Origin of the sequence: Bacillus sp. FSL K6-1003 (genome assembly GCF_037964945.1) — a bacterium.
Taxonomy (GTDB): domain Bacteria; phylum Bacillota; class Bacilli; order Bacillales; family Bacillaceae; genus Bacillus; species Bacillus mojavensis.
Genome location: NZ_CP150176.1, coordinates 1,381,051 through 1,436,917 on the forward strand (window position 1 = coordinate 1,381,051; position 55,867 = coordinate 1,436,917).

The window sequence follows — 55,867 nt, forward strand, 5'->3', positions numbered from 1 at the left end:
TTTTTTCCATTCTCTGTTCAGTCCGATTCTTGGGAATCCTAAATTCGATGTTTTGATTGTTGTCATTGTTTCTCCTCCTTTATATGTAAAACACTCTTGTTGACCCGCGGATACAGGCTATTAAGAGGTTTTCTCACAACTAAAAAGCCTCTTTCCCATGAGAGAAAGAGGCTTTTTTACAAAACATATAGCCTCTCTCATCTCTCAGAAACAATCTGATGGAATTAGCACCGTGCCTTAAGAGATATAAATCTCGGCGCGAAAATCAGTGCGCCCCATTTCACAATGGAATTACGGTCGGTTGCTGTTGGGGTCAAAAGGCCAATCCCTCGCCCAACTCTCGATAAGAGAAAATGTTATTAATTTTTTGAAAAGTTGAATCATTTGTTGGTAATCTTAACAGCAAGTCAAATTCATTGTCAACAGAGATTTTAAATTTTATTTTACAAATTACGGGATATATTATATGAGAAAAATAATATTATAGGGTCAGTAAATGTGACTGCTCTGCTTTCTCCGACAGCTCATCAGGAGCAGTTAAATACAGGAATCCATTCCCCGCCAATGTTTTTGCGATATCGAGCGGAAGTGTCCTGCGGATCAGCTGCGCATAAAGCTCAGATTCAGAAAGCTCTCTTTGAAAAGATTCTTCTTCAAAGCTTTTAATTAAAGCAAGCGCTCCGCTGACATGAGGGGCAGCCATTGAAGTGCCCGTCAGCTTCCCGTATTTCTTGTTGGGAAGAGTGGATAAAATGTTTTCACCAGGTGCAACAAGATCAATTTCTTTGTTTGCGTTTGAAAATTCTGACGATTCTCGCGCTACTGAAACCGATCCAACCGCAATCACATCATTATACGCAGCAGGATAGGAAAGCTCCTCTGTGCGTTCATCGCCGTCACCTTCATTTCCCGCTGCGCAAACGACAAGCACTCCGTTTTTGACGGCGTTTTTGACCGCTTCCTGCAGTTCAGGCACATCGCTCGGTCCGCCAAGGGACATTGAGATGATATCAGCCTTTTGCTCAACAGCATAGTTAATTCCGTTAATAATCCATTCGTACTTTCCGCTGCCGTTTTCACCGCCAAGCACCTTTACAATTAAAAGGCTTGCCTCAGGCGCGACTCCGGCGATGCCGCCGTTCGAATCGTTAGCAGCAATCGTTCCGGCAACGTGAGTGCCGTGTCCGTTGTAGTCGGAAATGGCATCTTCCTTGCCGCCGTCATCATCTGTGAAATTCTTGCCGCCGATGATTTGGTTTTTCAGATCGGGATGGCTTGTATCGCAGCCGGTGTCCAATACAGCAATTTTTACATCTTTGCCTTTAACCCCTTTTGCCCACACTTCTGGCGCCTTAATCACTTTAATGCCCTCAGGAAGCTCGTTCACATCCATGATCTGCTCATTCGTCACATACGGGATCAAGCGGATTTCACCATTCATAAAAAAGCCCTCCTTTTTTATGCCTGCAAGTGGATACAAGGGTGTTATCTCACATTATATGAAAAAAACAGCCGCTCGGACAGAGTCGTTTGAAGCATTTTGAAAAAATAGGATACAATCCAATGGATTAGTCATTTTCAAAATAATGGGTGGGTTTAGCGTGTATGACTGGGATTCAGCTGTCAGTCAAGTTATAATAGAAGCTGGGAAAGGAGCAGTGTGATGAAACTGAATGAAAAAATATTTGCGTTTTTTTCTGAGCATGTAGAACAAATGGCTGAGGAATGGATTGACACAATGGAGGAAAGCGATCCGAATTCAATTTATGCCTTACATAATGCAACTGTAACCGAGGAGCTGAAAGAGCAGGACAGAGAGTTCTACCGGCATCTGAATTACATGTATGTTTTGCCGGAAAAACAATTTCTCGATGAATTTCAACAATGGGTTATTGAGCTGACGAATGATCAAAAACATCTCGATACCCCGGTGCAATACGTCATCCGTGAGTTTATGAGAAACCGAAGATTATATACGAAGTATTTTGAGAAATTCGCAAAAGAAAACGAGGCGGCATTTGGACCGGGAGAAAAACAAAAATGGGCTAATTTGATTGTGAAAGTTTTTGATTTTACCATTTATACATTCGTCGATCACGCTGAATCGAATGCAAAACAGCAATTAAATGCCCAGAGAGAAATGATACTGGAATTAAGTTCGCCTGTCATTACTCTGAGCAAAACGACAGCTCTGCTGCCGCTTGTCGGTGATATTGATACTGAACGGGCAAAGTTTATTCTCGAGAACACGCTTAGTGCATGTGCGAAAAGACGCATTGAGCATCTGTTAATCGATCTTTCAGGTGTCGTGGTTGTTGATACAATGGTGGCGCATCAAATCTTTAAATTGATTGAGGCGCTTACTTTAATCGGTGTCAGATCCACATTGTCTGGAATCAGGCCAGAAATCGCGCAAACCGCTGTACAGCTTGGTATTGATTTTACGAACATTAATATTAAAACCAATCTTGCCCAAGCATTGAACTATCATCAATAATGAGAAAGCCGCTATTCAACATAGCGGCTTTTTTATGAGGTAAAACATAAAGACACAAGAAAAGATCCTGCGAATAACAAGAGAACGATGAAAAAGAACAGCCAGTCGCGCAGGCTGACGGTAAGCGACCGGTAATACGTCCGGTTTCGGCTGCCTGTAAATCCTTTTGATTCCATCGCAAGAGCTGTTCGTTCCGCTTTTCTGATCGCACTTGCTAATAGCGGGATTGTATAGCGCTTTAACGCGCTTATTTTTTCTTTTAAGCCATTTTCCGCCGCCCCGCCTCGGATTTTATGTGCCTGCTGGATCAGCTGGACCTCCTCTTTTAACAGAGGGAGAAAACGAAATCCGGCAATGACGCCATATGCGAGCTTCGGGGACAGCTTACACTGTTGCACAAGACTCAGCATAAATAGAATCGGATCGGTTGTAAAAACAAACATCATCGATAAGGCAGAAAAGCACAAAATCCGAAACCCGAGTGAGATGCCGACAGCCACATTTTCACTGTTGATCGAAAAAGGGCCGGCTTGGAACAGAATATTATCTGCAGTCGTCGGAATTTTGCCGAAAACAGCGGCTGTCCATACGCAGCCGAATGCTAAAATCAAAAACGGAATCGTGAACAAAAGCCATTTTTTCAGCGGTATTCTGGCCGCAAACAGGACACCCGCAACAATTATGATATAAAAGCATGCCGGTGTGTAAGGATTGTAAATAAACGACAGCATGACGACACAGCAAAAAACCGCCGCTGCTTTTACTGCCGGGTTAATGAGATGTAACGGCTGCTTCACCACGCACCTCCTGCTGGTATGTCATCCATTCATATCGAAGGGGGAGGGTGAGCTTTGCTTTTTGGACGAGCCCCGCTTCCTTAGAAAATAATTGTTCCGGTGTTCCGTCAAAGGCCAAATGTGTGTTGTGAAGCACAAGCACGCTGTCAGCATATGAAGATACAAGCTCCATATCGTGTGTGATCATAAGAACAGCGGTGCCTTCTGCCTGGATATGCTGAATCATCTCCATACATTCAGCCGCTGTTTTGGCGTCTTGGCCAAAGGTCGGTTCGTCTAAAAGCAAGACCTTTACATCATGCATCAGCATGGTAGCGACACTCAGCCGCCGTTTTTGCCCTTGGCTGATCGCAAACGGATGGTGGTCCGCCAAATGTGCAAGACCGAAGCGTTGCAGCAGATTCTGCGCTCTTTTCTCGGTTTCGGCATTTGCCTTATGGCCGAACAGCAGCTCATCATATACTGTATCAGTCACAAACTGGTGCTCTGGATTTTGGAAAACAAACCCCAATTGTTTACGAAGCTCTTTTTCTTTGTAAGACTCCAGCGGCTTATCATGCAGAAGAATCTTGCCGCTATTCGCTTTGAGCAAACGTGCGAGAACAGATAGCAGCGTAGATTTTCCTGTGCCGTTTGGCCCGACAAGTGCCGTCAAAGAGCCTGCACGCAATGAAAAACTGATGTCTTTGAAAATGGTCTGCTGTCCTCTTGAAAACGATAAGTTCTTGACCTGCACTGCATGTTCAGCAGAAAGAACCACAGCTTCTTCAGTATGCCCAGCAGGGAAGGGTTCCTTGAACAGCGTTTCCTTTGACAATGTAAACGGGATAATCACATTTTCTTGTAAGTCACAAATTTTTGGCACAGCGATTCCCATTGTTCTTAACATGTTTGAATGATGCTGAAACATATCCGTAGTCGGCCCGTCTAAGGCTTTCTTGCCTGCTCCATTCAGTACGATTGTTCTTTCAACCCAAGGCGCCCACTCATCAAGCTGATGTTCGATGACGAGAAGGCCGAAGCTTTTTTCCTGCTGAAGCTCTTTGATCATTTGAACGAATTCCCGCGCTGAATAAGGATCTAAAAGGGAAGTCGGTTCATCCAGAATAATGAGCTCAGGCTCCATCGCCAAAATACAGGCGAGCGCGACTTTTTGCTTCAGTCCCCCTGACAGAGTAGAAATTGTGCTTTTCTTTAAATGAGAGATGTGTAATTTATCCAGAACCGCATCAATTTTCTTTGCCATTTCTTCTTGAGGAATTTGCAAATTTTCCAATCCGAAGGCGATTTCGTCCTCCACTGTCAGCATACAAAACTGCTGATCAGGGTCCTGAAAGACGACTCCGACATGCTGAGCGATCGTTTCAGAGGTTTGATCATCAGTGATCGGTTTTTGAAATAAGAATACATGCCCGGACAGCACCCCGTCACAAGCTTCGGGGTAAAGTCCGTTTAAACAGAGGGCAAGCGAGCTTTTTCCGCACCCGCTCGGTCCTAACAATAAAGCGCATTCTCCTTTTAGGAGCTCAAACGTTATCTCTTGAAAAATCGGTTTCTCGTTTTCTTCATATGAAAAACGAAGCCGGTCAACCGAAAGTAACGTATTATAGGCTTGCATGATTAGATACCCGTTTCCGTTTCTTTTTCAGTTCCTTTCCCAGCGCCATTCCGTTTAAGACGCCCGTATATGCGAGAGAATCGCTGATAGCTTTTCCAAGAAGTCCGGCTAGAACCGCACCTGAAACGAGACGGATCACAAGCATAATGAGCAGGTAGCCTGGTGAATACGCCGCATAACCGGAAACAAAGAGATCATAAATAAAGCTGGCCACCGAAGACCCCATACCCGCCAGAAGCAGCACAGGAAGGGAATATGCTTTCCAGCGTGTCGCAAGAAATACTGCTTCCGCTCCGAGACCTTGAACAACGCCGATCACGATAACCATCGGGCCTGAAGGATTTCCCAGCAAACATTCAACGAGAGCTGCGATGACTTCAGATACAAGGGCAGCCCCCGGTTTGCGAATGATGTACGCGGCAATCACCGACACGATAAACCAAATGCCGTATATCGGTTCATAAGCGATGGGCCCGAACATCCCTGCAAGTACGTTTCCAAAATGAGTGAATACTAAATAAACAATGGCAAAAACAATACTGATTACAGACATGATGACAATTTCTTTTACTTTCCAGCTTTTCATTTTATCCCTGCTTTCTGTTTTCTTGATGGACTGTTTGCCGAGAAGTTCACGGTCATTGTGACGTGTGTTGTTTGCTGATTTGCCATGCGGAAAGCGGCTTCCAGCGTTCGGAACACGTCGTGTGCATCTCCGTCTAGCTCACTTGCGTAATGAACACCCTGTACAAAGGTGCCGTCAGCCTTAGCGATTTCAACAGCTTTCATGATGATGTCCATATAATCCGGCTCATTCATCGGATAAAGTGCAAATTGGCATGGAGCCTCTGCTTTCAGGGTATGGACAAATTCTTCGTTGACACGCTTTTCATCTGCTGTCAGAAATGTATCTCCTTGTGTATCGCCGGGGCAGCCGATGGAAAACGTCCCGTTCATAACGATGTGTTTTTCGCTATTTGCTGCATAAAGGTAGATGGCTTTGGCGGCGTCGAATACATGCTCGATCGATCCGCGCAAAACTGTGCTGATATGATCGGTTTTTGTCCAAACCTTTGACGTATCGGTTTTTTTCAGCGCAGACTTGATCACACTGATAAAATCATCCGTCATTGGGTATAAAGAGAACCGAAAACCGGCGATTCTGCTTGTACCGCATAAGTTGTCCATTTCACTGACCTCCTGTTTTTTTGGTAAAATAAAAAACTGCATATCCTTAGGGAATATGCAGTCATAGATCGAGTAAGCGCACGAAAAAATACACCTTTCGGTCAACCTGCACTTCCCCACGCTGGTATTATCCAGATCGGGTCATAAGGGATCAAAGCGCGTTTGTTCGCGCTTTATCTCAGCCATAACAGCACCCCTAGTGCTTTCCGTATACAATTTTTTATTTTGACATCATAATAGATGATAAGAATCATTTTGTAAACAATGAAATCATTTTTTTCATATAGGAACATGAGAGGATGAGCGGATTTGGAAAAAGGGCACATATTAATTGTGGAAGATGAAGAAAAAATCGCCAGGGTCCTTCAGCTTGAATTGGAATATGAAGGATACAGCGTGACCATCAAACATAATGGCACTGAAGGGCTTGACGCGGCCGCCGAAGGTTCGTATTCCCTGCTGCTGCTTGATGTCATGCTGCCTGGGATGAGCGGGCTTGAAGTGCTGCGCCGGCTGAGGAAAACAGATCAAGGAACACCGGTTATTTTATTAACCGCCCGCGACAGCATTCCAGATAAGGTAACAGGGCTGGACATCGGTGCGAATGACTATGTCACCAAGCCGTTTGAAATTGAAGAATTGCTTGCCAGAATCAGAGCGGCACTTCGCCAAACCGGAAGCAAAACAGAGGATATCGGCACATTTTTGACATATGACGATTTGCAAGTAAACGAGAAAACACGTGAAGTCAGACGGGGAGACAAAGAAGTTGAATTAACGCCCCGGGAATTTGATTTGCTTGTCTATATGCTGAAGCATCCGCAACAAGTGCTGACGAGGGAGCAAATTCTCAGCTCTGTATGGGGGTTTGATTACATCGGTGATACAAATGTCGTCGACGTGTACATAAGGTATATCAGAAAAAAATTGGACTATCCTTACGAAAAACAGCTGATTCATACCGTGCGCGGAGTCGGCTATACCATTAAGGGGTAAATGATGAAGCTGAAGACTAAGATTCATCTTTATACATCTATTTGGCTGTTGATTTTATTAATGTTGGTCCATACTGCGGTCTATCTCATTTTTTCATCGGCACTCACCTCAAAGGATGCAGCCCGTCTTGCTGATGAAACGGACAATATCGCCGAAGCTCTTCATACCGCCGAAACACAAGGAGTGGCTTTGCAGGATATGCTGCAGGCGTATCTTCCGGCAAACGGAATGGTACGGATAGTGAATGCGGATCAGAAAGCCGTTATGACCATCACCAAGGAAAAAGCATATAAAGACTTCCCTCTTACTTTTCACAGCGGAGAAACGACAGACGTGACAAAGCATAAAGGCAAACTGTTTGCAGCAGCAGCTGTCCCTGTTATCTGGACAGATGGACAAGTCGTATCTCTTCAGCTCGTGGAAAGGCTGGAGCATACAGAAGAAAGTCTTTTTCTGCTAAAATTTATTTTAATTGCGGCCAGCGCAGCGGTCTGTATCGCTTCCTTCTTTGCCGGCAGCTTACTCGCCCGCCACATCATCAATCCAATCAGACAATTGGTGACAACGATGAAAGACATCCAGAGAGAAAAAGCATTCAAAACAATTTCTCTGGAAGGACAGTCGCACGACGAATTATATCAAATGGGGCTGACTTTTAATGAGATGGCGAGCATGCTGAAAGAGCACTACGACAAACAGCAGCAATTCGTCCAAGACGCTTCACACGAGCTGAAAACCCCGCTCACCATTATTGAAAGCTACAGCAATCTAATGAAACGCTGGGGGGCAAAAAGGCCTGAAGTGCTTGAGGAATCCATTGAAGCCATTCATTCGGAAGCGATCCATATGAAAAAACTGACCAATCAGCTGCTTACGCTGGCCAAGAGCCATAAAGAACTGGAGCTTGATCTGAAAACGGTTGACCTGGTCGAAATGTCGCGCGCCGTCATACAAACACTCCAGCCGGTTTATAAACGTGACATTTTTCTCGAGGCGGGCAAAGAGCATTTGCTCGTAACGGCAGATGAAGAACGCATAAAGCAGCTGCTGACGATTTTGCTTGATAATGCCATAAAGTATAGTGACAAGGGCATTGTGATTGCCGCAGGAACCAAAAACAGCCGGCCGTTTTTGTCTGTAAGGGATGAAGGGATCGGCATACCTGAGGAGCATCTCCCGCACCTGTTTGAACGTTTTTACCGGGCGGATGAGGCGCGTAACCGCAAAACAGGCGGAACGGGTTTAGGTCTATCCATTGCCAAACATATTGCTGATGAGCATGGCATTGACCTGTCTGTAAAAAGCAAACCAGGTCAGGGAACAAATGTCACAATGCAATTTAGAGAACAGAATGGGGGAGCGCTATGACAAAACGTATGAAAACAGGAGCTGCGGCGGCAGCCGTTTTAGCCATTGTCATCTGCGCGGTTCTTATCATTCAGCAGACTCATGAGGACGCGCTGTCAAAGGAGGCAGTCATAAAAAAAGTAGAAGCCTCCTATGAAGGCGACATCACAAAAGTGACGCGATCCAATGATAAAAAAACGTATGATATGACTCTGGAAAATCCAAAAGGAATTTATTTTCTGAAAGCTGATGCTAAATCGGGTGACATATTGTCAATGAACAGAGTGAAAGAGACGAACACATCTGACATGACAGAAAAAGAAGCTGAGCAGCTTGCTCTGGTGCGGGTGCCGGGCACCGTCAAAAAACACACGCGAAAACATGGAGTTGCGTCGTATACCATTCAAAAAAATAATGGGGAAACATACGAAGTGAAGGTAGATATGAAGACAAAAGCGGTGGTGTCCGCTGATAAAATCAGCAGCAAAGACAAACAAAAGACAACAATTTCGGAAAAAGAGGCAAAAGCCATTGCAGAGCGTGAAGCTGGAGGAAAAGCAGATGACGCCGATTTGGAAGAAAGCGAAGGCACTCTCTTGTTTGAAGTAGATGTTGATCTCCCAAATGACAAGGAAGCTACAGTGAAAATAAACGCCTATACCGGCAAAGTTTCTAATATTATCTATGAAGACTAATGGTTTTCTCATCAAATTCTCATCTTTCTCTCGTTTTCCTTTCATGTTGAGTGTGTAAACTGAACTCATAACAAAACAAGGGAGGAATCACATATGCTGAAGAAAAGATGGATGATAGGCATATTAGCAGGTTGTTTAGCGGCCGGAGGATTCAGCTACAACGCGCTTGCGAAAGAAAATAATGAACATACACAGTCTGTTTCTGGAACTGTCGGACTTACTGAACAAGAAGCGGAGTCCATTGCCAAAACAGTTGTTGACGGAACAGTGGATGACATCGACAGAGACATCTATAACGGCAAAGAAGCCTATGAAGTTGAAATTGAAAAAGACGGCGAAGATTATGATGTTTATGTGGATATTAAGACCAAACAAGCTCTCAATGACCCGTTAAAAGAGAAAAAAGAGCAAGTTGTTTTGACAAAAGAAGAAGCAGAGCAGATTGCTCTAAAGCAAACAGCTGGAACCGTCACAGAAAGCAAGCTGGATGAAGACGATGGTGCGTACATCTACGAAATTGAGGTTCAAACGAAACAAGGGACTGAAGCAGAATTTGACATCTCTGCAAAGGACGGACGTATCATTAAACAGGAATTAGACGACTAACCCCGCACACGCGGGGTTTTTTTCATGATAACGAACGGTTTTTTGGAGAATCTAATGAGTAAAGGAGGCGAAGCGCATGGAAAAGAAAGAAGAACAATACATCAATCAGGCTGAGTATGTTCCACATCCGACGAAGGAAGGGGAGTACGCCTTATTTCTTCATGAAACCTATCATTTGCTTTCTGAAGATGATGAAACGCAAACAACAGAATAAGGGCTTAAGGCCCTTATTTTATTTCATCTGATGAGGTGTAAACGCATTAATAACTTTTTTAAGTTGACATAGCTTGTTTTTTTCTGTAATCTCAGTGTGTCAATTCAATTACGAACTTCGTTAGGTGAGGCTCCTGTATGGAGATACGCTGCTGCCCAAAAATGTCCAAAGACGCCAATGGGTCAACAGAAATCATCGACATAAGGTGATTTTTAATGCAGCTGGATATTGCTCCTATGCCATACAGTGCTAAAGCTCTACGATTGAAGGCGCCCGCACGCTTTTTTTGCCGTGCTTCTTTCCCCTTCAATCCAGAAGGCTTTTTTTATGCCTTGAAAACGAAATGCTGAACAAAAAGGAGGTGCGGAGTATGGATTCTCCCCATTCGAGTCAATCTGAAGAAGTACCCATATACTATGACAGCGAGACAATTGATCACACGATGAGGAGACGATCTGCCGCACCTTCTGGCGAGGCCGGCACGTCTCCGTAGAGGAGGTACGAGTCCCAATGGTTCAAAACATGACCTATGACGAACTCATTTTACGCATCATTATATTATTGCGAGACGGAAAAATCAGGGATTTCAGAAGTGTTATTGATGAGCTTCAGCCCTATGATATGGCGTTTATTTTTAAAGAAATGCCGGAAAAACACCGTGCCCGCTATTTATCTTATTTAACTGTTGATGATATTACTGATATGATCGGCGAACTGGAACGGGAATTTCAGCTAGCCGTCTTAAATAAAGTCGGAAAAACAAAAGCAACACTCGCGATGAACAAAATGGACAACGATGACCTCGCTCAATTGCTTGAAGAAATGGATGAAGAACTGAAGGATCAGCTTTTATCCAGCATGGAGGCCTCAGAGTCAAAAGCCGTTCAGCTCCTTATGAATTACCCGGCTGATTCAGCGGGGCGCATGATGACCAACCGTTATGTGTGGATTCCTCAGCATTACACGGTAAAAGACGCGGTCGTCAAACTAAAAAGTTTCGCGGAAATCGCAGAGTCTATCAACTACTTATATGTCATAAATGACAGTAAGCAGCTTGTCGGCGTTCTGTCATATCGCGATTTGATTCTCGGGGAACCGGAAGAAAAGGTGCAAGACTTGATGTTTACCCGTGTCATCGCAGCAGACGCGCTTCAAGATCAGGAAGAAGTGGCGCGGCTGATTGAACGTTACGATTTCTTAGCGATTCCGATCGTGGAAGAAAACAATGTGCTTGTCGGGATCGTGACGGTCGATGATATCATCGATGTCGTTATTCGGGAAGCCGATGAGGATTACGAAAAATTCGCCGCTTCAGGTAAAGCCATTACCTTCGATACAAAAGCATATGTTGCAGCATACCGCCGCCTTCCATGGCTGATCCTGCTCTTGTTCATTGGGCTGATTTCAGGCAGCATCATGAGCTATTTTGAAGATACGCTGAAGCAGGTCGTGGCGCTGGCATTCTTTATGCCGATGGTGTCAGGGATGACAGGGAATACAGGAACACAGTCTCTCGCGGTTGTCATCAGAGGTTTATCTAAAGAAGAAATGAATAAAAAAACGATTATGAAACTGATTTTTCGGGAACTCAGAACGAGTATTTATATCGGTGCGGTCTGCTCTGTCTTAATTACGGTGATCGCCATCATATGGCAGGGGAATGTACTTTTAGGATTTGTTGTCGGCTCTTCACTGCTGCTGACCTTGATTATCGGCACGATGTCCGGAACAATCATCCCTATTATTCTGCACAGACTGAATGTAGACCCGGCCATTGCGTCAGGCCCGCTCATTACGACGCTAAATGATATCTTGTCTTTATTAATTTATTTTGGTATTGCAACTGCATTCATTCACTCATTATAAACGATAAAAGTCCGTCTCAGATTGCGAGGCGGACTTTTATCGTTTATCGGTTTTTGTACCTAAAGTGAGCATTAAGCTGCCCCTCCAGCATTTTTTTCCGCACTTGTGGATCGTTTTTTACCATTTGTTCTTTTTTGCGCATATCTTTTAAAATTTCAGCCGTCTGCACGCCGTCTTCGCGTTTGTTGGCGATATCCATCAGCCGCTCGACATCTGCAAAGGAATATTTTCTCGTGCCCCTTGAAGAACGCTGGGGATAAATCAGCTTCCGCTCCTCATAATACCTGATCTGTCTTACGGACAATCCTGTCAATTCACTGACAATCCCAATTGAAATCACTTTTTTGTCTTTATAAGAATGATCTTCTGTGGTCATTTTTCCACCCCTGGATGTCTTTTGATAATAGTATATAAAAAACATAGAGAAAAAACCTGACGCTTGTTATATTTTCTAACATGAAATAACAGATTTTTGAAAAAATACGGCAGAAAAATTAACAAGAATGATGCGTAACCGATAAGCGCGCTTTATCCTATATGTAAAGATTAATGAGGAGGAAGGATAAGCATGGAGGAAGAAAAAGCGGTCTCATTGGCAAAGGAAATAATCGAGTTGGATATGAAACGGGATGAAATGCTTGAAACGTTTATGCAGCTTGCCGGAGAACATGCTTTTCAGCTTTTAAGATCAGTTCAAAACGGACTTTACCGAAAATCTTCGTAAACATAAATTCTTTACACTGGATTCATACCACGTTCATTTAAAAAGAGTATCTTATGAAAAGGATACCTCAAAATGAAGGAGGACGCTATGAGTAATTTATTGAAATCAGCATTAGAAAAAGAACGAAGCCATTATTCAGAAAAACTCTTTCAAATCGGAGTTTATAATAAAGAAGTAATGAACAAAATGACACTTTCTGAATTGCGAAAGGAATACGCATATTTCTTTCGCAGTATTCCATATCACCAAAAAAATCCTTATACAAAATAACGTATAAGGATTTTTTTGTTTCCTGAAAAGGAATTTCTCGAATTATAGCGAATAAAAATAATAAGGGCATTAAACTCTTATTATATGTAAGGGTTTTCATTATTTTTTTATAAAAATTCTATATACGGGGTAGATATGATGAGATTATCGTTTAACGAAGAAGAAGTTGAGCGTGCGATGAATTTGTACAGGGTTTTTGCAAGGGCTTTCAAAAGTGTGTCTGAACACAGCATCCGTGACAGCAAAGAGCACGGCTTCAATCCCACAGAATTTGCCGTACTGGAACTTTTGTATACGAGAGGCCCGCAAAAATTACAGCAAATTGGGTCGAGACTTCTGCTTGTAAGCGGAAACGTCACATATGTCATTGACAAGCTAGAAAGAAACGGGTTTTTAGTCAGGGAGCAGGACCCGAAAGATAAACGCTCTGTTTACGCGCATCTCACCGATAAAGGGAATGAGTATTTGGATAAGATCTATCCAATTCATGCGCTCCGTATAGCGAGAGCGTTTTCAGGCCTTTCGTCTGATGAGCAGGACCAGCTGATCCTCCTGCTGAAGAAAGCTGGCATCCACAGCCAGCATTTACTGTTCCGTTAGCCATTCCGCACTCTCTTTCAGGAGAGTGTTTTTTTATATTTACATTCATCTAATATCCTGTTTAAAACCTCCTCAATCTTCAGGTCGCACATTTGGCCATGATACCTGCTGATACGCTTTTCTGCTGCTGCCCGTTCATTCGATTGAAAAAATGCGGAAATGCGCTCTTCTGCCCGCTTCATATCCCAGTTTCTTATATCTGTAACAAGCTGCCGTTCTTTTAACAGGTTCACATTCATTTCCTCCTGACCCGGCAGCGCATGATAGATAAATACCGGAAGCCTTTTCTTTAAGCATTCACTGATGGTTACGCCTCCTGGCTTTGTCATGACGCCTGAGGCCTCTGCGTACAGCCGGTTCATTTCTGCTTTGCTGTGAAGGTAAGGGATCGCCTCAATAAAAGGATGCTGTAAACTTTTAACATAGCGGTAGAGCTTTTCGTTTCTGCCGCATAATATTTTGTATAAGATATTTCCGCCTGGCGACAACTCCTGCACCAGCTTAAAAATACCTCCGACTCCCATACTGCCGCCTGTGATCATGACAGTATAAGGCGGACGATGCTGACAGGTGTCTGCGGTTCCTGTTTCAAAAGCCCGGTGAACGGGAATGCCGGTCATAAATATTTTTTCCTGGTTGATTCCTTCGGACATGAGCTGCTTCTTAATATCCATTATCGGGACAAAGTGGTAGTCAATGTTCTCCCGCCCCCATACTTGATTCACAAAAAAATCCGTGTATACATTTACGATGGCCATGTTTGGATATTCCGGTTTTAGCCGGTTCAGCAGGTAAGAAGGCAGGGCATGCGTGCAGAAGGCGATATCAGGCTGTTTTTCTTTGAGAATCTGTCTCATGCTTTGCATAAACAGCCATTCATACATGGCGTAGCGTCTGACCTTCTTACAATCTCCGCAAGCGAGAAGCTTGTATATTCCGCTGTACGTTTTCGGAACATATTGAATCCATTTTAAATAAGCTGAGGAGGACAGTTTTTCTAAGCGTTTATACGTATGAGAGAAGATATCGATTTTTTCTGAATGCAGCCCTTTAGATTCCAGATCAGTCTTCAAGGTATCAGCGACATGATGATGCCCGGTGGAAATACTTAAAAAAGGAAAAATGAGAATGTTTGTCATGTCTGTCCCCCTTAAAAATATGCCAACTATATTTTGGGGAGAATCATCACAAAATATAAGGGTGTTTTTTTGCTGATAAGGAAGGTGAAGAGATGAAAACCTGTTTCCTTTCCATTTGGAGAGTGATTGACCCAATTTATTTCTTTTTTTCGAGGCTGACCTTGATTGATGATGAGCAAAAATGTGTCTTTCGAGTCAGACTGACAAAATACAAAGGGCATCATGTCGTGCTGAGTGACGGAACCCATATAAGAAAAAACGATGTGCTCGTTAAAATCCATCTGCACAACATCAAGCTGGTCAGAGAGCTGCAAAGCATTGAAAGCGCGGTCAGAAAAGGAATCATCATTTATCAAAAAGTATATCAATCAATGCCGATGCTGCTGGAGTATATCAACAATCATAAAAAAAGCGAAAAAATCAAAGGAATCATTGGCATTACAATGCTTGATAAAGGCGTAGAAAGACTCGGCTTTGACGTGGTTACCCCGGTCAATCCTTTTTACAGATCTTTTAAAAAAATTACCCATATGCCAATCTTATATTTAACGGCAAAGCCAGTGAGCTTGCGGAATTTACCGAATTCATCCTATTTGTTTATCTCGAAAGAAAAGCTTCAGCACACCTATCAAACAAAAGACTGATGCCATGGTCAGCACAGTCTTTTTAAATTTGATGGAAAGTCACTTCCGGGCGGCTTCCTACACGGATATTAACGCCAGTTTGTCCTAAACCTTCACTGATATAAAACGGTTTATCGTGGTGATAATGAAGGCCTTTAATCATATTCATGCGTACAAGCTTGCCCATTTTCACCAAATGATACGGCTTTGGCCAGTGGATTTGCCCTCCATGAAAATGGCCTGATAACAGGTAGTCAAAATGAATATCTTCCATCTCTAATATAATGTTCGGATCATGTGTCAGTACAAGGTGATAGCCATTCTCCAGACCTTTATAAGAGTTTGTGATTTTACTGCGATTCGTACTGTAATCGTCAATTCCGATAATATTAACAGGTCCTGCATCAGTATTGATGTGAACATGTTCATTTTGAAGCGTCATGCATCCATTTTCCTCGAGCACTCGCTTTAATCTTAGAAAGTCCTTTTCTTTTAATACATAATCATGGTTGCCAAACACCGCGTACATGCCATAGGCAGGCTTCAGTTTTTGCAATGCCTGCAAGTAGCCGGCCAGCTTTGGAATATTTCGTTTCCGGTCCAGAAAATCTCCGGTAAGAGCAATGATGTCTACAGGTTGATTATTTGTTAAACGATACAGCTCATCAGGCGATACAGAAATATTTTCTAAATGAAGATCCGATAAATGAAGGATATTCAGTTTTTTTCTTGCTGGAAGGCCGTCTTGCTGATCAATTGAAATCGTGTTGACCTTCACATCTTTTGTGTTGCGGTTTGCTTTATATATAAATGGCATAACAGCCAGTATGACCAATGAAAGTAAGATGGACACATGTATCCCCTCCCTTCTACCAGTATAGTAAGTGGTCCAGCCCTATGGATAGCGGGAATTAATGGGTTGAAGACCAGTTTGAAAAATACAGAAAGGATTGACATTTGATGAATGTTTTAGAAGGGAAAAGGGATAATAAATTTTGACACGTGAGGCAGATCATGCCCGATAGAAGTCAGAATAACAGATGGATGTGTTAGGGATGTTACGATTAAGACGACACAAAAAAGAAACCTATTATCTTTTGATGGCTTTATTTCTCCTTTTGCTGTATGTGTCCCCGCTTTTTATTTTGAAGGAAGACGCCCATATTCGCGTACACGATAATTTGGATTCTAATATCGCGTGGTATAAGGTGCTGGCCGACAGCGGAGAAATCATCGGCAAAGTGGATGCGGCCATTCCGCAGATCATTAACGGGCTGCCCCGGGATGCGTTCGGCACCGAGTGGAGCGGCATTGTTTGGCTGCACGCGTTGTTTTCTTCTATGACCGCCTATGCGGTAAGCCAGACCATTACGAGAGTTGTCGCTTTTTTCGGAATGTATGTGCTGCTGAAGAAACATGTGATTCCGGAGCAGAAAGCGGCATTGATCCGAATTGGCGTATCGCTCGCATTTGCTTTAACGCCTTTTTGGCCTTCTGGAATGCTGAGCACGCTTGGATACCCTTTGGCGCTGTGGGCTTTTTTGAATATCCGAAAAGGGGATATCTCATGGAGAGAATGGCTGACGCTCGGTTTGCTGCCGCTGTATTCAAGCTTTGTATTAGGCTTCTTCTTTTTCTTGGCTGGGATGGCATGCTTCTGGCTGTATGATGTCATCACAAAAAGAAAATGGAATTTCATTTTTTTAGGCAGCATCGCTTTTATGACAAGTATTTATCTTTTTGTCGAGTACCGGCTTGTCTATTCAATGGTGATCTCACACGCGCCGATGCACCGGATTGAATTTATTTCATCAAGGCATGATGTATGGCACTCTCTGCGTTTATCCGTCAAAAACTTTGTCTACGGCCATAACCATGTCATGACAGTTCATACCGTTGTGATTCTTCCAATCTTATTACTCGTATTTTTTGCTGTGCTGTTCAAACGAAATCGGACAAGGGAAGAAAACGTTTATCTTTTTCTCTGCGTGCTGAATTATGCGCTTTCACTATGGTATGCGTTTTGGTTCAACAAAATATGGGCTGTTCCAAAGCAGAAATTTGCATTTTTAGCCGAATTCAATTTTGCCCGTTTTCATTTTTTGCGACCGCTGGTAATCTACATGAGTTTTGCGCTCGCTTTGTACCTCATTTGGCGAATGGGGAAGAAGTGGCAATGGCTCGTATATGCGGCAGTTACTGCGCAGCTGATGGTGCTGGCGCCTTTTAATGAGGAGTATACGTATGGCGTTCACTACAACGCGCCGACATTTCGCGAATTTTACGCGTCTGACCAATTCAAAGAAATTAAGGAGTATATCGGGCGCCCGCAAGATTCGTACAGGGTGGCGAGTATCGGTCTGCATCCGTCTATTGCTCAATACAACGGCTTTTACACCTTAGATACATATAACAACCTGTACCCGCTCTCATATAAATATGAATTTAGAAAAATCATTGAAAAAGAGCTAGAAAAAAACGCCCAATTGAAACGATACTTTGATGAATGGGGGAGCCGCTGCTATCTGTTCGTCGATGAGCTTGGCAAACGATATGACTTTAAAAAGAATTCAAAGAAAACAATCAATCATCTTGAATTAAATACAGATGTGTTTAAACAAATGGGCGGACGATATATTTTTTCTTCGGTTCCCATCATGAACGCTGATCAAAACCACCTGGCGCTCGTGAAAACTTTTGACCATAAAGACTCCGCCTGGCGCATTTATTTATACGAAACAAAATAAGGAGGATATCGATTGAAACAGCCACAGCCAGTGTTAACCATCGTCGTTCCGTGTTTCAATGAAGAGGAAGTATTTAAAGAGACAAGCCGTCAGCTGACGGAGGTTGTAAACAGCTTAATGGAAGAAAAAATGATATCAGAAGACAGTAAAATTTTATTTGTTGATGACGGCAGCAAAGACCGCACCTGGTCTTTGATTGCCATGGAAAGCGTGAAAAACAAGAAGGTAACCGGATTAAAATTAGCCTGCAATGTCGGACATCAAAAAGCGCTTTTAGCAGGTTTGCATAAAGCCAAGCAAAAATCAGACTGCGTGATTTCGATTGATGCCGATCTGCAGGATGATATCTCTGTTATCAGGGAATTTATGCTGAAATATCACGATGGTTTTGAAATCGTGTACGGCGTGCGCCGATGCCGGAAAACCGATACCTTTTTCAAGCGCACGACGGCTACAGGGTTTTACCGGCTCATGAATAAGCTTGGGATTAAGTTAATTTACAATCATGCCGATTTTCGTTTAATGAATAAAAGGGCGCTTGAAGAACTTGCGCGCTATCCGGAAGCCAATTTGTTTTTAAGGGGCATCGTTCCTATGATCGGCTTCAGATCAGCCGAAGTCTTGTATGACCGCAAAGAACGTTTTGCCGGTAAAACGAAATATCCGCTGAAAAAGATGCTTTCATTCGCTTTTAACGGAATCACATCCTTCAGCGTGGCCCCGATTCGCTTTTTTACGCTTTTGGGTTTTCTATTATTTTTGGTAAGCGCCATGGCGGGGATTGGCGCAGTCATTCAAAAAATGCTCGGACACACAAATGCAGGCTGGGCGTCTCTCATCATCTCCATTTGGTTTCTGGGCGGGTTGCAGCTCATGGGAATCGGGATTATCGGCGAATATATCGGAACGATTTTTTCTGAGGTGAAAAGACGGCCGAAATATGCGGTTGATATCGATTTGTATAATGAGCCCTTGAGCCCGCTGCAGCGGCAGGAAAGTGAGCATTTGGAGAAAAAATACAGTTGAAATTACACAAAGAGCTGACCGAATAAGTCAGCTCTTTTTCTTCAGCTGATTCAAAATAGCGGCAAGAGGTTCATCCTGCGGATTGCGGTAAAATTCATAAAATGGGCATCCGTGTTTCTTGACCCGGTCAACGACGGTATCGATTGTATACATCGCCGGTGTCAAAGATGGCTGCACCTCGTGCCAATAGAGCGGTGCCGCTACGGTGCCAAGCTCGTTTCCCCTGGTGGAATAGGGACAGATAATCGTTTTTCCTTCAGCATGCTGCAAATAATCGAGATACAATTTTCCATGCCTGTTTTTGATCAAGCGTTCTGTTGTAAATAGCTCCGGAAATGCATTGGTACAATATTCGGCAATCAGCTGTGTAAATTGGCGTGTGTCCTCGTACGTAAATGCTTCTGGTGACAAGGGAATGTAAAGCTGAATCCCCTTGTTGCCGGAAAGCTTAGGATACGATGTGATGCCGAAGGATTCGAAGAGCTGTTTAAGTTCATTTGCTGCCTGAACAGCCATTAGAAAGTCATCCCGGGACGGGGGATCTAAATCAATGACAATCTCTGCCGGCCTCCTGCTTGCAATCGTTTGAAAAGGAACATGTAACTCCAAAGCGAGCTGATTGGCAAGCCACAATAAGGTAGACAGGTCCTTACAGACCACATGTTCATGGCTCCCGTCAAAAAACGATTGGACAAAGTCCGGCGTATAATCAGGCTTATTTTTTTGGAAAAAGGATTCACCCCTTGATCCGTGCGGATAGCGAATAACCGTGACAGCACGATCTTTGAGAAACGGGAACAGATAGTCGCTGATTTCAATCATATACTGGATGAAATCTTCTTTTGTTTTTTTATGCTTTTCAAATATGATTTTATCTAGGCTTGTAAACTGCAGTTTTGGATGAACCGGCTTTGAGCGGCGCACGAGCTGTGCAAAGGTGCAGTCGGTCCAGTCCATATGAAATTGAAATTTGACAAACGAAACCTCTCTTAGCGTGCCTTGTAAAATCGTTAAATACTGAACAGTAGCGCAGATCGATGGTTCGAGTGTGTATTCACCTGACGATGTTTTTTGTCCGTGCTCTTCCATAATTGCGCGTATGGCATTTTTTTCTTCCTCGCTCATTCCGTGTGATACAGAGGCGACAGGCGTCATTACACCGTTTTTTAACACAGAAACCGTCAGAAATCCATTGTGAGGATTAAATCCTGTGATACAAACATCGGCATGTTTAAAGTTTTTGTATTTCAGCCAATCAAATGACCGTTTTTTTTCGATCCATTTGCTGTTGATTTTTTTCGCTACAATTCCCTCTCCGTCATACTTTATTACCTTCTCCCAAATTGGATCGAAGTGCTGGTGGGAGGGGATATACTGAATGGTTTCCTTTGCGTAAGGATTTGGCTCAGCCGGGAGCTTTGCAGCAGACATCAGCTCATGCAGCGATGTTTTTCGGTCAATATAGGAATGAGTGGATACATCTTGTCCGCTTCGTTCCAAAAGGTCAAATGCGAGAAAGCAGCAAGGCCGAGAGCTTGCGGATTCCTGTATCTTATCCGGCCTTTTCAAGCGTCCCCGCACTTGAATATGTTCAAAATCTGAACGGAATGGATTCGCCAAAAAAACGATTTCTCCATCAAGTGTTAACGGAAGTTCCTTTTTTATATGCTGAAAAGCAGTTTCGGCGAATGTAGTAATTTCAGGAAAGGTACTGTTAAGCTCTATACCATTTCTGCTCGTTAATGTCACACCTGACGGATTAATGCGGAGAATACAGCGAAACCCGTCATATTTTACTTCGTAACGCCATTCCGCTCCTTTTGGAGGTGAAGAAGTAAGGACGGGCTGCATGGTAAACGCCATTGGCTATGATGTGCCGGAGACTTTTTTTCTAGTGGTTTTCTGCTTTTTTTCTCCGGCTCCTTTCGGTTCTCCGCCTTCGGCTGGTGCTGCCGCTGGTTTTTCCCGATTCGGCCTTTTGGTTCGATCGATGCTGGCTTGAAGTGCGCTGACCAGGTCGATCACATCCTCACGAGGAGGCGCTTTGTCAGGAGTAACGGCTGTTTCTTTATTCTCCAGCTTATCATTGACTCTTTGCAGCAAGGCTTTTCGATACGTGTCCTCATATTGTTCTGGCTGAAAATCAGTTGTCAGCTCATCTATCAACGTAATGGCGGTCTGCAGTTCTTTATCATTTACATTTGATTGATCAGGCACTCCGGGTACGTGGGCAGCGCTTCTTACCTCATCGGGATAATGAATGGATTCCATTACGATGCAATTTTCATATACGCGGAGAATGGCAAGCTGCTGTTTCGACCTAATCGTCATATTGGCGATCCCGATCTTTCCGGTGGATCGAAGCGCCTCGCGAAGAAGAGTATAGGCTTTCGTGCCGTTATCACCGGGCCCGACATAGTAGGAACGGTTAAAATATATCGGGTCTATTTCCTGCAGTTGAACAAAATCGACAATTTCAACCGCTTTCTCTTCATGCTCCTGCTTTAAGCTTTTTAAATCTTCATCAGTCAGCACGACATATTTTCCTTTTACGTATTCATATCCCTTCACAATTTCATCAGGGCTGAGCGTTTTTTCACAGTTCGTGCATATTTTTTCATATTTAATTGGCGCATGATCTTCTTTATGAAGACTTCGCAGCTTAATGTCTTTATCTTCTGTGGCGGCATAAAGCTTGATGGGGATATTCACCAAACCGAAGCTGATGGATCCCTTCCACATTGTGTGCATATCGATGAACCACCTTTTTTTCATTATTGTGGAGATATGAGGGGGAATTCATGTGTAGTAACTTATGGGTATAAAAAACAGCCGGCGCTGTTAACGCGGCGGCTGGTTTAATATCAAGTGTTCAAGCTGTTCCGGCGGTATCGGTCTGCTGAAAAAGAAGCCCTGTAAATGGTCACAGCCTTTTTCGTCAAGCAGCTGTTTTTGGCCGGAGTTTTCTACGCCTTCGGCAATGACTTGTAAAGACAGCTGATGGCCCATGGCAATAATGGCGCCGGTAATTTGTTCTGATTTCGGATGAGTCTGAATATCATCGATGAATGATTTATCGATTTTCAGTCTGTGAATCGGAAAATCCTTTAAATAGCTTAGAGAACTATGCCCCGTGCCAAAATCGTCAATGCTGATCCTGATGCCTAATTTGGTTAAAGAAGATAGAACCTTTTTGGAGTGGTCTAGATTATCCATGGTCATGCTTTCTGTTACTTCAACTTCAAGAAGGCGAGGGGGAAGCCTGTATTTAAAAAGGGTATTCTTGATGAGCGGAATCAGTTCCTCTGATTGAAACTGTCTGGCGGAAATATTAATGGCGACAGAAAGATTAAATCCTTTGTCGTGCCACACTTTTGCCTGCCGGCACGCCTCATCAATAATCCACTTTCCGATATCAATAATAAGGCCGGTTTCTTCGGCAACACCGATGAATTCTCCAGGCGGACGCAGATTGCCGTCTGGAGTGACAAGGCGTATGAGCGCTTCAGCGCCTGTCATTTTCTGATCTTTTGAACTGAATTGCGGCTGATAATGCAAGACAAATCTTTTGTTATCAATCGCTTCCCTCAGCTCCATTTCTTGATTGAGCTTGACGGTTTCTTTATTGCCGATTGAGAAAGAGTAGTATCTGTATTTGCTTTTGTTTCGCTCTTTGGCCGCATACATTGCCATATCTGCCTTTTTCATCAATTCAGGGCCGTCTGTTCCGTCTTTAGGAGAAATCGCAATACCGATGCTGACGGATGTAATCAGTGTGTGGTCCTGAATTTTAAATGGCTTTTTGAATTGCTGAATGATTTTTTTAGCCAAAATGTCTGCTTCACCCGTTCCGGTATTGGCGTCAGTCAAAATAATAATGAATTCATCACCCCCAAGCCGCGCGATAAACCCATTATCTGGGATAACAGATGAAAGCCGTTTAGCCGCGAGCTGGAGCAGCTGATCGCCGACATTGTGGCCTAATGCATCATTTATCACTTTAAATCGATTCAAATCTAAGAAAAATACCACGGTGTTATAATCCAGGGCATGCTCGCGGTTCAAGACCTTTGTTAGGTGGGAGATCGCATGTCTTCTATTGGGTAAATCTGTAAGTGAGTCATGATGAGCCATTCTATGGATTTTTTTTTCGGCTCTGTACTGTTTTGTCACATCTTTACAGATGACATATATGCTGTCCAGTTCTTGATTAACCTCAACAGGTATAAACGTAATATTCAAATGAAACTGGCCTTTGTCCGTCATAAGAGTGGCATCGCTGTTAATGGCTTGTTTTTCGCTTTTGACCTGCTTAAAAAGCGCATTGATTTTTGTCGGCATATAGTGATTCCAATTTTGATGGTTTAAGCCGAAGTTATTCATCATATCCTCACCAGCATGATTAGAAGAAATAATATCTCCTTTTAATGACAGGATAAAGATCGCATCAATATTGTGAATAATTAAAGATTGAAACCGCTGTTCGTTATCCTTCATGCGTTCATTTTGTTTCATGAATTTTCGATCGGCATGGGAACTGAATAATAATAACGTTTGAATACAGAAGATGATTAAGGCAATCAGAATAGACCAATCGAATGTATGGACTTCCATATGATGGTCGGGAGGTGCACTATCTTTATAAAATGTAGCGGCCATCATTCCTGTATAATGCATTCCCGAAATGCCAATTCCCATTATTAAGGCACTGATTATTTTATAAATCAGCAAATGGTCTGCAGGTTTTTTCATGGACAAGTCAAAAAAAATCTTTAGTGAGATGAATGATGCTGCAATGGCAATGACAATGGATAATGTAAACAGCAGCGGTTCATATATCATCATTACCCGGGAAATGGAAGACATTCCGATATAATGCATAGATGAAATCGATGCACCCAGCACCACCGATCCTGTAAGCAGCCTGTAAAAGGTAAGCATATACCGGCTGACAATATATAAAGAAACAAATGATCCAGAAACAGCAGCTGCAATCGAGGCAACTAAAGGCACCAGTTCATAATGCATCGGTACCTCCGTATGAACAGCCATCATTCCGATAAAATGCATAGACCAAATCCCAAAGCCCATGATGAAAGAGCCTGCAATCAGCCACACCTTGCTTTTTAATCCTGTATGAATGGTGACTTTTCTTGATAGTTCAAGGGAGGTGAAAGATGCTGCACAAGCAATAAGAATAGATAAACATATGAGTGCTGTATTATATGTTACGTGTAATTCCATATGGAGATTCCCCCGTGTGTTCCAGTCTGGTTGACTCTCCTTAATATCGGCTGCCAGCTAAAGAATTTCAGTCTATATGCCTAGAGAAATTGTCAGAAAAACGTTTGGAATGAAGATTCTCTGTTTTTAGTTCTGCTGACCGTCAAAAATATGTTAAAATCATTTTGATGTTTTGAGTTAAAAACAAAAATGTGTATACATAGATCAGGGAAAAGGGAAGTGAAGATGATCGAAGAATTGGTTATGTCCTGGATAGAAGCATTTAAAAGCTTATCTTATTTCGGAATTTTTCTGGCGCTCTGTATTGAATTTATACCGGCTGAAATTGTCCTTCCGCTTGCGGGTTATTGGGTATCGAAAGGTGACATGACGCTTGCCGGCGCTGTTCTGGCAGGATCATTAGGAGGAGTCGCCGGTCCTCTCACCCTGTATTGGATCGGGCGTTATGGAGGCAGGCCGTTTCTTGAACGTTTCGGAAAGTATCTCTTTATAAAGCCTGAGGCTCTTGACAAATCGGATGAATTTTTTAAAAAACATGGCGGTTTTGTCGCTTTCAGCGGCCGCTTCCTGCCGGGGGTCCGCACCCTGATTTCCATACCGTGCGGCATCGCAAAAATGAATGTCTGGGTGTTTTCTCTTTATACATTTATCGCAATGCTGCCGATTACATTTGTTTACGTGTATCTCGGCGTGAAGCTCGGAGAAAATTGGAAAGACGTTGGCTCTATTCTAGACCAATATATGCTTCCGATCGGAATCGCCATTTTAATTTTGTTTGTTCTCTATTTAGTGATAAAGAAGAGGAAAAAACGAATGCAGTCTGAACATTTTTCAGTTTTTTTAAAAAATAAGCGTTGACAAATAAGCTCGCTCCGCATATCATTGACTTATAATATGATATTTCTTGAAATCCCAAAGGGGAGTAGCGTCCGGAATGTTTCCGGAAACAAAGTCGTCATTTCATGGATAGTGATATCCATCGGCTTTGTTGGCATGCCTGAATTCATGTCTAGCAAGACCTTTGCCTTATGTCGGCAAAGGTCTTTTTTGCATGTCCGGCCGGCATAAGATCGGATGAAGAGAAAGAAAACAACTTTTTTGGGAGGGTATCATTTATGGATGCAGCATTATTATTGGAGTATGGTTGGGTTCTTCTCGTCTTGATCGGGCTGGAAGGTATTTTAGCCGCCGATAACGCTTTAGTGATGGCGGTTATGGTAAAACATCTGCCGGAGGAGCAAAGAAAGAAGGCATTGTTTTACGGGCTGGCAGGCGCCTTTGTTCTGAGATTTGGTTCTTTATTCGCTATTTCTTTTTTGGTCAATGTATGGCAGGTTCAAGCCATTGGCGCGCTCTACTTGCTGTATATTGCAGCAAGCCACTTGCTCAAAAGATATGTATTTAAGAAAGAAGACAATCATAAGGTGACGAAGCAAAGCGGATTTTGGCCGACTGTATTAAAGGTTGAGCTGGCAGATATTGCTTTTGCTGTAGACTCCATCTTAGCAGCAGTCGCTCTGGCGGTTACGCTGCCTGGAACTTCACTTCCGAAGATCGGCGGACTTGATGGAGGACAATTCCTCGTTATTTTGGCCGGAGGCATTATCGGGCTGGTGATTATGCGTTTTGCGGCTTCGATGTTTGTTAAGCTTTTAAAGGAACGTCCAAGCCTAGAAACAGCAGCTTTTGTAATTGTCGGATGGGTCGGGGTAAAGCTTGCTTTATATACACTCGCACATGATGACATAGCCATTGTTTCCTCGCACTTTATTCATTCAGGGACATGGAAGCTGATTTTCTGGGTTGTCTTAGCGGCGATCGCAGTTAGCGGCTGGTTTATGTCAGGCTCAAAAAAACAGACGGAAGACGCACAAAACGAACAAAATAACAGAAGCCAAGAAAGGGCTTAATCATAAAGACTCTGCTGAAAAGCAGAGTCTTTTCATGTTTGAAGCGTTTTCACTGACGAAATAAAATAACATTTTTATAACAGCTTTGTTACAAAAACCTCTTATAAAACCCCCAAAATTCTCTTTAAGGGCACGAAAACCTGTATAGTACGTGAGAATGTATTGTCACAATTGAGACATTGGAAATCAATATTTCTTTTTCTCCTTTGCGATTCCCTATCAAATTAGCTATCATTAATGAGTAGTTATAGGGAGGAACTGAGGTGAAACCAGTGCTTAGCCTTTTGTTTAAATTGGGAAAAAAGAAGCAAACGCTTGAAAAAGCTGTTGAAAGTATACAAAAAGGCAATAAAGATCTGCAAAACGAGTTGATACAGCAGTATAAGCCATTTATCGCAAAGACGGTTTCATCCGTTTGTAAACGATATATAGATGAAAAAGACGATGAGTTTAGCATCGGACTGATTGCATTTAACGAAGCTATTGAAAAATACTCACCTGAAAAAGGAAATTCGCTGCTCGCATTCGCAGAGCTTATTATAAAAAGAAAAGTTATTGATTACATTAGAAAAGAAGCAAGAACCGCTCAAAATATTAATATGGATTTACAGGAGGGTGACGATCAGGAATCCTCACAAAGCTTGATTGAAGCCGAGCTTTCTATTGATGAATACCGCCGCCAAATAGAACAGGAACAGAGGCGTGAGGAAATCCTGTATTTTCAAAAGCAGCTCAAAGACTACGGTCTTTCATTTCAAGAGCTGCTTGAACATTCTCCAAAGCATGCAGACGCAAGGCAAAACGCTATAAAGGTGGCGCTCACCCTTGTAGAGCATGAAGAATTAGCTGCGATTCTTTATACGAAGAAACAGCTTCCTGTTAAACAGCTCGAACAGCTCGTTTCAGTAAGCAGAAAAACGATTGAGCGAAACAGAAAATATATCATTGCCATGTGCATTATCATTACCGGTGATTATATTTATTTAAAAGATTATCTTAAAGGGGTGCTGCACTCATGAGAAGAGGGATCATAGTCGAGAAAAATAAAAAATTCGTCACGTTGCTGACCCCTGACGGACAATTTTTAAAAGCCAAAAATGATCGCCAAACATATGAAATCGGAGAAGAAATCATGCTTCCGAGTGAGACACGCATGGGCAGAAGGGCCAGCTTTTTTGATTTTTTAAGACTGCGCCCTTTCAAAATGGGGATTTTTACGATGACTGCTATTATGCTTTTTATTTTTATTATTCTCCCCGTTTTCTCTAATGACAAGGCCTATGCGTATATGACAATTGATATCAATCCAAGCTTCGAAATGGCGTTAAACAGCGATTACGAAGTGATTGAACTGACGCCCCTCAATGATGACGGCAAGAAGATTATCAGTGACATTGATGATTGGGAGGAGACTGATTTTAAAAAGGTGATAGACGATATTATTACGGATTGCAGCGAGCATGGATATGTAAAGGAATCGAAAGAAATATTGATTTCCACTGTTTATGAAAATACGGATGACAATACATATAAATCAGGAGTAAAAAAACAGCTGAATGATGTAACGGAAAAATATAAAACGACATACCGCATGGAATCTCTCGAAACCGATATGAAAACGAGAGAAAAAGCAAAAAAGGAAGGCGTATCAACAGGAAGCTACATAAAATCAAATGAAAAGAATAATGTGAAAGATCCAAACGAAGATTCTCAAAAATCCGGGGAAGAGGATCAAAAAAATACCGGCAGCGAGGAAGAAAACACGGATCTAACAGATGATCAAGACAGCAAACAAGGAGAAAATGAACAGCTGGATGATACGGACTCAGAGAAAGAAGATACAACAGACACGCAGAATGACGATAGTGAACTGAATAAAGACGTAAAGGAATCAGATGAAAACACGAAAACTGAAAAAGATGGGGATACTGAGCAAACCCCTACACAAGATCCTCAAGATAACGGAAATGAAGAAGAAGACAATGGTGAACAGAATAGCAAGAATCAAAAAAATTGGAATAACGGTGAAAAAGGAAAGGGTCATTCCTCATCTAATCGGGATAATGCTTCTTACCACCGTAACCCAAATAGCTACAGCAGCAATAATAAATCAGCTCAAACTGAAGATTCGCCGAGTGCCCCCGGCGAATAGAGTCCTGAGTTTATTTATTTGTGCCATTTAGCTGTGATTGTGCTTGCTGAACCAGACGCTTTGTCATTTCCCCGCCTACAGAGCCGTTTGCACGTGAAACTGTATCAGAACCAAGGTTCACACCGAATTCTTGAGCCACTTCAAGTTTAAATTGGTCTAGTGCCTGCTCCACCCCTGGAACAACGAGTTTATTTCTGCTCGCCATCTTTTTTCATCTCCTTTTTCTCGTAAGAAATTCTTAACGCGTATTTAGTTTGAAATGTACGGGGTTTATTTATGCTGGCAATTGTTGTGGGGGAATAAAAAACCCCCCGACAACCTGCCGGGGGTACATCATGATTATAGGATGTCTGCGGTCATTTTGTTCGCGGTCGCCTGAATATGGAACGTCAAAATGGAGAGAACTGTAATGGCAATAATCTGCCTGATTTTGACCCATTGAGCGTCACTCAGCTCTTCAAAATGGTGACGGATAAGGTCCGTTTCCTGTTCGACGATCTGCTGGAGATTTGAATCCTTCATGGAAGGAGTGTCTTGGTGATGAATGGCATGCAGCACATGCGCGCAGCTTTCGTAGTATGCTAACGGGCTGATGACATCATCAGATCTGTCTGAGATGGTGTTAAAAGCAACTTTTAAGATAGCTCGTATGTGTTCAAAGTCATAAATGGATTTTAGGTCACGTACAATTAAAAGAATCACTGCCTGTTCAACTGAATACTTTTTACCCAGCTCAGGATGGCCAATGAGATCTTTGATATCGCGTTTCACCCAATTTTGAATCGCGGTTGACTTTAACGACGTTAGCTCGCATAAATTGCCAAGCTCAACGATTTCGTTGGTAGACAGACCGTATTCTTTTTTCTGTTTTTTTCGTTCATATCTTGTAAGAAATTCCGGAATCTGAAGATGGCTTGCAGCTTCTTCCGCTGGCATATTCGCTGATTTGACGAGGATGTCGAGCGGGCTAATGTCTCCCAGGCCTTTAAGGGAATAGAGCAGCCGTACCATCTCAATTCGAGTGAGTTTAAAAATATTCATTGTTCACCTCTTCAAGACGATTTGACGCGGATATAATCTTTATGTATAAATGCACTATTAAAGCGTCAGCAATACATTAACATCATACGTCTAAATCCTTGCATTTTCAAACAGATGTTTTATAATTTAAATATACAAGTTCATTTGATCTTAAAAATAACGGAGGTTATTATGGCGAAAAGAATTTTTCTGTTTATTTTAACGAATATTTTGGTGCTTACAACAATCGGAATTGTTTTATCTGTCATAAGCTCTGTCACTGGAGTTGGGACGTACTTTACAGCTGATGGCGGTATAGATCCTATTGCGCTTCTTGTATTCAGTTTAGTCGTTGGTTTTGTCGGTTCCTTTACATCTCTTGCGATGTCTAGATGGATGGCAAAAACAATGATGGGTGTCAGAGTGCTGAATCCGGAAAAACATACACTTAGCTATGAAGAGCAGCAATTGGTTGACCGTGTTTATAAATTAAGCCGCTCTGCCGGCTTAACGAAGATGCCGGAGGTCGGAATTTACCGCTCATCCGAAGTGAATGCGTTTGCGACTGGTCCTTCAAAACGCCGCTCTCTTGTCGCTGTGTCGTCAGGTCTGCTTGACCAAATGGATGACGCTGCGGTTGAAGGCGTGCTTGCCCATGAGGTCGCTCATATTGCAAATGGTGATATGGTGACAATGACACTTTTACAAGGAATTGTGAATACCTTTGTCGTCTTTTTATCACGTATCGCTGCATGGATCGCAAGCCGCTTTGTTAAGGAAGATCTTGCGCCGATTGTTCATTTTATCGCAATGATTGTGTTTCAGATTGTCTTTTCCATTCTCGGAAGCCTCGTTGTTTTTGCGTATTCACGCCATCGTGAATTCCATGCTGACCGGGGAGGAGCTGATCTTGCCGGCAAGGATAAGATGATTCATGCTCTTCGAACGCTTAAGAGCTATTCTTCCCGCATCATGGAAGAAGATCAGACAGCTGTCCAAACGCTAAAGATTAATGGCAAGAAACGTTCATCGCTTTTCTCTACTCACCCTGATTTAGATGAAAGAATCAGACGGTTAGAAGCTAAATAAAACCAAAACATCCTTCCTCTGAGAACCCTCAGAGGTTTTTTCTGTTTCACTTTGACTAAAATAATAAAAAAATATGCAAGTTAAGAAAATGTTTCGCAAAAGCCTTTAAAAATGGAACTAATATCTTTAGAATAATTACCGTACTTTAAATGGAGAGGCAGAAGGATTTCACATGAGATTAAAGCTTGGAAAATTGATACAGGCATTATCTCCGGCCCAGCTGATTGCATTATATTATTTTCTCGCAGTAACTGTGGCCCTGATATTGCTGAGTCTGCCTGCTGCCCATAAGCAGGGAGCGGATTGGACTTTTATTGACGCACTTTTTACGGCTGTCAGTTCAGTCAGCGTCACGGGGCTGACGGTTGTTGATACAGCTGATACATTCAGCACTACAGGCATTTTTATTTTGGCATTTGTTCTGCAATTTGGCGGAATCGGTATTATGACGCTCGGCACATTTATTTGGCTGATCATGGGAAAAAGAATAGGCCTTAAAGAACGGAAATTGATTATGGTAGACCAAAATCAATCCCAGTTTTCAGGAATTGTCAATTTAATGAAACAGGTTCTTTTCCTTATATTGTGGATTGAATTTTTTGGAGGAATCATACTTGGCACTTATTTTCTAACCTACTATGATTCCTTTCAAGAAGCTTATTTACACGGGTTTTTTGCAAGTGTCAGTGCAACCACAAATGGCGGGTTTGATATAACAGGAAATTCTATGGTTCCGTTCCGCCATGATTATTTTGTGCAGTTTATTACGATGCTTTTGATCATATTCGGAGCGATTGGCTTTCCGGTGCTTGTCGAAGTAAAGGACTTCTTGTTTTCAAAGCATCGGAGGTATCCGTTTACGCTTTTTACAAAAATCACGACGATTATGTTTGGCTCACTCGTAGTGTTTGGCGCCATTGGCATCTATGCGCTGGAAGCAAGCCACTCGTTTGCGGGAAAGGCATGGCACGATATTTTGTTTCTCTCCTTGTTTCAATCAACAGCTACCCGAAGCGGAGGGCTTGCAACAATTGATATCAGCCAGCTGTCGGATCCCACGCTGTTTTTTATGTGTGCGCTGATGTTTATTGGTGCCTCACCAAGCTCAGTCGGAGGAGGCATAAGGACAACAACGTTTGCTTTGAACCTGCTTGCGCTGTTTCATTTTGCGCGCGGCAATAAAGCGGTAAAAGTATTCAAACGGGAGCTGCACCCAGCAGATCTGATGAAGTCTCTTGTTGTCACAATGATGGCGATTTTGCTCGTTTTTGGAGCGACACTGATCCTTACGATAACAGAAAAGCATTCTCTGCTGGAGCTCTTGTTTGAGGTATGTTCGGCCTTTGGAACGACCGGTCTGTCCCTCGGCATTACAGCTGATTTGAGCAATGTAGGAAAATGTGTCATTATGATCGTCATGTTTATCGGACGAATCGGAATATTGACCTTCCTTTATCTGATCGGAAGAAAAGAAATTGAAGCAAATTATCATTATCCGAAGGAAAGAGTCATTATTGGATAAATAAACACCGCATCTGGCGGTGTTTTTTATTGCCAAAAAAAAGATGTGTGACCCGGCACCAGTTGGAGATCCTAACATAAACAGCTGCAGTTGATTAGCTGGTCTTGCATTTTCAAGTAGAAATAAAAATTTGAAAAACTGGCGAGGAGGATTTCTGTGAAACGTAAAGCTGAGGTCAATGAAGCCATAAAAAACAACAATACACCGACTGAGAGTATGGACAGAAATGCATATAAGACTCAATATCACGACGACCCGAATTTCCGTGGGGCCAATCGCAATTCCAAACAAGGTCAGCAAGGAGGCGCGTGATCATGAAAAAGAACCAGCATAGCAAAGATATGCAAAATCATAAAAAGCCGATGAATAAGAAGGTGCTTGAGGAAGAATTCTCAAGTGAGCTCGGAGATTACAACGCCGGGAAAATAATTGAAACTCTTGAAATAACAAAGCCGAAAAAGAAAAAAGAGAAAAAACAAAAATAAAAAACACCTCTTAAGCGGAATGCCGCTTAAGAGGTGTTTGTCTATTTTAAATAGGCATTTTTGCTGTTTCCTCTGACTAGCTGCAGCAAGCCTGTCATTCTCAGTTCAATGAACGGCTGAGCAACCGTTTTGACGAAATTGCTTGAGAGAATGGAGGTAAGGGCAGCAGTTAAGAGCAGCAGGATGACTAAGTTTTGATAGTCGGTGAGTCCATCCTCAAGCCCGACCTGCCGGAGTGTTTTAATGATAAACCCGTGGAGCAGGTATACGTAAAATGTCCTTGTTCCCCACTTTGTAAAGAAATAGCGTTTTTGCGGAACAAGCGCTAAAAAGCTGAAGGTTGCCGCAAAGGCAAGTACATACCAGCTGATCCGGGAAAGACCGCTTGCCAAGGTGACATCGCCAAATGATGAGTACGGCTTAGAGCCGAACAGCCATGAATAGTCAAAGTCGACCCCCCAACAGATGACAAATACAGCAGCGAGCACACCGAGCGCAATCTGTTTGCCTCGTTTTGATCTCAGTAAATCAAAGTGATGTTTATTCAAATAAAACCCTACAAGGAACATCGGCAAGAATACAAATGTCCGGGAGAGGCTCAGTGTGCTGCTGACAAAGTCGAGATAGCCGATCAGCACCGCGATTCCGCAGCTGACAAACAGCGCCCACTGCTTAGAAAGCTTTGAAAAAGGATAGAGCAGGATATTCCAGAAAAATAAGCTTACCAGAAACCATAATGACCATTGCGGATCAATCGGATTCATATTTGTCATGCTTTCGTCTTGAATAATGTAATAAAAGACGGAATAGATGCTTTGGAAAATCAAATATGGAATAATCAGCTTAACCGCCAGCTTTTTCACATATCCGGCACGTTTAAAACCTTTGGCGAAATAACCAGATACAAGAATAAAGGCAGGCATGTGGAACGTGTAAATGAACTTGTAGAGGTAGAGCATAAAATTGTTATCATGAATAAAAGATCGAAGAATATGACCGAATACAACAAGGAATATCAATAAAAATTTTGCATTGTCAAAATAACTGTCTCGCGATTTATTCATAGCATCACCTTCTCTTTAAATCAGTCACTAAAAGATTATTCCCTGTTGGTATTTATTTTAAAATAAAAGATCAAAAAGGATTTGAAAAAATGGCTGATTGTTAGGACGATGTAAAGTGACGGTAAGGATCGTTGAAAATGTCTTCTTTATGTAATGACGCTGAAATTTTCTGAAATGTATAGGGCGAATGAAGGAAGTTCATGCAATTTGTAGAAATATTGAGGGATAGGTTTTGAAGAAGGAGTGTTTACGCATGGAAACTCTCGATGTTGAGACAAATTCAGGTCTGAAAGAGGAACTGAAGCGCCTCAAACAAGAAAATGATCGGCTGAAAAAGGAATTGCATCAGCATCAAGTGATTGTGAACAATACGCTCGATGCTATTTTTATATGTGATAATGAAATGAAAATCGTGCAGGCAAATGAAGCAACAGCGAGGATGCTTCAAGTGGATGCGGAAGGTTTGAAAGAGCGTTCCGTTATTGATTTTTTGTTTTCTATTCCAAAGGATGAGCTGGACCTTTCCGTAAAGAAGTTTTTTAAGAAAGGTTTTCTGTGGAAGGAGGTTCCAATCCGGCTGGACAGCGGAGCGACAAAATATATTGAGTTTCTTGCCAAAAGAGGGATTGGTGAAGATTTCTTTTTTGTCGTTATGAGAGATATTTCTTCAAAGAAAATTCTGGAGCGGGAATTTTCCATGAATGAACAGCTTTTTAAGGACTTGTTTGACAGAGCTGTCGACGGAATCGTTCTATTTGATAAAGACGGCGGCTTTATTGATGCCAATCTGTCCTTTTGCAAAAGCTTTGAAATCGATCAGAATGAGCTGTCACATTTGTCGCTGTATCAATTTATAGACAGCGGCTCACGAAAAGATTTCGATAACATTTGGCACACGCTCTATCGAAAGGGAAAAGCAAAGGGCGAGCTGCCTGTCAGGCTTCGTTCAGGAGATCAGAAGCTGTTTGAATTTACGATTACGTCTAACATCATCAGCGGTTTTTATATGTCGATTATGCGGGATATCACTGAGAAGAGATCCATGGAGCTCCAGCTATTTAAAAGTGAGGAGCGCTTCAGAGAAATTTTTGAAAACGCCATGGATGCCATTATCATCTGGTCGAATGACGGAAGAATCGTTAAGGCCAATCAGTCAGCCTGTAAAATTTTTGAGCTGCCGATGAATTTGCTGTTAAAAAGAAAGCTGTGTGATTTTCTCGTGGACTCGAAGAAATACAGCATGACGAAGAGAAAATATGCAAAATACGGTGAGATCAGAGAAGAGATGCTGTTTCAAATGGGAAACGGGCAGTTCAAAGAGCTTGAATTTACTTCAAAGCGGACAATCCTTGAAAACCAGCACTTAACAATTCTAAGAAATGTCAGTGACCGAAAGCGGATGGAAAAGGAGCTTCGGGAAAGCGAGCTCAAATTCAGAAAAGTGTTCAACGGTTCAATGGACGGCAACGTATTATTCGACAATCAGTACCGAATCATCGACGCCAACCCGTTAGCGAGCGATATTTTGGGCCTGCCGCATGAAGAGCTAAAAAGACACAGCCTGCTTGATATTATATCTTCCTATGAAATAGAAAATCTGGCATCACCGGCAAGGCAGATTAATTTCGATGAAATGGATAATGAAATTCCATTCTTGCTTAGCAGCAATGATAATAGAAAACTAGAATTTTCATTTAAACGAAATATTATTCAAAATATGAACCTGGCTATCTTTAAAGATGTCACAGAGCGAAAAGAACTGGAAGAGCGCCTTCGCAAATCTGATACCCTCCATGTGGTTGGAGAACTCGCTGCCGGCATCGCTCACGAAATCAGAAATCCAATGACAGCCCTTAAAGGCTTCATTCAGCTCCTGAAAGGAAGTGTGGAGGGAGACTATTCTCTTTACTTCAACGTCATCACCTCAGAATTAAAGCGCATCGAATCCATCATCACAGAGTTTTTAATTTTAGCCAAGCCCCAGGCTATCATGTATGAGGAGAAACATGTGACACAAATTATGAAAGACACATTAGACCTTCTTAACGCGCAAGCCAATCTCAGCAACGTACAAATGCATCTGGATTTAGTCGGCGACATTCCGCCGATATACTGTGAACCGAATCAGCTGAAACAGGTTTTTATCAATATATTAAAGAATGCCATCGAAGTCATGCCTGACGGCGGCAATATTTATGTGACAATCAAAAAAGCTGATCAACATCATATTTTAATATCTTTAAAAGACGAAGGAGTCGGAATCACAGAGGATAAATTAAAGCGTCTCGGAGAACCGTTTTATACAACAAAGGAACGGGGAACTGGACTCGGGCTCATGGTAAGCTATAAAATTATTGAAGAACATCAAGGCAAAATAATGGTGGAAAGTGAAGAAGGAAAGGGAACTGTTTTCCATCTTACACTGCCCGTCCGGCAGAATTTTGAAGAAAGAAGGCTAGACGAATGAATTACTATACGACAGCGGAAACGCCGCTCGGGAACCTCGCGATTGTCGAGGAAGAAGGCCGCATCACCCGTCTCTTTCTCAGTAAGGAAGATTTGATCGAGTGGAAAGAATCTGTTGAGGGTGCGGAGCAGTTAGAGACTGCTTTTCTGGCAGAAGCGAAAAAGCAGCTTCACGAATATTTTGCAGGGGAAAGAAGGACATTCTCACTGCCATTGAGCCAAAAGGGCACGCCTTTTCAGCAAAAAGTATGGGAGGCGCTTGCCATGATTCCATATGGAGAATCACGAAGCTATGCTGATATCGCCGTTGCGGTAGGCAGTCCGAAAGCGGTACGTGCTGTCGGACAGGCAAATAAACGAAATGACCTGCCGATATTTGTCCCATGCCACAGAGTGATTGGCAAAAACAGCACGTTAACAGGGTATGCCGGAAGCAAAACTGACATCAAATCTTATTTGCTTAGCATCGAGCAAATCTCCTACAAAGAAAAATAAAACATATGGCACGTTCCCTTTTTTTGCTGCCGACATATGATTTTACTAAGTTAAAAAAGTTGGTCTGATGAAAGAGGAGGACAAAGCAATTGAAGCCGAGCCGCTCTGAGAAAATTGCCGTTTTTGCCGAACTGCTTGTGAAACTGCATATCTTATCCAGCGCTCAAAAAGATGAAATGATCAATATGAATATGAGTAAACAAAAAAACCGCTGACTCGGCCCTTTATGAGCAAAGTCTTCAGCGGTTTTTTAATGAACCTTTTCGCCTGTGAACAGCTTTTCAATTTCTTCTTCATAGGAACCAGTCATAATCCCTTTTTCAGTAATGATCCCAGAAATAAGATGGTGAGGTGTAATATCAAAAGCGGGATTAAAGACAGGCACTTCAGCCGGAGCGGTCCGGACGCCGGAAATGTTCCTGACTTCATCAGGATCCCGTTCCTCTATCGGGATATCAGCCCCGCTTTTTACTTTTGTGTCAAAAGTAGATAAAGGTGCTGCTACAAAAAACGGAATATCGAAGGCGTTTGCTAAAATAGCAAGCCCGTAAGTGCCAATTTTATTCGCAGTATCTCCGTTCCTTGCAATTCGGTCGGCGCCGACAATGACAGCAGAAATTTGTTTTTCTTTCATCGTATGGGCTGCCATACTGTCCGTAATCAGAGTGACGTCAATACCGCCCTGCATCAGCTCCCAAGCAGTAAGCCGTGAACCTTGAAGAACCGGTCTGGTTTCACAAGCATAAATATGAAGCCCCAAATCCTTTTGTTTGGCCAAATAAAACGGGGCAAGTGCGGTTCCATAGCGGCTTGTCGCGATAGAACCGGCATTGCAGATTGTCATAATCCGGTCGCCTTTTTTGAAAAGCTGAAGCGCGTTTTGGCCGATCATCCGGCACGTTTCTTCATCCTCGACTTGAATCTGAATCGCTTCATGGACAAGGTTGGTTTTTGCTTCATTTACAGAAATGGCGTTTTGAATTGATTGGCTCAGTCTTTCGAGCGCCCATGATAAATTGATCGCGGTCGGCCTTGAACTGTTCAAATCATTTTTGATATTATCCAATTCGCGGCGGAAATCCGCTACATTATCAGTTTCAATGTCTTTTGCCGCCAGCGCGAGCCCAAATGCTGCCGTAATGCCGATTGCCGGGGCTCCTCTCACTTTTAGTGAGACAATCGCGTCAAATACTTCTTCTTTCGTTGTCAGCTCCAAATATTCCGTGACATCAGGAAGCTTTTGCTGATTTAAAATCTTAATGGCTGTTTCTTTCCATTCAACAGAACGCGGAACAGCAAATGAATTGGTCATGGTTGAATCATTCCTTTACAAGTAACTTAAATAATTCAATAACATCTGTAATGGTTTTTAATTGTGAACGTTTTTCAATAAAGGCAGCACCGGTTTCCAACGCCAGCCGTTTTCTTTCGATTCGTTTATCAAACGGTACAATCGTATCCAGATCTGCAACATGGGCAAGGCCGATGGTGCGGCGTATCAGTTCGCAGCCGGCAAACCCAATTGTCTCTTCAAAAATATGGCTGAGTGTATCAGCGAGATAACCTTCGATTTTGGCATACACATCGAGGCTGTGTTTCTCCCAGGCTTCACTGAACGTTGTTTGAAACGTGTTCCAAACTTGTTTTACATGTTCATATAACGGATCTCGATCAGCACCGTCACGGCTGAGTGCATTTAACAATAAGTTGGCGATAAATTGGCCTACATCAAAACCGATTGGTCCGTAAAAAGCGAATTCAGGATCAATCACCTTTGTCTCAAGCTCGCTGGCAAAAATGCTTCCTGTATGCAGATCGCCATGAATCAGGGTTTCGGCAGATGTTAAAAATGACTTTTTCAGCTTAGCGGCTTCAACTTTGATATTGTCATTTTTCCAAAGCTTTTCAACATATGGACGAAGCTCTTCCTCAAATTCATTTGTATCATGATCAAAGAAAGGATCTGTAAATACAAGTCTTTCGGTAATATCGCAGAGCTCAGGATTTGTAAACTGTTTAACAAGCTGTTTTTTCACCTTAGGCTCAAGTGCGTAATCAGAGGAGTAAAAAAGCGTTTTTCCTAAAAATTCTCCAATGTCTCGTGACAGGTTTGGATAATTTTCACCTTCAAGAAGTCCTTTTCTAGCGATCTTCAGATGTGAAAGATCCTCCATGACCGTGACCGCCAATTCAGTATCTGAATAGTAAACTCTCGGTACGAGGTGAGGGACGTGCTCACCCTGACGAATCAGTGCGCTGCTTTCAATTCTTGCCCGATCGATTGTCAGAGGCCAGCTTTCCCCGACAACTTTTGCATAAGGAACCGCCTGTTTAATGATCAAAGCCCTGTCATTTTCTTGGTCATAAATATGAAAGACGTAGTTTAAATTTCCATCGCCGATTTCCTGGCATGTCAGCGTGCTTTTGCTTTGAAACAAGCCGAGTTTTACCGCCAGGGCGACAGCTGAGCTTTCATTTAACGTTTCGTATAAAGGTGTTTTTGTGACTGCCATCGTCATTCCCTCCAATTATGTAACATCTTGATATGTGTGCCGCAGAATGGCCGTAAAAAAGCCTCCTTCTCAGAGAGAAGGAGGCTTAACAATTATGTCCCGCCTCTCTTATCTCTCAGATCAGATCTGATGGAATTAGCACCGTGCCTTACGAGACCACAGTCTCTGGCGCCATGAAGATGCGCCCCATTTCACAATGGAATTACGGTCGGTTGCTGTTGGGGTCAAAAGGCCAATCCCTCGCCCAACTCTCGATAAGAGAATATATTCACTTGTTAAACAATTCTAATTTATCAGTTGATGAACATAGTAACAGGTGAGTGTTTTAATTGTCAATATATTTTTTAATATAAATCTTTTCTGATATCATCGAAAACAGGGATTTTCCCCCGTACCTCAACGCTTTCTTGGAGGTCAATTTCCGCTCTGACAATGCCTTCTTCTCGGCCGCCCTCTGCCAATATACGTCCCCAAGGGTCAATAATCAGGCTGTGCCCGGCGAATTCATTATCGGGATTAGCTCCTGTGCAATTGCAGGCAGCGACAAAGCATTGATTTTCAATGGCCCGCGCAATAAGCAGGCTTTTCCAATGATCAAGGCGGGGCAGAGGCCATTCCGCAGAAATGAACAGCACGTTAGCGCCTTTTGTCGTATGTTTTCTGATCCATTCCGGAAAACGGATATCATAACAGATCAACCCTGAACTTTTGACGCCATCAAGCTCGAAGTATCCGTCCTCGGAACCGGCTGATAAATATACATGCTCATCCATCAGCTGAAAAAGATGGGCTTTGCTGTACTCTTTAATGATTCGTCCTTCCTTATCTGCGATGAACATTGTATTATAAACATCAGAACCCTTTCTGACAGCAACAGATCCTGCGATAATATGAACCCCGTGTTTTTTTGCGGTTCTTTGCAGCCAGCTTTGAGCAGTGTGCCCGTCTTCATCAGCAAGCTGATCAAGATTGGCAAGGTCGTAACCGGTCGTCCATAATTCAGGGAGAACAAGAACATCAGCATGTTTACTCTCTTTTTCGATTAAATATTCAGCCTTTTTTATATTTTCAGAAGGTTTTCCGTATGAAATATCAAATTGAAGACAAGATATGGTCCATTTCATTTTTTAACACCCCATATTTTTCTTTACTTTTTTCATTTAACCATATATGATACTGGACTATCATTTCAAGATTTTTTTAGAAGGTGAAAACAGATGAAATTTGAACATTCTCAAGTGCTGCAGGAACTGCCTAAACAATTCTTTGCTTCTCTAGTGCAGAAAGTGAATCGAAAGCTGAAAGAAGGACATGATGTCATTAATTTGGGGCAGGGGAATCCCGATCAGCCGACGCCCGAGCATATCGTGGAGGAAATGAAGCGAGCCGTTGCTCAGCCCGAAAATCATAAATACTCGTCATTCCGAGGTTCGCACAGTCTAAAATCAGCAGCGGCGGCATTTTATAACAGAGAATACGGCGTTCAGCTTGATCCGGAAACTGAAGTAGCCGTATTATTCGGCGGGAAAGCCGGTCTTGTCGAGCTGCCGCAATGCCTGCTAAATCCTGGGGATACGATTTTGGTTCCTGATCCCGGTTATCCGGATTATTGGTCCGGTGTCACGCTTGCGAAAGCGAAAATGGAAATGATGCCGCTCACTAAGGAGAAAGCGTTTCTTCCTGAATACGCAAGCATTCCCGCTGACATAAGAGAACAAGCGAAATTGATGTACTTGAATTATCCGAATAATCCGACTGGAGCTGTCGCTACCGCCGATTTTTTTGAAGAAACGGTGAGTTTTGCGAAAGAAAACGAAATCTGTGTGATCCATGATTTTGCTTACGGGGCAGTGGGCTTTGACGGACACAAGCCTTTAAGTTTTTTGCAGACTGAAGGCGCTAAGGATATCGGAATTGAAATTTACACACTGTCCAAAACATATAATATGGCGGGCTGGCGGGTCGGTTTTGCAGTTGGAAACGCCTCGGTCATAGAAGCGATCAATCTTTATCAAGACCATATGTTTGTCAGTCTTTTCAGAGCAACCCAGCAGGCTGCTGAGACGGCACTTTTATCTGAGCAGACTTGCGTAGCGGAGCAAAATGCCCGATATGAAAGCAGGCGCAACACTTGGATAGCAGCATGCCGGGAAATCGGCTGGGATGTAACAGCACCGTCGGGTTCATTTTTTGCGTGGCTGCCGGTGCCTGAAGGCTATAGCTCTGAGCAATTCTCAGATCTCTTGCTTGAAAAAGCGAATGTGGCGGTGGCAGCTGGAAACGGTTTTGGTGAATATGGAGAAGGGTATGTCAGAGTGGGGCTCTTAACGAGTGAAGCTAGGCTCAAAGAAGCAGCTTACCGAATTGGCAAACTGAACCTGTTTACCCAAAAAAGCATTGACAAGATTCTTTAACGGTGGGATAATTCAAAATAATTTATAAAATCTATATTTTCTTATCAAGAGCAGGCAGAGGGACGAGCCCGATGAAGCCCGGCAACCGACTTGTAAAGCACGGTGCTAATTCTTGCAGCTGGCGGCTGAGAGATAAGATTCGGACGAGAAACGAAACCTCTTTAGACGCATTGTTGTTTGAAGAGGTTTTTTATATGGGTGAAAAAATGAAAGGAGCTCTGGCATGAGTGAATTATTAGCAACATATCTCCTGACCGATCCGGGAGCCGACACGGTGAAAAAAGCAGAACAAATCGCAACAGGGTTGACGGTGGGCTCTTGGACTGATCTGCCTCTGGTGAAGCAGGAGCAGATGCAAAAGCATAAGGGACGGGTTGTGAAGGTCGAGGAGAGAGAGGGACATCTTGCATCAGGAAAACAAGCGGTCATCACAATTGCTTATCCCGAGGTGAATTTTTCACAGGATATTCCGGCATTGCTGACAACTGTGTTTGGCAAGCTGTCGCTGGACGGAAAAATCAAATTAATAGATCTCGAATTTTCAGAAGCGTTTAAGCGTACACTTCCAGGACCGAAGTTTGGCGTATACGGCATCCGGAAGATGCTTGGAGAGTTTGAAAGACCGCTGTTAATGAGCATTTTTAAAGGGGTCATCGGAAGGGACCTGAGTGATATTAAAGAACAGCTCAGGCAGCAGGCGCTCGGCGGGGTTGACTTAATCAAAGATGATGAAATTTTCTTTGAGACGGGTTTAGCACCTTTTGAAACAAGAATTACAGAGGGAAAACAAATTTTGAAAGAAACATACGAGCAGACCGGCCATAAAACGCTGTATGCAGTGAATTTGACTGGAAGAACGGCTGAGCTTAAAGATAAAGCAAGACGCGCCGCTGAATTGGGAGCGGATACGCTTTTATTTAATGTCTTCGCTTACGGTTTGGACGTCATGCAAAGCCTTGCGGAAGATCCGGACATATCAATCCCCATTATGGCGCACCCTGCAGTCAGCGGGGCATTTACGTCCTCACCGTTTTATGGGTTTTCCCATGCCCTTTTGCTCGGAAAATTAAACCGATATTGCGGCGCTGACTTCAGTCTGTTCCCTTCTCCATACGGTTCAGTTGCGCTTCCGAGAGAAGACGCGCTGGCAATTCATGAAGAATGCGTAAGAGAAGATGCCTTTAATCAGACATTTGCCGTTCCGTCTGCTGGCATTCACCCTGGTATGGTTCCGCTTTTAATGCGTGATTTCGGCATTGATCATATTATTAACGCCGGAGGAGGCATACACGGACATCCAAACGGCGCCCAAGGCGGGGGCAAAGCGTTCAGAGCTATGATTGATGCGGTTTTGGAGGCGCAGCCGATTGAAGAAAAAGCCGGTCAATGCGAAGATTTGAAGCTTGCGCTTGATAAATGGGGAAAGGCTGAAGCCGTATGACGTCTCAAAAACCGTTGATTATATGTGATTTTGATGGAACCATCACGATGAACGACAACATTATAAACATTATGAAAACATTCGCTCCGCCGGAGTGGACTGCGTTAAAAGACGGCGTGCTCTCCAAAACAATGTCAATCCAAGAAGGCGTCGGGCGGATGTTCGGCCTTCTGCCGAGCAGCTTAAAAGAGGAGATTACGAGATTTGTAATAGAAGACGCAAAAATCCGGGACGGCTTTCAGGAATTTGTCGCATTTGTTAATGAGCATGAACTCCCGTTTTATGTTGTAAGCGGGGGGATGGACTTTTTTGTTTATCCGCTGCTTGAAGGAATTGTTGAGAAAGATCATATTTATTGCAACCGTGCGTCATTTGAGAACGAATTCATTCATATTGATTGGCCTCATTCTTGCAAAGGCACATGCACAAATCAATGCGGGTGCTGCAAGCCAACTGTTATTAACGAGCTTTGTGAGCCGGATCAATACATCATCATGATCGGTGACTCCGTTACCGACGTGGAGGCGGCAAAGCTGTCTGATCTTTGCTTTGCAAGGGATTATTTATTAAATGAATGCAAGGAGCATCATCTGAATCATATGCCATACCATGATTTTCATGAAATAAAGAAAGCAATTGAAGACGTAACGGAGGTAAAGAAATGGCTGCAAAACAAGAGCGCTGGGGAGAGCTTGCCGAAGTAAAACGGGAATTGGCAGAAAGAGATTGGTTTCCGGCGACCAGCGGCAACCTGTCCATCAAGGTTTCCGATGAGCCATTGCAATTTCTCGTAACGGCGAGCGGAAAAGATAAACGAAAAGAAACGGATGAAGACTTCCTGTTGGTGGATCAGAACGGAGAGCCTGCCGAAAGCGGACATCATCTAAAACCGTCAGCGGAAACGCTTTTGCATACGCATCTGTACAATAAAACAAATGCCGGATGCTGTCTTCATATTCATACGGTAAACAATAATGTCATCTCAGAGCTGTATGGAGATCAAAAACAAATCACTTTTAAAGGACAAGAAATTATAAAAGCGCTTGGCCTGTGGGAAGAGAATGCAGAAGTGTCCATTCCAATTATAGAAAATCCGGCTCATATTCCGACTCTCGCAACGCTTTTCGCGGATCAGGTTACTGGAGATTCAGGAGCTGTCCTGATCCGGAACCATGGCATTACGGCTTGGGGAAGAACAGCATTTGAAGCGAAAAGAGTGCTTGAAGCATATGAATTTTTATTCAGCTATCATTTGAAACTGAAAACACTCCAGCATCAGCTGGTTAAATAAAAGGGGGAACCGCAAATGGCAACAATTCGAATTCATGATGAGGCGAATACAACAATTGAAAATCAAGAAGAAGTGGCAAGCTTTCTGGACAGTCAAGAGGTAATCTATGAGCAATGGAATATCGCTAAGCTCCCTGAACAGCTTTCAGAAAAATATGACCTGTCTGAAAAAGAAAAACAACAAATTCTTGACACCTTCGACGCCGAAATTAAAGATATTTCAGCCCGCCGCGGCTACAAAGCCCAAGATGTCATCTCTTTGTCTGACGCTAATCCGAAACTGGATGAACTGCTTGAAAACTTTAAAAGAGAACATCACCATACAGACGATGAAGTCCGTTTTATCGTAAGCGGCCACGGAATTTTCGTCATTCAAGGCAAGGACGGCACATTTTTTGATGTCCGTTTAAACCCTGGAGATTTAATCTCAGTACCTGAAAATATCCGCCATTACTTCACGCTTCAAGAAGATCGCAAAGTTGTGGCGGTGCGGATTTTTGTTACATCTGAAGGCTGGGTTCCGATTTATGAAAAAGACAGCGTAAACCAATAAGAACAAAAAGCCCCGTTTATAAAAGCGGGGCTTTTTGATTTATCGTAAACGCCATTCCTCGTATTGGGACATTTCTTTTTTGATCAGCGTCCAGATCAAACCGAGAATGGCAGCATCGTCAAGAATTCCTAAACCGAGCACGAAGTCCGGAATCATATCAATTGGCATGATGATGTAAAAGACAGCACCTGTCAGAAGCAAAAGTGTTTTCATCTGTGAACGGGGATAGTCACCGTTTCGCCAATCACGGAGCATTTGGCAAAAGATTGTAATATGATTGATTAATTTTTTGCGGGTTTTTCTTTTCAGAATAGCTTTTCCGCCTGCTGCACCGAGCATTATCGCTTTTTTTTTCTTCATTTAGCATACCTCCTGCCTGCCGGTGTGTTTAAGATGGTCTTCGTCTGGGTATTGTTCTTCTAATCCTATCAATATATCTATTATAAATGAAAAATTAAGTTATTTAATAAAAATATGTTTACAAATAAAGTATAATCTGTAATAATGCACAATAACCCAATCAAACTTGTTTCCTATTTCTTAGCGGCGAGGGGTGAATTGAATGGGCTGTTCTTCTGAACAAGAAAGATTGCTGGTGTCTATTGATGAAAAAAGAAAGTTAATGATAGACGCCGCTAGTAAGCAGGGATTTACAGGGCATGACACAATCAGACACAGTCAGGAGCTGGATTCTTTAATGAACGAATACCACCAGCTCATGCAAGAAAGCGAACATTCCCAAGGAATTCAAGGCCTTGTGAAGAAATTAGGCTTGTGGCCCCGAAGAGACGTCATGCCTGCATATGATGCACATAAATAGCGGCGCTATCTGATGCATATATAAAGAGAGAGCTTTTCAGAAGCGCTCTTTTTTTCTGGGGAAATTTCATACGAAAGAGGGAACTGATGAAAGAACTGGCGGTAGTCATTACTGAAATGATAAACCAATTTCATGATGCTTTTATTTCGATATGCGGGGTGCTTGGCATTCAATTAACCGACAAAGAAATGCATTTTTGGGTAATTGGGATATTTGGCATCTTCTTTTTCGCTGTCACTCACGCTGTATTTACATGGCTTTCTAAATGGAGCTTGACGGCTTTGTCCTTTATCTATACCGTAACGATCATCATTGTGATCGTATTTGCAATTGAGATTCAGCAAAAAGTGACTGGACGGGGAAATATGGAGTTTTTAGATGCAACAGAAGGGTTAAAAGGCTTTTTGGTGTTCTTTGTCATCTTTTTGCTTTTAAAAATGCTTCTGCGTTTGATCCGATACTTCTTTTCAGGAGGAGCTGTAAGCAAGGGGAATGGAAATACCCGTTCCCGAAAATAAAATAAGCCCTCCTGAGACTGTCAGGGGGCTAGGAAGAGGAGACGGGGAGGGTAATGGTAACCTCGGTTCCTCTTCGTACTTCACTTTCTATATGAATGGAACCTCCGTACATCAGAACGATCCGTTTACATACGACAAGCCCGAGGCCGGTTCCTTTTTCTTTAGAAGTGACAAATGGAAGAAAGATATGTTCCAGCATTTCCTGTGATATCCCTTCGCCGTTATCCATCACTTTTATAATGGCCTTTTTATCAATTGCTCCTAAGGAAATTGTGAGTTTGCCGCCTTCCGGCATAGATTCAAGGCCATTTTTCGCAACATTCAAAATGACTTGTTTAATATGGTCTTTTGTACATTTTACTTTTAGAGGTTTATCAGTTAAAAATGTTAACTCTACCTCCACATTATATAAATTTCCTTCAGAATAAATGATCGGCATAATTTCTTCGATAATATCCTGAAGCGAGTTAAGCTCCCATTTCTCAGCTGTCGGTTTTCCGAGAACTAAAAACTCACTCACAATTTGGTTGATACGTTTAATCTCTTGGTCGATAATTGAAAAGTAAAGCTGATCCTCTTCACCTTTATATTTCTTTTGCAGCAGCTGAATAAAACCGCTTATGCCGGTGAGCGGATTGCGGATTTCGTGAGCCGTGCTGGCAGCAAGCGTTCCGATCAGCTCTAATTTTTGCTGCTCATTTTCCGAGCGCTCCAGTTGGGTCCGCCGCTTCAGCAAATAATAAAGCACAAGAATAAAAAGAATATTCAGCAAAACGATAATACAGGAAAGAGGAAGCACAAGGCTTTTACTCAGCTCCTCTATTGAGACAGGATTCGGGTATACTTTCATATTCCAGCTGATATCATCGAGATAACCGCTGACAGGTTTTTGATCCTTTGCGTGAGAAGCATGTCCGCTTGAGAAAATCATTTTGTCATTTTCGTTCACAACTTCAATATAGACATCAGGGCTCAGCAAGTTAATCAGGTTTTGCAGATAGTCAATTTGTATAGCTGCCACAAGGTAATCTGTGACATTTTTCTTTTCGTCCAGCGCGGGAACACAAATTGTAAAAATCGGCTGGCCTGTAATTCTGCTTGAATAGCTGTCTGTAATGATAGTCTTTTTTGTTTGTTTTGCTTTTGTAAAAAACGATCTGTCGGCCAGATTGACTTTAGTTTTTAATTCTGTTGCGCTGGCAGTGACATCTCCTTTGGCATTGAGCAAATAAAGACCGGAAAACCTTGGTTCGGAATCAAACGTTTTTTCTAAAACAGTTTTCATTTTTTTAATATCTATCGGTCTGTCGATAGCAATAGACAAGGAAGTCATTCTCGCTTTTGTTTCGCCGATTAAATAATTTATTTTGTTGCGGTGAAGATTCAGCATAACACTGGCTTCTTGCTTATGTTCGGCAGCTATTGTTTCTTTTTCCTTTTCATAGACGAAAAAGCTTATGACGAGTGCCGGAATCACTACTAGTGCAATATAAAGCTTAATTCTCCCGCAGGCGCCTTTTAGTATTTTCAATTTGCATCGCTCCAACATACACCTGATTAGAGGTATTATATCATTGTTTCTTCTTGTTTAATAAGAAAAAATAACCAAAATAATTAAGAAAAACAAGTTGTTCACATGAATAATAAAAAAGAAGAGAAATATTGGAAAGATTTTTATTGACATTTCGGTATTTGTTTATTAATGTTTCTCTGTAACGGTTTCTAAAAGGATGATTGAGACATGACAGAAAAATCACTGAAGTTATTTATCGTGCTGTCGCGCGCGTATCGGTCTATTAATGATCATATGAATAAGCATATTCATAAGCATGGACTGAATCCTACTGAATTTGCTGTGCTGGAGCTGTTATATCATAAAGGTGATCAGCCGCTGCAGCAGATAGGGGATAAAATTCTCTTGGCCAGCGGGAGCATCACCTACGTCGTAGATAAGCTTGAGCAAAAAGAGCTCCTTATTCGGAAAGCATCACCTACAGACAGACGAGTAACATTTGCACAAATTACCGAAAAAGGCATCAGTCTTTTGGATGATATTTTCCCTGATCATGCAGCTGAGATTGATGAAATGATCAGTGTATTAAGCGAAGAAGAAGTTGAACTGTGCACTGAAATGTTAAAAAGGGTAGGATTAAACGCAAAACAGTTTCATAATAAGTAAAAAAAGGAAGCCTTGTGATAGATAAGGCTTCCTTTTTTACTATTTTTCATTTGTTTCCGCTGCGCCTCTTGGCAAGATGAGAACTTCAACCCGTCTGTTTTTGCTTCGGCCTTCCGCAGTTTTGTTGGAGGCCACTGGTTTATACTCCCCATAGCCTTTGGCACTGAAAACTTTGGCATCAAGCTTAGGGTTCTCAATCAGAAGCCCCATGAAGTTTACGGCTCTCATTACACTTAAATGCCAGTTCGACTGAAATTCTGAATTTCTAATCGGCATATTGTCTGTATGTCCGCTGATAATAATGTTTCTCGGCGGATTAATCACGAGAAGGTTTGAAATCTCTTTTGCAAGCGGAATGTCTTCCTTGCGGATGGTCGCTTTTCCTGAATCAAAGAAGATACTGTCTTTAATCGTGATCAGAAGACCTTCCTTAGTCATCTTTGTTTCCAGTTGATGCTCCATCTTTTTATCTTTAATGAACTTTTCCACCTGGCTCTGCACATTTTTAAGTTCTTCTTGATCAGCTGCTTTTTCCTTTAGTTTCTTGTTTTCCTTTTTCTCTTCTTTTTCCTTTTCTACTTCATCGATTCCGTCTGACTCATTTTTAGGAGGGGTGACGCTGGAATAATCCAATACGCCGGTTCCGCCTGTAAAGACTTCATTAAATGATTTAGAAAGCATTTGAAACTTAGCTGCGTCAATCGAGCTGCTCGCGTACAGCACAATAAACAGTGCTAGGAGAAGGGTAAGGATATCGGCGTAAGGAACCAGCCATGATTCATCAACATGCTCGTCCTCATGCTTCTTCTTCTTTTTTCTCGCCATTTTGCGCCTCTCCTTCTCGTTCTGCAAATTTCAAACGGTCCTTCGCAGGAAGGTACATTAAAAGTTTTTGCTCGATCACTTTCGGTGCCTGTCCTTCTAAAACGGACAGGACGCCTTCAATCATAATTTCACGGAGCTTGACTTCCTGTTTTGACTTGCGTTTTAATTTGTTTGCAAAAGGATGCCATAATACATATCCCGTAAAGATACCGAGAAGGGTGGCTACAAAGGCTGCACTGATGGCGTGACCAAGTTCATCTGTATTGTCCATATGAGAAAGCGCGGCAATCAGTCCGATAACAGCACCGAGCACCCCAAGTGTCGGCGCGTAAGTTCCCGCCTGTGTAAAAATGGCGGCTCCGGCCTGGTGTCTGTCCTCCATCGCTTCAACTTCTTCAGTCATGATATCTCTGATAAATTCTGCGCTTTGCCCGTCAACAGCCATGCTGAGGCCGTTTTTCAGAAACGCGTCATCTACATTTTCAATACTTGCTTCCAAAGCCAGCAGACCTTCACGGCGTGCAAGCTGAGCCCATTCAGAGAACATAGGAATGAGTTCTTCTATTGTCAGCTGTTTGTTTTCTTTAAATAGCACACGGAACAGCACAGGCACTTTTTTAATTTCTTTCGTTGGGAACGCAATGACTACCGCTGATATCGTTCCGGCGATGATAATTAAAATGGCAGCGGGATTTGCAAGAGCAGCGAAACTGACGCCCTTAAGAACCATTCCCACACTCAATGCAACAAAAGCAAGAATAATACCGATAATCGAAGTTTTATCCATAATTTTCACCAAATCCTTTTTTACTAGCTTGTCTATGGTTAATATCGGTATCAGTGTCTGGAACTTTAGGGACATTGTGAAATTGTTCATGAAATATTCAAGGAAGATACATAGAAGGGAGAAATAAACAAACGCGGGCTTTTCAGCATGGAAAAGCCCGCGGGTTTTAACGGTACCGCGATAGATTGGTGGGTATCTGATTCTCTAAACGGCTTTTGTCAATAGAAATAGATATTCGTAATAGATAAACATGTTCCATCCCTCCTTAAGAAAGGGAAGGAATGACAGTTCTCGGACAAGAGAAGGATTTTACATAAATAGCGGCTTCCTGAAAAGGAAGCCGCTGATTTTTATTTTGCATGAACTTTGATGTTATCATCTTCTACTGTGACGTGAAAACTTGCAATCTCGTTATTGTCAAGCAGCAGATCAGTCATTTCATCCTCAATCCATTCCTGGATCGTTCTTCTGAGCGGGCGCGCACCGAATGAAGGATGGTAACCCAGTTCAGCTATTTTTTCTTTTGCTTCATCTGAAACACTCAAGCTGATGCCGCGTTCTGCCAAGGTTTCTTCCAATTCTCCAAGAAGAAGGCTGACGATTTTGACCAGATGCTCTTTTTCAAGGGAACGGAATTCGATGATGCTGTCAAAGCGGTTGAGAAACTCAGGTTTAAAGAACATGCTGAGCGAATCAATTAATGTTTGTTCTTCAATCACGCTGTCTTCTGATTGGAAACCGACTTTCGTTTGTTTTTCACCGGTACCTGCATTGCTTGTCATAATGATGACGGTGTCTTTAAAGCTTACGGTTCTGCCTTGGCTGTCCGTTAAGCGGCCGTCTTCCATAATTTGCAGGAACATATGCTGAACATCTGGGTGCGCTTTTTCAATCTCGTCAAGCAGCACGATGCTGTATGGATTGCGGCGCACTTTTTCCGTTAATTGTCCAGCTTCCTCATGGCCGACGTATCCAGGCGGTGAACCAATGATTTTAGACACGGCGTGTTTCTCCATGTATTCACTCATATCGAGACGGATAATGGCATCTTTCGTGCCGAATAATTCATCCGCCAGTGTTTTAGAAAGCTCTGTTTTCCCTACGCCGGTTGGTCCGACAAAGAGGAAGGAGCCGACTGGTCTGTTTTTTGATTTTAAGCCGGCGCGGCTGCGTCTGACCGCTTTTGCCACTTTTTGAACAGCCGCTTCTTGTCCAATGACGCGTTCATGTAGCTTTGCTTCAAGCTCTTTCATTTTTGTTTGCTCGTCTGCCTGCAGTTTTCCCACAGGAATGCCGGTTTTTTGTTCGACGATATCCTGAATGTGCTCAGCTTCCACTGTGACGGCGGAATGTGCGGAAGAGCTGTTCAGTTTTTTCTCCAGTGCGATTTCTTCATCACGGAGTTTTGCTGCCAATTCGTAATTCTCTTCTTCCAGCGCTTTTGTTTTTTCTGCTTCAATTGCAGTCAGCCGTTCAGCTGCATCTTCATCATTTAAATCATCAATTAACAGATTGGCTTTAGATCCAGCTTCGTCTAATAAATCAATCGCTTTGTCCGGCAGATGTCTGTCCTGAATGTAGCGTGCTGATAAAGTGACACATGCTTTCAATGCTTCATCGCTGAATGTCACGCCATGATATGCTTCGTATTTGTCTTTAATTCCTTGCAGAATGCTGATCGCTTGTTCAATTGTAGGCTCCTGTACCATGACAGGCTGAAAACGTCTTTCCAGCGCCGCATCTTTTTCAATTTGACGGTATTCTTTCAGTGTTGTCGCTCCGATGACTTGGAGCTCACCTCTGGCAAGAGCGGGTTTGAGAATGTTTCCTGCATCCATTGAGCCTTCTGCAGAGCCTGCGCCAACGAGAAGGTGAATTTCATCAATGAAAAGAATGACATTTTTGCGCTCTTTCAGCTCAGTGATCAGCTGTTTCATTCTTTCTTCAAATTGGCCTCTGATGCCAGTGTTTGCAACAAGGGATGCGACATCAAGCAAGTAAAGCTCTTTGTTTTTTAATTTATGTGGAACATCGCCTTCAGCGATTTTTAAAGCGAGCCCTTCTGCAATAGCTGTTTTCCCTACACCTGGCTCTCCAATCAGCACCGGATTGTTTTTGTTGCGGCGGTTTAGAATCTCGATCACACGCGCAACTTCTTCATCACGGCCGATGACAGGGTCAATCAGACCGGCTTTAGCGCCGTTTGTAATATTTTGCGCCAGCTCATCAAGCAAACCTTTTTTCTCGCTTGCTTTAGCTGCGCTTTGTTCTTTCGGCTGGAATGCTTGTTCAAAGGGAAAACCGAAAGATTGAGGACCCATGCTCATTGAAGGTTTACGAGTCAGTTCGTGATAGCAAGTTTCACATAAAACCATTTGTTTATGAACGGAATTTATTTGCATGTTAAGGCGAATCGTCGCCTCGTTTTGATGACAGTGTTGACAACGCATTTGCCAAAACCTCCTTATAAAATTTGATCATCTTTGACCAATTGACTTGGAAAAAAAGGTCGATTTAATTGACCTTCTTTGACTAATAGTATACGCCAGATTCACTGGCTTTCAAAACCATTTGCTCAAAGCAGCCTTTCTTGACCAACTTTGACCAATAGAATAATAAAAAAGACGGCTGGTTTGACCTTCTTTGATTAATAGTATACTCTGACCTTTTTTGACTTTCAAGCCTTTTGCTCAAAAATATTTTTGAGTTGTTTCCACAGTAAAACTTGTTTTGTTCGTCTTTTCAAGGAACTTGTCTCATAGGCTATAAAAAGGCTAAAAGGACAATACTGCTGTTGGTTCGGAGGGGAGAAATGGAACAATCAAAAGGGTCTGCACATCAGCTCGCTTTTGTGTATGTAGGCACAGTCGTCGGAGCGGGATTTGCAACTGGCAGGGAAATTGTTGAGTTTTTTCTGAAGTTCGGTTGGTTCGGATTGCTTGGTATTATTATAAGCGGAGGAATGTTCACGTTTTTAGGCGCAAAGCTGATGATCATTTCAAAGCGAATCAATGCCAAGTCATATCAGGAAATGAATATATACTTGTTCGGGGAGGCTGCCGGAAGGATTATCAATGTCTTTATGCTGTTTGTTCTCCTCGGTGTCACATCTGTCATGCTGTCTGGCGCAGGGGCGCTTTTTGAGGAACAGCTTGGCATGTCAGCTCAAGTTGGAATGCTGATCACAATTGGATTAAGTTTGATTGTGATGACTAGAGGAGTAAAAGGCATTTTCGGTGTAAATGTGTTTGTTGTACCGCTTTTGATTATCTTTTCTATGGTTGTGGTGGCCGATTCTTTTATTTTCAGTGAGACGCGGAATACAACTCAGTGGGTGTGGCCGCATCGATGGGACTGGCTATTATCAGCGGTCTCGTACGGCGCTTTGAATTTATCGCTTGCCCAGGCTGTTTTGGTGCCGCTGGCGAATGAAATGTCTTCAGAACAAGTGATAAGAAAAGGCGCTTTCATCGGAGGGACAATGCTGACAATTGTGCTTTCTGCTAGTTTTTTGTCTTTGTCGATGCTGCCGGATGTATTTTTGTATGATATTCCTATGGCTCAAGTGGTTTACCTCTTTGCGCGATCTGTACATTTGATTTACTTGTTGATTATATTCGGCGAAGTGTTCACGTCGGTGATCGGAAATCTTTATGGACTGGAAAAACAAGTGAAGAGTTTTCTTCCTATAAAAAGTAAGTATATTTTTGCAGCAATTATGATTACGGCTTATATCACGAGTCAAATTGGTTACGGCAAGCTCATTTCAACCATTTATCCATTGTTTGGCTATGTGAGCTTGGCCTTTATAGGCGCTTTGGTCTGTAAAAAGGTTCCCCGGCACAGTTTGTAGTCAAAATGTTTATACGTATATAATAATGAAGCAAACGTTTATGCTGAACTCTGCGCTAGCCAGGAATTGATGTGTTTTTGCTGTGTAGAAGAATCAAGCAAAAGAAATGAGACATGCTTTTGGCTATCTTTTTATTGTCAAGAAAAACAACATTATGGTAAGATAGCAGAAGTGAAAAAATTGAAGAAAATCCGTGGATATGCGGGAGAGGTTCTAGCTACACCCTCTATAAAAAACTAAGGACGTGCTGTATCCTTGGATACGGCCTTTTTTATGTTTTTCTAGAGCACCTTTCCGGAAAGGTGTTTTTTTTATATTTTAACAGTTGTAGCGATGTCTCTCGCCGAGGTTTTTTATAGCGGAGAAGGAGAGGAATCATGAAAAAGGAAAAAGCAATTGTCGTATTTAGCGGCGGCCAAGACAGTACTACATGTTTACTGTGGGCGTTAAAGGAATTTGAAGAAGTTGAAACTGTAACTTTTCATTATAATCAGCGTCATTCGCAGGAAGTTGAAGTGGCGAAGGGGATTGCGGATAAGCTTGGCGTGAAAAATCATTTGCTTGATATGTCACTTTTGAACCAGCTTGCGCCTAATGCCCTGACGAGAAATGATATAGAAATTGAAGCAAAAGACGGCGAGCTGCCATCAACATTTGTTCCAGGCCGTAACTTAGTATTCTTATCTTTTGCGTCTATCCTGGCGTATCAAATTGGCGCCCGTCATATTATCACAGGCGTTTGTGAAACGGACTTCAGCGGCTATCCAGACTGCCGTGATGAATTCGTTAAATCTTGCAATGTGACGGTGAACCTGGCCATGGAGAAGCCATTTGTGATTCATACACCGCTCATGTGGCTGAATAAGGCGGAAACGTGGAAACTTGCTGACGAACTGGGCGCGCTTGATTTTGTGAAGAACAACACGCTCACATGCTATAACGGCGTGATCGCAGACGGATGCGGCGAATGTCCGGCATGTCACCTTCGCTCCAGAGGCTATGATGAATATATGGCGATGAAAGGAGAGAGGGCATAAATTGTTATCTCAAATCTATCCACAGGTCCAGCATCCATATTCATTTGAATTGAATAAGGACATGCAAATTTCTGCCGCTCATTTTATTCCGCGTGAAAGTGCGGGAGCGTGCAGCAGGGTGCACGGGCATACGTATACCGTAAATATTACTGTTGCCGGTGATGAGCTTGACGATTCCGGCTTTCTCGTGAATTTCAGTGTGCTCAAAAAGCTGGTTCACGGCTCCTATGATCATACGCTTTTAAATGATCATGAAGAATTTTCTAAGGACGACCGGTATTCGCTGCCGACAACTGAAGTCGTGGCAAAAACGATTTATGACAAAGTGCAGGCTTATTTAAACACACTGGAGAATAAACCAAGCTGTGTGCAGGTGTTTGTCCGTGAAACACCGACCAGTTATTGTGTTTACCGTCCGAAAAAGGGTGGTTTGAATGGCTAAAGGAATTCCTGTATTAGAAATTTTCGGCCCGACGATTCAAGGGGAGGGTATGGTGATCGGACAGAAGACAATGTTTGTCCGTACAGCTGGCTGTGATTATTCCTGCAGCTGGTGTGACTCCGCCTTCACTTGGGACGGGTCTGCTAAAAAAGATATTCGCTGGATGACAGCCGAGGAGATTTTTTCAGAGCTTAAGGAGATTGGGGGAGACGCGTTTTCTCACGTAACCATCTCCGGCGGAAACCCGGCGCTGTTAAAACAGCTGGATGCTTTGATAGAGCTGCTGAAGGAAAACAATATCCGTGCAGCTCTCGAAACACAGGGGACAGTCTATCAGGATTGGTTTACACTGATCGATGATCTGACGATTTCACCTAAACCGCCAAGTTCGAAAATGGTGACGAACTTTAATAAGCTGGATCACATTTTGACATCACTGAAAGAGAATAACAGACAGCATGCTGTCAGCTTGAAGGTTGTCATTTTTAATGATGAAGATCTCGAGTTTGCCAAAACTGTACACAAACGCTACCCGGGAATACCGTTTTATCTGCAAGTCGGGAACGATGATGTGCATACGGCAGATGACAAATCACTCATTGCACATTTACTTGGAAAATATGAAGCGCTTGTTGATCAGGTCGCTGCCGATGCGGAGCTGAATCTCGTCAGAGTACTTCCGCAGCTGCATACCCTGTTATGGGGCAACAAAAGAGGAGTTTAATAGGAAGGAAGATAAATATGACGACAAGAAAAGAATCCGAATTAGAAGGTGTAACACTGCTTGGCAACCAA

At 42.7% G+C, this 55,867-nt stretch carries 59 protein-coding genes, 2 pseudogenes and 6 riboswitches (2 of these 67 running past the window's edge); of the genes and pseudogenes, 38 read left to right on the plus strand and 23 right to left on the minus strand.

Going from position 1 to position 55,867, the window contains the following annotated elements; genetic code table 11:
• Together metE and isp are read right to left on the minus strand one after the other, a co-directional pair.
• Positions 1-66, minus strand: the 5' end (the start) of a protein-coding gene (gene metE, locus NSU16_RS07165) for a 5-methyltetrahydropteroyltriglutamate--homocysteine S-methyltransferase (RefSeq protein ID WP_339192436.1). It extends 2,223 nt beyond the left edge of the window; the window shows 66 of its 2,289 coding nt (coding positions 1-66); it begins with the start codon at positions 64-66; its stop codon lies off the left edge, out of view.
• A gap of 128 nt (positions 67-194) precedes the next feature.
• Positions 195-350, minus strand: a riboswitch (SAM riboswitch).
• A 131-nt stretch (positions 351-481) separates the two neighbouring features.
• Positions 482-1,441, minus strand: a complete 960-nt coding sequence (isp, locus tag NSU16_RS07170; protein ID WP_286058635.1) for a serine protease Isp — start codon at positions 1,439-1,441, stop codon at positions 482-484.
• Between the two features lie 222 nt (positions 1,442-1,663).
• Here isp and NSU16_RS07175 point away from each other — a divergent pair, with 222 nt between their 5' ends.
• Positions 1,664-2,497 carry an STAS domain-containing protein gene (locus tag NSU16_RS07175; protein WP_339192437.1) on the plus strand — a complete coding sequence of 278 codons (834 nt, stop codon included), beginning with the start codon at positions 1,664-1,666 and terminating at the stop codon, positions 2,495-2,497.
• 32 nt (positions 2,498-2,529) lie between these two features.
• Here NSU16_RS07175 and NSU16_RS07180 read toward each other — a convergent pair whose 3' ends face one another.
• Genes NSU16_RS07180 through NSU16_RS07195 form a run of 4 tightly spaced genes read right to left on the minus strand, consistent with a single transcriptional unit; the run spans position 2,530 to position 6,100 of the window.
• Positions 2,530-3,294, minus strand: a complete 765-nt coding sequence (locus NSU16_RS07180) for a CbiQ family ECF transporter T component (protein WP_326191897.1) — start codon at positions 3,292-3,294, stop codon at positions 2,530-2,532.
• Positions 3,269-4,912, minus strand: coding sequence for an ABC transporter ATP-binding protein (locus NSU16_RS07185; RefSeq protein WP_339192438.1), 1,644 nt, complete (start codon positions 4,910-4,912; stop codon positions 3,269-3,271). The genes NSU16_RS07180 and NSU16_RS07185 overlap by 26 nt, the downstream gene beginning before the upstream one ends.
• The gene (locus NSU16_RS07190) at positions 4,899-5,498 is read right to left on the minus strand and encodes an ECF transporter S component (protein WP_268505495.1); all 600 of its coding nucleotides are present in this window, start codon (positions 5,496-5,498) and stop codon (positions 4,899-4,901) included. Before NSU16_RS07190 ends, NSU16_RS07185 begins: the two co-directional genes overlap by 14 nt.
• Complete coding sequence (locus NSU16_RS07195; RefSeq protein WP_168747580.1) at positions 5,495-6,100, minus strand: YkoF family thiamine/hydroxymethylpyrimidine-binding protein; 606 nt, start codon at positions 6,098-6,100, stop codon at positions 5,495-5,497. The genes NSU16_RS07190 and NSU16_RS07195 overlap by 4 nt, the downstream gene beginning before the upstream one ends.
• Before the next feature lie 96 nt (positions 6,101-6,196).
• Positions 6,197-6,308, minus strand: a riboswitch (TPP riboswitch).
• Positions 6,309-6,409: 101 nt separating this feature from the next.
• Here NSU16_RS07195 and ykoG point away from each other — a divergent pair.
• The 7 genes from ykoG (at position 6,410) to mgtE (ending at position 11,824) form a co-directional block, all read left to right on the plus strand.
• On the plus strand, positions 6,410-7,096 hold the full coding sequence (gene ykoG / locus NSU16_RS07200) for a two-component system response regulator YkoG (RefSeq protein WP_010333969.1): 687 nt from the start codon (positions 6,410-6,412) through the stop codon (positions 7,094-7,096).
• Positions 7,097-7,099: 3 nt separating this feature from the next.
• A complete protein-coding gene (locus NSU16_RS07205) occupies positions 7,100-8,464 on the plus strand; it encodes an ATP-binding protein (protein ID WP_339192663.1) in 1,365 nt (454 codons plus the stop codon).
• On the plus strand, positions 8,461-9,138 hold the full coding sequence (locus tag NSU16_RS07210) for a PepSY domain-containing protein (protein ID WP_339192440.1): 678 nt from the start codon (positions 8,461-8,463) through the stop codon (positions 9,136-9,138). Before NSU16_RS07205 ends, NSU16_RS07210 begins: the two co-directional genes overlap by 4 nt.
• 93 nt (positions 9,139-9,231) lie before the next feature.
• Complete coding sequence (locus NSU16_RS07215; protein WP_326197159.1) at positions 9,232-9,744, plus strand: PepSY domain-containing protein; 513 nt, start codon at positions 9,232-9,234, stop codon at positions 9,742-9,744.
• Positions 9,745-9,820: 76 nt separating this feature from the next.
• Positions 9,821-9,958: a transcriptional regulator SplA domain-containing protein gene (locus NSU16_RS07220; RefSeq protein ID WP_003218541.1), complete on the plus strand. Its 138-nt coding sequence runs from the start codon at positions 9,821-9,823 to the stop codon at positions 9,956-9,958.
• A 109-nt stretch (positions 9,959-10,067) separates the two neighbouring features.
• A riboswitch (M-box (ykoK) riboswitch) is annotated at positions 10,068-10,233 on the plus strand.
• Between the two features lie 95 nt (positions 10,234-10,328).
• Positions 10,329-10,451 carry a hypothetical protein gene (locus NSU16_RS07225; protein WP_267495994.1) on the plus strand — a complete coding sequence of 41 codons (123 nt, stop codon included), beginning with the start codon at positions 10,329-10,331 and terminating at the stop codon, positions 10,449-10,451.
• Positions 10,452-10,468: 17 nt separating this feature from the next.
• Entirely contained in the window at positions 10,469-11,824 is a 1,356-nt protein-coding gene (gene mgtE / locus NSU16_RS07230; RefSeq protein ID WP_168747584.1) for a magnesium transporter, read from the plus strand.
• A gap of 43 nt (positions 11,825-11,867) precedes the next feature.
• On the opposite strand, the gene tnrA is transcribed toward mgtE, so the two are convergent.
• Entirely contained in the window at positions 11,868-12,200 is a 333-nt protein-coding gene (gene tnrA, locus NSU16_RS07235; protein WP_003239028.1) for a MerR family transcriptional regulator TnrA, read from the minus strand.
• A 192-nt stretch (positions 12,201-12,392) separates the two neighbouring features.
• Here tnrA and NSU16_RS07240 point away from each other — a divergent pair, with 192 nt between their 5' ends.
• The 3 genes from NSU16_RS07240 to NSU16_RS07250 all read left to right on the plus strand — a co-directional run bounded on the left by NSU16_RS07240 (position 12,393) and on the right by NSU16_RS07250 (position 13,418).
• Positions 12,393-12,548, plus strand: coding sequence for a hypothetical protein (locus NSU16_RS07240; RefSeq protein WP_010333974.1), 156 nt, complete (start codon positions 12,393-12,395; stop codon positions 12,546-12,548).
• 87 nt (positions 12,549-12,635) lie between these two features.
• Positions 12,636-12,818: a hypothetical protein gene (locus NSU16_RS07245; protein ID WP_010333975.1), complete on the plus strand. Its 183-nt coding sequence runs from the start codon at positions 12,636-12,638 to the stop codon at positions 12,816-12,818.
• Positions 12,819-12,953: 135 nt separating this feature from the next.
• Entirely contained in the window at positions 12,954-13,418 is a 465-nt protein-coding gene (locus NSU16_RS07250) for a MarR family transcriptional regulator (protein WP_081638289.1), read from the plus strand.
• 17 nt (positions 13,419-13,435) lie between these two features.
• Here the strand turns inward: NSU16_RS07250 and NSU16_RS07255 are convergent, their stop codons facing one another.
• Positions 13,436-14,557: a glycosyltransferase gene (locus NSU16_RS07255; protein ID WP_339192443.1), complete on the minus strand. Its 1,122-nt coding sequence runs from the start codon at positions 14,555-14,557 to the stop codon at positions 13,436-13,438.
• Positions 14,558-14,649: 92 nt separating this feature from the next.
• On the opposite strand from NSU16_RS07255, the gene NSU16_RS07260 reads away from it, so the two are divergent.
• Entirely contained in the window at positions 14,650-15,201 is a 552-nt protein-coding gene (locus NSU16_RS07260) for a hypothetical protein (protein ID WP_168747586.1), read from the plus strand.
• 22 nt (positions 15,202-15,223) lie between these two features.
• Here NSU16_RS07260 and NSU16_RS07265 read toward each other — a convergent pair whose 3' ends face one another.
• Positions 15,224-15,997 carry a metallophosphoesterase gene (locus NSU16_RS07265; protein WP_050549476.1) on the minus strand — a complete coding sequence of 258 codons (774 nt, stop codon included), beginning with the start codon at positions 15,995-15,997 and terminating at the stop codon, positions 15,224-15,226.
• 238 nt (positions 15,998-16,235) lie between these two features.
• Here NSU16_RS07265 and NSU16_RS07270 point away from each other — a divergent pair, with 238 nt between their 5' ends.
• Positions 16,236-17,927, plus strand: a complete 1,692-nt coding sequence (locus NSU16_RS07270; RefSeq protein WP_333512813.1) for a DUF6044 family protein — start codon at positions 16,236-16,238, stop codon at positions 17,925-17,927.
• Between the two features lie 12 nt (positions 17,928-17,939).
• On the plus strand, positions 17,940-18,953 hold the full coding sequence (locus NSU16_RS07275) for a glycosyltransferase family 2 protein (RefSeq protein WP_326197156.1): 1,014 nt from the start codon (positions 17,940-17,942) through the stop codon (positions 18,951-18,953).
• 27 nt (positions 18,954-18,980) lie between these two features.
• On the opposite strand, the gene NSU16_RS07280 is transcribed toward NSU16_RS07275, so the two are convergent.
• The 3 genes and pseudogenes from NSU16_RS07280 to NSU16_RS07290 all read right to left on the minus strand — a co-directional run bounded on the left by NSU16_RS07280 (position 18,981) and on the right by NSU16_RS07290 (position 24,197).
• On the minus strand, positions 18,981-20,816 hold the full coding sequence (locus NSU16_RS07280) for a DNA ligase D (protein WP_339192446.1): 1,836 nt from the start codon (positions 20,814-20,816) through the stop codon (positions 18,981-18,983).
• A 3-nt stretch (positions 20,817-20,819) separates the two neighbouring features.
• Positions 20,820-21,756 (minus strand): annotated as a pseudogene (locus tag NSU16_RS07285) (Ku protein).
• Positions 21,757-21,794: 38 nt separating this feature from the next.
• Positions 21,795-24,197: an EAL domain-containing protein gene (locus NSU16_RS07290; protein WP_339192448.1), complete on the minus strand. Its 2,403-nt coding sequence runs from the start codon at positions 24,195-24,197 to the stop codon at positions 21,795-21,797.
• Between the two features lie 189 nt (positions 24,198-24,386).
• Here NSU16_RS07290 and NSU16_RS07295 point away from each other — a divergent pair, with 189 nt between their 5' ends.
• The 4 genes and pseudogenes from NSU16_RS07295 (at position 24,387) to NSU16_RS07310 (ending at position 28,259) form a co-directional block, all read left to right on the plus strand.
• Positions 24,387-25,055 carry a DedA family protein gene (locus NSU16_RS07295; RefSeq protein WP_326197152.1) on the plus strand — a complete coding sequence of 223 codons (669 nt, stop codon included), beginning with the start codon at positions 24,387-24,389 and terminating at the stop codon, positions 25,053-25,055.
• A 36-nt stretch (positions 25,056-25,091) separates the two neighbouring features.
• A pseudogene (locus NSU16_RS07300) lies at positions 25,092-26,107 on the plus strand (TerC family protein).
• A 263-nt stretch (positions 26,108-26,370) separates the two neighbouring features.
• Complete coding sequence (gene sigI, locus NSU16_RS07305) at positions 26,371-27,126, plus strand: RNA polymerase sigma factor SigI (protein WP_010333987.1); 756 nt, start codon at positions 26,371-26,373, stop codon at positions 27,124-27,126.
• Positions 27,123-28,259, plus strand: coding sequence for an anti-sigma factor domain-containing protein (locus tag NSU16_RS07310; RefSeq protein ID WP_339192449.1), 1,137 nt, complete (start codon positions 27,123-27,125; stop codon positions 28,257-28,259). Before sigI ends, NSU16_RS07310 begins: the two co-directional genes overlap by 4 nt.
• Positions 28,260-28,269: 10 nt before the next feature.
• Here the strand turns inward: NSU16_RS07310 and sspD are convergent, their stop codons facing one another.
• Positions 28,270-28,464, minus strand: coding sequence for an acid-soluble spore protein SspD (gene sspD / locus NSU16_RS07315; protein ID WP_010333988.1), 195 nt, complete (start codon positions 28,462-28,464; stop codon positions 28,270-28,272).
• 134 nt (positions 28,465-28,598) lie between these two features.
• Positions 28,599-29,300 (minus strand): DUF1836 domain-containing protein, encoded by a 702-nt coding sequence (locus NSU16_RS07320; RefSeq protein ID WP_010333989.1) that lies wholly within the window; start codon positions 29,298-29,300, stop codon positions 28,599-28,601.
• Positions 29,301-29,471: 171 nt separating this feature from the next.
• On the opposite strand from NSU16_RS07320, the gene htpX reads away from it, so the two are divergent.
• The 4 genes from htpX to NSU16_RS07340 all read left to right on the plus strand — a co-directional run bounded on the left by htpX (position 29,472) and on the right by NSU16_RS07340 (position 32,375).
• The gene (htpX, locus tag NSU16_RS07325) at positions 29,472-30,368 is read left to right on the plus strand and encodes a protease HtpX (RefSeq protein ID WP_168747598.1); all 897 of its coding nucleotides are present in this window, start codon (positions 29,472-29,474) and stop codon (positions 30,366-30,368) included.
• A gap of 172 nt (positions 30,369-30,540) precedes the next feature.
• Entirely contained in the window at positions 30,541-31,890 is a 1,350-nt protein-coding gene (gene ktrD, locus NSU16_RS07330) for a Ktr system potassium transporter KtrD (RefSeq protein WP_010333991.1), read from the plus strand.
• Positions 31,891-32,046: 156 nt separating this feature from the next.
• Entirely contained in the window at positions 32,047-32,202 is a 156-nt protein-coding gene (locus NSU16_RS07335; RefSeq protein WP_010333992.1) for a hypothetical protein, read from the plus strand.
• A 2-nt stretch (positions 32,203-32,204) separates the two neighbouring features.
• Positions 32,205-32,375, plus strand: a complete 171-nt coding sequence (locus tag NSU16_RS07340) for a hypothetical protein (protein WP_010333993.1) — start codon at positions 32,205-32,207, stop codon at positions 32,373-32,375.
• Between the two features lie 41 nt (positions 32,376-32,416).
• Here the strand turns inward: NSU16_RS07340 and NSU16_RS07345 are convergent, their stop codons facing one another.
• Positions 32,417-33,439 carry an acyltransferase family protein gene (locus NSU16_RS07345; protein WP_010333994.1) on the minus strand — a complete coding sequence of 341 codons (1,023 nt, stop codon included), beginning with the start codon at positions 33,437-33,439 and terminating at the stop codon, positions 32,417-32,419.
• A gap of 253 nt (positions 33,440-33,692) precedes the next feature.
• Here NSU16_RS07345 and NSU16_RS07350 point away from each other — a divergent pair, with 253 nt between their 5' ends.
• From NSU16_RS07350 to NSU16_RS07360, 3 genes are all read left to right on the plus strand, one after another.
• Positions 33,693-35,906 (plus strand): PAS domain S-box protein, encoded by a 2,214-nt coding sequence (locus NSU16_RS07350; protein ID WP_339192451.1) that lies wholly within the window; start codon positions 33,693-33,695, stop codon positions 35,904-35,906.
• A complete protein-coding gene (locus NSU16_RS07355) occupies positions 35,903-36,400 on the plus strand; it encodes a methylated-DNA--[protein]-cysteine S-methyltransferase (protein ID WP_339181185.1) in 498 nt (165 codons plus the stop codon). The genes NSU16_RS07350 and NSU16_RS07355 overlap by 4 nt, the downstream gene beginning before the upstream one ends.
• A gap of 89 nt (positions 36,401-36,489) precedes the next feature.
• Complete coding sequence (locus tag NSU16_RS07360; RefSeq protein ID WP_010333997.1) at positions 36,490-36,615, plus strand: hypothetical protein; 126 nt, start codon at positions 36,490-36,492, stop codon at positions 36,613-36,615.
• A gap of 35 nt (positions 36,616-36,650) precedes the next feature.
• Here the strand turns inward: NSU16_RS07360 and mtnA are convergent, their stop codons facing one another.
• From mtnA to NSU16_RS07375, 3 genes are all read right to left on the minus strand, one after another.
• On the minus strand, positions 36,651-37,712 hold the full coding sequence (gene mtnA / locus NSU16_RS07365) for an S-methyl-5-thioribose-1-phosphate isomerase (RefSeq protein WP_339192453.1): 1,062 nt from the start codon (positions 37,710-37,712) through the stop codon (positions 36,651-36,653).
• 7 nt (positions 37,713-37,719) lie between these two features.
• Positions 37,720-38,913 (minus strand): S-methyl-5-thioribose kinase, encoded by a 1,194-nt coding sequence (mtnK, locus tag NSU16_RS07370; protein ID WP_339192455.1) that lies wholly within the window; start codon positions 38,911-38,913, stop codon positions 37,720-37,722.
• Between the two features lie 105 nt (positions 38,914-39,018).
• Positions 39,019-39,174: riboswitch (SAM riboswitch) on the minus strand.
• Between the two features lie 83 nt (positions 39,175-39,257).
• Positions 39,258-40,037 carry a carbon-nitrogen family hydrolase gene (locus NSU16_RS07375; RefSeq protein ID WP_010334000.1) on the minus strand — a complete coding sequence of 260 codons (780 nt, stop codon included), beginning with the start codon at positions 40,035-40,037 and terminating at the stop codon, positions 39,258-39,260.
• A 93-nt stretch (positions 40,038-40,130) separates the two neighbouring features.
• Between NSU16_RS07375 and NSU16_RS07380 the strand changes: the two genes are divergently transcribed.
• The 5 genes from NSU16_RS07380 (at position 40,131) to NSU16_RS07400 (ending at position 44,611) form a co-directional block, all read left to right on the plus strand.
• Entirely contained in the window at positions 40,131-41,327 is a 1,197-nt protein-coding gene (locus tag NSU16_RS07380; RefSeq protein WP_168747606.1) for a pyridoxal phosphate-dependent aminotransferase, read from the plus strand.
• A 38-nt stretch (positions 41,328-41,365) separates the two neighbouring features.
• Positions 41,366-41,466: riboswitch (SAM riboswitch) on the plus strand.
• A gap of 84 nt (positions 41,467-41,550) precedes the next feature.
• On the plus strand, positions 41,551-42,768 hold the full coding sequence (gene mtnW, locus NSU16_RS07385) for a 2,3-diketo-5-methylthiopentyl-1-phosphate enolase (protein WP_339192456.1): 1,218 nt from the start codon (positions 41,551-41,553) through the stop codon (positions 42,766-42,768).
• Positions 42,765-43,472 (plus strand): 2-hydroxy-3-keto-5-methylthiopentenyl-1-phosphate phosphatase, encoded by a 708-nt coding sequence (mtnX, locus tag NSU16_RS07390; protein WP_010334003.1) that lies wholly within the window; start codon positions 42,765-42,767, stop codon positions 43,470-43,472. Before mtnW ends, mtnX begins: the two co-directional genes overlap by 4 nt.
• A complete protein-coding gene (locus NSU16_RS07395; RefSeq protein ID WP_010334004.1) occupies positions 43,430-44,059 on the plus strand; it encodes a methylthioribulose 1-phosphate dehydratase in 630 nt (209 codons plus the stop codon). The genes mtnX and NSU16_RS07395 overlap by 43 nt, the downstream gene beginning before the upstream one ends.
• Before the next feature lie 15 nt (positions 44,060-44,074).
• Positions 44,075-44,611 carry an acireductone dioxygenase gene (locus NSU16_RS07400; protein WP_010334005.1) on the plus strand — a complete coding sequence of 179 codons (537 nt, stop codon included), beginning with the start codon at positions 44,075-44,077 and terminating at the stop codon, positions 44,609-44,611.
• A 39-nt stretch (positions 44,612-44,650) separates the two neighbouring features.
• Here the strand turns inward: NSU16_RS07400 and NSU16_RS07405 are convergent, their stop codons facing one another.
• Positions 44,651-44,971: a YkvA family protein gene (locus tag NSU16_RS07405; RefSeq protein ID WP_010334006.1), complete on the minus strand. Its 321-nt coding sequence runs from the start codon at positions 44,969-44,971 to the stop codon at positions 44,651-44,653.
• Between the two features lie 202 nt (positions 44,972-45,173).
• On the opposite strand from NSU16_RS07405, the gene NSU16_RS07410 reads away from it, so the two are divergent.
• Both NSU16_RS07410 and NSU16_RS07415 read left to right on the plus strand, forming a co-directional pair.
• A complete protein-coding gene (locus NSU16_RS07410) occupies positions 45,174-45,431 on the plus strand; it encodes an aspartyl-phosphate phosphatase Spo0E family protein (RefSeq protein WP_010334007.1) in 258 nt (85 codons plus the stop codon).
• Between the two features lie 86 nt (positions 45,432-45,517).
• Positions 45,518-45,949 (plus strand): hypothetical protein, encoded by a 432-nt coding sequence (locus NSU16_RS07415; protein ID WP_339192457.1) that lies wholly within the window; start codon positions 45,518-45,520, stop codon positions 45,947-45,949.
• A gap of 28 nt (positions 45,950-45,977) precedes the next feature.
• On the opposite strand, the gene NSU16_RS07420 is transcribed toward NSU16_RS07415, so the two are convergent.
• Positions 45,978-47,498, minus strand: coding sequence for a PAS domain-containing sensor histidine kinase (locus NSU16_RS07420; RefSeq protein WP_081720781.1), 1,521 nt, complete (start codon positions 47,496-47,498; stop codon positions 45,978-45,980).
• A gap of 192 nt (positions 47,499-47,690) precedes the next feature.
• Between NSU16_RS07420 and mhqR the strand changes: the two genes are divergently transcribed.
• The gene (gene mhqR, locus NSU16_RS07425; protein WP_010334010.1) at positions 47,691-48,128 is read left to right on the plus strand and encodes a MarR family transcriptional regulator MhqR; all 438 of its coding nucleotides are present in this window, start codon (positions 47,691-47,693) and stop codon (positions 48,126-48,128) included.
• A gap of 39 nt (positions 48,129-48,167) precedes the next feature.
• On the opposite strand, the gene motB is transcribed toward mhqR, so the two are convergent.
• From motB to clpE, 3 genes are all read right to left on the minus strand, one after another.
• Positions 48,168-48,953 (minus strand): flagellar motor protein MotB, encoded by a 786-nt coding sequence (motB, locus tag NSU16_RS07430; protein ID WP_029441222.1) that lies wholly within the window; start codon positions 48,951-48,953, stop codon positions 48,168-48,170.
• Positions 48,925-49,740, minus strand: a complete 816-nt coding sequence (gene motA / locus NSU16_RS07435) for a flagellar motor stator protein MotA (RefSeq protein ID WP_029441223.1) — start codon at positions 49,738-49,740, stop codon at positions 48,925-48,927. The genes motB and motA overlap by 29 nt, the downstream gene beginning before the upstream one ends.
• Before the next feature lie 350 nt (positions 49,741-50,090).
• Positions 50,091-52,190 (minus strand): ATP-dependent protease ATP-binding subunit ClpE, encoded by a 2,100-nt coding sequence (clpE, locus tag NSU16_RS07440; RefSeq protein WP_168747612.1) that lies wholly within the window; start codon positions 52,188-52,190, stop codon positions 50,091-50,093.
• A 362-nt stretch (positions 52,191-52,552) separates the two neighbouring features.
• Here clpE and NSU16_RS07445 point away from each other — a divergent pair, with 362 nt between their 5' ends.
• From NSU16_RS07445 to queF, 5 genes are all read left to right on the plus strand, one after another.
• On the plus strand, positions 52,553-53,593 hold the full coding sequence (locus NSU16_RS07445; protein ID WP_010334013.1) for a membrane protein: 1,041 nt from the start codon (positions 52,553-52,555) through the stop codon (positions 53,591-53,593).
• Between the two features lie 201 nt (positions 53,594-53,794).
• Positions 53,795-53,839: riboswitch (PreQ1 riboswitch) on the plus strand.
• Between the two features lie 131 nt (positions 53,840-53,970).
• Positions 53,971-54,630: a 7-cyano-7-deazaguanine synthase QueC gene (gene queC / locus NSU16_RS07450; RefSeq protein ID WP_010334014.1), complete on the plus strand. Its 660-nt coding sequence runs from the start codon at positions 53,971-53,973 to the stop codon at positions 54,628-54,630.
• Position 54,631: 1 nt separating this feature from the next.
• Complete coding sequence (gene queD, locus NSU16_RS07455; RefSeq protein WP_229148067.1) at positions 54,632-55,072, plus strand: 6-carboxytetrahydropterin synthase QueD; 441 nt, start codon at positions 54,632-54,634, stop codon at positions 55,070-55,072.
• Positions 55,065-55,796 (plus strand): 7-carboxy-7-deazaguanine synthase QueE, encoded by a 732-nt coding sequence (gene queE, locus NSU16_RS07460; RefSeq protein ID WP_010334016.1) that lies wholly within the window; start codon positions 55,065-55,067, stop codon positions 55,794-55,796. Before queD ends, queE begins: the two co-directional genes overlap by 8 nt.
• 17 nt (positions 55,797-55,813) lie before the next feature.
• Positions 55,814-55,867: the 5' portion of a preQ(1) synthase gene (queF, locus tag NSU16_RS07465; RefSeq protein WP_003218613.1), read on the plus strand. The gene runs 444 nt beyond the window's last position; only the first 54 of its 498 coding nucleotides appear in the window; the start codon lies at positions 55,814-55,816; its stop codon lies beyond the right edge, outside the window.

Excerpts from the sequence above, each read along its gene's own strand:
- isp (WP_286058635.1), bottom strand. The coding sequence starts at position 1,441 with ATGAATGGTGAAATCCGCTTGATCCCGTATGTGACGAATGAGCAGATC.
- NSU16_RS07175 (WP_339192437.1), top strand. The coding sequence starts at position 1,664 with ATGAAACTGAATGAAAAAATATTTGCGTTTTTTTCTGAGCATGTAGAA.
- NSU16_RS07185 (WP_339192438.1), bottom strand. The coding sequence starts at position 4,912 with ATGCAAGCCTATAATACGTTACTTTCGGTTGACCGGCTTCGTTTTTCA.
- NSU16_RS07190 (WP_268505495.1), bottom strand. The coding sequence starts at position 5,498 with ATGAAAAGCTGGAAAGTAAAAGAAATTGTCATCATGTCTGTAATCAGT.
- NSU16_RS07195 (WP_168747580.1), bottom strand. The coding sequence starts at position 6,100 with ATGGACAACTTATGCGGTACAAGCAGAATCGCCGGTTTTCGGTTCTCT.
- NSU16_RS07205 (WP_339192663.1), top strand. The coding sequence starts at position 7,100 with ATGAAGCTGAAGACTAAGATTCATCTTTATACATCTATTTGGCTGTTG.
- NSU16_RS07210 (WP_339192440.1), top strand. The coding sequence starts at position 8,461 with ATGACAAAACGTATGAAAACAGGAGCTGCGGCGGCAGCCGTTTTAGCC.
- NSU16_RS07215 (WP_326197159.1), top strand. The coding sequence starts at position 9,232 with ATGCTGAAGAAAAGATGGATGATAGGCATATTAGCAGGTTGTTTAGCG.
- NSU16_RS07220 (WP_003218541.1), top strand. The coding sequence starts at position 9,821 with ATGGAAAAGAAAGAAGAACAATACATCAATCAGGCTGAGTATGTTCCA.
- NSU16_RS07225 (WP_267495994.1), top strand. The coding sequence starts at position 10,329 with ATGGATTCTCCCCATTCGAGTCAATCTGAAGAAGTACCCATATACTAT.
- mgtE (WP_168747584.1), top strand. The coding sequence starts at position 10,469 with ATGGTTCAAAACATGACCTATGACGAACTCATTTTACGCATCATTATA.
- tnrA (WP_003239028.1), bottom strand. The coding sequence starts at position 12,200 with ATGACCACAGAAGATCATTCTTATAAAGACAAAAAAGTGATTTCAATT.
- NSU16_RS07240 (WP_010333974.1), top strand. The coding sequence starts at position 12,393 with ATGGAGGAAGAAAAAGCGGTCTCATTGGCAAAGGAAATAATCGAGTTG.
- NSU16_RS07245 (WP_010333975.1), top strand. The coding sequence starts at position 12,636 with ATGAGTAATTTATTGAAATCAGCATTAGAAAAAGAACGAAGCCATTAT.
- NSU16_RS07250 (WP_081638289.1), top strand. The coding sequence starts at position 12,954 with ATGATGAGATTATCGTTTAACGAAGAAGAAGTTGAGCGTGCGATGAAT.
- NSU16_RS07255 (WP_339192443.1), bottom strand. The coding sequence starts at position 14,557 with ATGACAAACATTCTCATTTTTCCTTTTTTAAGTATTTCCACCGGGCAT.
- NSU16_RS07260 (WP_168747586.1), top strand. The coding sequence starts at position 14,650 with ATGAAAACCTGTTTCCTTTCCATTTGGAGAGTGATTGACCCAATTTAT.
- NSU16_RS07265 (WP_050549476.1), bottom strand. The coding sequence starts at position 15,997 with ATGCCATTTATATATAAAGCAAACCGCAACACAAAAGATGTGAAGGTC.
- NSU16_RS07270 (WP_333512813.1), top strand. The coding sequence starts at position 16,236 with ATGTTACGATTAAGACGACACAAAAAAGAAACCTATTATCTTTTGATG.
- NSU16_RS07280 (WP_339192446.1), bottom strand. The coding sequence starts at position 20,816 with ATGGCGTTTACCATGCAGCCCGTCCTTACTTCTTCACCTCCAAAAGGA.
- NSU16_RS07290 (WP_339192448.1), bottom strand. The coding sequence starts at position 24,197 with ATGGAATTACACGTAACATATAATACAGCACTCATATGTTTATCTATT.
- NSU16_RS07295 (WP_326197152.1), top strand. The coding sequence starts at position 24,387 with ATGTGTATACATAGATCAGGGAAAAGGGAAGTGAAGATGATCGAAGAA.
- NSU16_RS07310 (WP_339192449.1), top strand. The coding sequence starts at position 27,123 with ATGAGAAGAGGGATCATAGTCGAGAAAAATAAAAAATTCGTCACGTTG.
- sspD (WP_010333988.1), bottom strand. The coding sequence starts at position 28,464 with ATGGCGAGCAGAAATAAACTCGTTGTTCCAGGGGTGGAGCAGGCACTA.
- NSU16_RS07320 (WP_010333989.1), bottom strand. The coding sequence starts at position 29,300 with ATGAATATTTTTAAACTCACTCGAATTGAGATGGTACGGCTGCTCTAT.
- htpX (WP_168747598.1), top strand. The coding sequence starts at position 29,472 with ATGGCGAAAAGAATTTTTCTGTTTATTTTAACGAATATTTTGGTGCTT.
- ktrD (WP_010333991.1), top strand. The coding sequence starts at position 30,541 with ATGAGATTAAAGCTTGGAAAATTGATACAGGCATTATCTCCGGCCCAG.
- NSU16_RS07340 (WP_010333993.1), top strand. The coding sequence starts at position 32,205 with ATGAAAAAGAACCAGCATAGCAAAGATATGCAAAATCATAAAAAGCCG.
- NSU16_RS07345 (WP_010333994.1), bottom strand. The coding sequence starts at position 33,439 with ATGAATAAATCGCGAGACAGTTATTTTGACAATGCAAAATTTTTATTG.
- NSU16_RS07350 (WP_339192451.1), top strand. The coding sequence starts at position 33,693 with ATGGAAACTCTCGATGTTGAGACAAATTCAGGTCTGAAAGAGGAACTG.
- NSU16_RS07355 (WP_339181185.1), top strand. The coding sequence starts at position 35,903 with ATGAATTACTATACGACAGCGGAAACGCCGCTCGGGAACCTCGCGATT.
- mtnA (WP_339192453.1), bottom strand. The coding sequence starts at position 37,712 with ATGACCAATTCATTTGCTGTTCCGCGTTCTGTTGAATGGAAAGAAACA.
- mtnK (WP_339192455.1), bottom strand. The coding sequence starts at position 38,913 with ATGGCAGTCACAAAAACACCTTTATACGAAACGTTAAATGAAAGCTCA.
- NSU16_RS07375 (WP_010334000.1), bottom strand. The coding sequence starts at position 40,037 with ATGAAATGGACCATATCTTGTCTTCAATTTGATATTTCATACGGAAAA.
- NSU16_RS07380 (WP_168747606.1), top strand. The coding sequence starts at position 40,131 with ATGAAATTTGAACATTCTCAAGTGCTGCAGGAACTGCCTAAACAATTC.
- mtnW (WP_339192456.1), top strand. The coding sequence starts at position 41,551 with ATGAGTGAATTATTAGCAACATATCTCCTGACCGATCCGGGAGCCGAC.
- mtnX (WP_010334003.1), top strand. The coding sequence starts at position 42,765 with ATGACGTCTCAAAAACCGTTGATTATATGTGATTTTGATGGAACCATC.
- NSU16_RS07395 (WP_010334004.1), top strand. The coding sequence starts at position 43,430 with ATGGCTGCAAAACAAGAGCGCTGGGGAGAGCTTGCCGAAGTAAAACGG.
- NSU16_RS07400 (WP_010334005.1), top strand. The coding sequence starts at position 44,075 with ATGGCAACAATTCGAATTCATGATGAGGCGAATACAACAATTGAAAAT.
- NSU16_RS07405 (WP_010334006.1), bottom strand. The coding sequence starts at position 44,971 with ATGAAGAAAAAAAAAGCGATAATGCTCGGTGCAGCAGGCGGAAAAGCT.
- NSU16_RS07410 (WP_010334007.1), top strand. The coding sequence starts at position 45,174 with ATGGGCTGTTCTTCTGAACAAGAAAGATTGCTGGTGTCTATTGATGAA.
- NSU16_RS07415 (WP_339192457.1), top strand. The coding sequence starts at position 45,518 with ATGAAAGAACTGGCGGTAGTCATTACTGAAATGATAAACCAATTTCAT.
- NSU16_RS07420 (WP_081720781.1), bottom strand. The coding sequence starts at position 47,498 with ATGTTGGAGCGATGCAAATTGAAAATACTAAAAGGCGCCTGCGGGAGA.
- mhqR (WP_010334010.1), top strand. The coding sequence starts at position 47,691 with ATGACAGAAAAATCACTGAAGTTATTTATCGTGCTGTCGCGCGCGTAT.
- motB (WP_029441222.1), bottom strand. The coding sequence starts at position 48,953 with ATGGCGAGAAAAAAGAAGAAGAAGCATGAGGACGAGCATGTTGATGAA.
- motA (WP_029441223.1), bottom strand. The coding sequence starts at position 49,740 with ATGGATAAAACTTCGATTATCGGTATTATTCTTGCTTTTGTTGCATTG.
- clpE (WP_168747612.1), bottom strand. The coding sequence starts at position 52,190 with ATGCGTTGTCAACACTGTCATCAAAACGAGGCGACGATTCGCCTTAAC.
- NSU16_RS07445 (WP_010334013.1), top strand. The coding sequence starts at position 52,553 with ATGGAACAATCAAAAGGGTCTGCACATCAGCTCGCTTTTGTGTATGTA.
- queC (WP_010334014.1), top strand. The coding sequence starts at position 53,971 with ATGAAAAAGGAAAAAGCAATTGTCGTATTTAGCGGCGGCCAAGACAGT.
- queE (WP_010334016.1), top strand. The coding sequence starts at position 55,065 with ATGGCTAAAGGAATTCCTGTATTAGAAATTTTCGGCCCGACGATTCAA.